The sequence below is a fragment of the Devosia subaequoris genome, from assembly GCF_014197055.1.
GTDB lineage: Bacteria > Pseudomonadota > Alphaproteobacteria > Rhizobiales > Devosiaceae > Devosia > Devosia subaequoris.
Genome location: NZ_JACIEW010000001.1, coordinates 171345 through 229015, shown reverse-complemented (window position 1 = coordinate 229015; position 57671 = coordinate 171345). Strand labels below are relative to the sequence as shown.

General features: G+C 60.7%; 54 protein-coding genes (2 of these 54 cut by a window edge). 30 read left to right on the top strand and 24 right to left on the bottom strand.

Annotated features, from left to right (window positions below; all coding sequences use genetic code 11):
- From pyrH to GGR20_RS01070, 10 genes are all read left to right on the top strand, one after another.
- Positions 1-253: the final stretch of a UMP kinase gene (gene pyrH / locus GGR20_RS01115; RefSeq protein WP_183309400.1), read on the top strand. The gene continues 467 nt to the left of window position 1, outside the view; only the last 253 of its 720 coding nucleotides appear in the window; its start codon lies off the left edge, out of view; the stop codon is at positions 251-253.
- A 110-nt stretch (positions 254-363) separates the two neighbouring features.
- A complete protein-coding gene (gene frr / locus GGR20_RS01110; RefSeq protein ID WP_116590428.1) occupies positions 364-924 on the top strand; it encodes a ribosome recycling factor in 561 nt (186 codons plus the stop codon).
- Positions 925-957: 33 nt separating this feature from the next.
- Positions 958-1719, top strand: a complete 762-nt coding sequence (locus tag GGR20_RS01105) for an undecaprenyl pyrophosphate synthase (RefSeq protein WP_183309399.1) — start codon at positions 958-960, stop codon at positions 1717-1719.
- Entirely contained in the window at positions 1716-2576 is an 861-nt protein-coding gene (locus tag GGR20_RS01100; protein ID WP_183309398.1) for a phosphatidate cytidylyltransferase, read from the top strand. Before GGR20_RS01105 ends, GGR20_RS01100 begins: the two co-directional genes overlap by 4 nt.
- Before the next feature lie 38 nt (positions 2577-2614).
- Positions 2615-3751 (top strand): RIP metalloprotease RseP, encoded by a 1137-nt coding sequence (gene rseP, locus GGR20_RS01095; RefSeq protein ID WP_183309397.1) that lies wholly within the window; start codon positions 2615-2617, stop codon positions 3749-3751.
- A 183-nt stretch (positions 3752-3934) separates the two neighbouring features.
- Positions 3935-6058, top strand: a complete 2124-nt coding sequence (gene bamA / locus GGR20_RS01090) for an outer membrane protein assembly factor BamA (RefSeq protein ID WP_183309396.1) — start codon at positions 3935-3937, stop codon at positions 6056-6058.
- 72 nt (positions 6059-6130) lie between these two features.
- Positions 6131-7159: a UDP-3-O-(3-hydroxymyristoyl)glucosamine N-acyltransferase gene (lpxD, locus tag GGR20_RS01085; protein WP_183309395.1), complete on the top strand. Its 1029-nt coding sequence runs from the start codon at positions 6131-6133 to the stop codon at positions 7157-7159.
- Complete coding sequence (fabZ, locus tag GGR20_RS01080; RefSeq protein ID WP_183309394.1) at positions 7156-7629, top strand: 3-hydroxyacyl-ACP dehydratase FabZ; 474 nt, start codon at positions 7156-7158, stop codon at positions 7627-7629. The genes lpxD and fabZ overlap by 4 nt, the downstream gene beginning before the upstream one ends.
- Complete coding sequence (lpxA, locus tag GGR20_RS01075) at positions 7626-8435, top strand: acyl-ACP--UDP-N-acetylglucosamine O-acyltransferase (protein ID WP_183309393.1); 810 nt, start codon at positions 7626-7628, stop codon at positions 8433-8435. The genes fabZ and lpxA overlap by 4 nt, the downstream gene beginning before the upstream one ends.
- A gap of 21 nt (positions 8436-8456) precedes the next feature.
- Positions 8457-9605: a lipid-A-disaccharide synthase gene (locus GGR20_RS01070; RefSeq protein ID WP_183309392.1), complete on the top strand. Its 1149-nt coding sequence runs from the start codon at positions 8457-8459 to the stop codon at positions 9603-9605.
- On the opposite strand, the gene gltA is transcribed toward GGR20_RS01070, so the two are convergent.
- Both gltA and gltX read right to left on the bottom strand, forming a co-directional pair.
- Positions 9581-10870 carry a citrate synthase gene (gene gltA, locus GGR20_RS01065; RefSeq protein WP_183309391.1) on the bottom strand — a complete coding sequence of 430 codons (1290 nt, stop codon included), beginning with the start codon at positions 10868-10870 and terminating at the stop codon, positions 9581-9583. The genes GGR20_RS01070 and gltA overlap by 25 nt on opposite strands.
- 185 nt (positions 10871-11055) lie before the next feature.
- Positions 11056-12471: a glutamate--tRNA ligase gene (gltX, locus tag GGR20_RS01060; protein ID WP_183309390.1), complete on the bottom strand. Its 1416-nt coding sequence runs from the start codon at positions 12469-12471 to the stop codon at positions 11056-11058.
- Positions 12472-12544: 73 nt separating this feature from the next.
- Here gltX and GGR20_RS01055 point away from each other — a divergent pair, with 73 nt between their 5' ends.
- Complete coding sequence (locus tag GGR20_RS01055) at positions 12545-14689, top strand: ComEC/Rec2 family competence protein (RefSeq protein ID WP_210283027.1); 2145 nt, start codon at positions 12545-12547, stop codon at positions 14687-14689.
- A gap of 21 nt (positions 14690-14710) precedes the next feature.
- On the opposite strand, the gene GGR20_RS01050 is transcribed toward GGR20_RS01055, so the two are convergent.
- From GGR20_RS01050 to GGR20_RS01035, 3 genes are read right to left on the bottom strand one after another with little or no spacing between them, the layout of a single operon-like run.
- Positions 14711-15586, bottom strand: a complete 876-nt coding sequence (locus GGR20_RS01050) for an SMP-30/gluconolactonase/LRE family protein (RefSeq protein WP_246349353.1) — start codon at positions 15584-15586, stop codon at positions 14711-14713.
- On the bottom strand, positions 15583-16194 hold the full coding sequence (locus GGR20_RS01040) for a 2-dehydro-3-deoxy-6-phosphogalactonate aldolase (protein ID WP_183309386.1): 612 nt from the start codon (positions 16192-16194) through the stop codon (positions 15583-15585). The genes GGR20_RS01050 and GGR20_RS01040 overlap by 4 nt, the downstream gene beginning before the upstream one ends.
- A 10-nt stretch (positions 16195-16204) precedes the next feature.
- Positions 16205-17122, bottom strand: coding sequence for a 2-dehydro-3-deoxygalactonokinase (locus GGR20_RS01035; protein ID WP_183309385.1), 918 nt, complete (start codon positions 17120-17122; stop codon positions 16205-16207).
- 293 nt (positions 17123-17415) lie between these two features.
- Between GGR20_RS01035 and GGR20_RS01030 the strand changes: the two genes are divergently transcribed.
- Positions 17416-19224, top strand: a complete 1809-nt coding sequence (locus GGR20_RS01030) for an IlvD/Edd family dehydratase (protein WP_183309384.1) — start codon at positions 17416-17418, stop codon at positions 19222-19224.
- Here GGR20_RS01030 and uvsE read toward each other — a convergent pair.
- From uvsE to GGR20_RS00985, 9 genes are all read right to left on the bottom strand, one after another.
- On the bottom strand, positions 19221-20255 hold the full coding sequence (gene uvsE, locus GGR20_RS01025; protein ID WP_183309383.1) for a UV DNA damage repair endonuclease UvsE: 1035 nt from the start codon (positions 20253-20255) through the stop codon (positions 19221-19223). The genes GGR20_RS01030 and uvsE overlap by 4 nt on opposite strands.
- A gap of 48 nt (positions 20256-20303) precedes the next feature.
- A complete protein-coding gene (gene lexA / locus GGR20_RS01020; protein ID WP_183309382.1) occupies positions 20304-21023 on the bottom strand; it encodes a transcriptional repressor LexA in 720 nt (239 codons plus the stop codon).
- A 116-nt stretch (positions 21024-21139) separates the two neighbouring features.
- A complete protein-coding gene (locus GGR20_RS01015; RefSeq protein WP_183309381.1) occupies positions 21140-22342 on the bottom strand; it encodes a molybdopterin molybdotransferase MoeA in 1203 nt (400 codons plus the stop codon).
- A complete protein-coding gene (moaC, locus tag GGR20_RS01010; RefSeq protein WP_183309380.1) occupies positions 22339-22818 on the bottom strand; it encodes a cyclic pyranopterin monophosphate synthase MoaC in 480 nt (159 codons plus the stop codon). The genes GGR20_RS01015 and moaC overlap by 4 nt, the downstream gene beginning before the upstream one ends.
- Positions 22818-23630 carry an indole-3-glycerol phosphate synthase TrpC gene (trpC, locus tag GGR20_RS01005; protein ID WP_183309379.1) on the bottom strand — a complete coding sequence of 271 codons (813 nt, stop codon included), beginning with the start codon at positions 23628-23630 and terminating at the stop codon, positions 22818-22820. The genes moaC and trpC overlap by 1 nt, the downstream gene beginning before the upstream one ends.
- On the bottom strand, positions 23630-24649 hold the full coding sequence (gene trpD / locus GGR20_RS01000; RefSeq protein ID WP_183309378.1) for an anthranilate phosphoribosyltransferase: 1020 nt from the start codon (positions 24647-24649) through the stop codon (positions 23630-23632). The genes trpC and trpD overlap by 1 nt, the downstream gene beginning before the upstream one ends.
- Complete coding sequence (locus tag GGR20_RS00995; RefSeq protein ID WP_183309377.1) at positions 24646-25245, bottom strand: anthranilate synthase component II; 600 nt, start codon at positions 25243-25245, stop codon at positions 24646-24648. Before GGR20_RS00995 ends, trpD begins: the two co-directional genes overlap by 4 nt.
- Positions 25246-25329: 84 nt before the next feature.
- Complete coding sequence (gene trpE / locus GGR20_RS00990; RefSeq protein WP_183309376.1) at positions 25330-26838, bottom strand: anthranilate synthase component I; 1509 nt, start codon at positions 26836-26838, stop codon at positions 25330-25332.
- Positions 26839-26869: 31 nt separating this feature from the next.
- Entirely contained in the window at positions 26870-28744 is a 1875-nt protein-coding gene (locus tag GGR20_RS00985) for a peptidylprolyl isomerase (protein ID WP_183309375.1), read from the bottom strand.
- Between the two features lie 123 nt (positions 28745-28867).
- Between GGR20_RS00985 and tpiA the strand changes: the two genes are divergently transcribed.
- The 6 genes from tpiA to GGR20_RS00955 all read left to right on the top strand — a co-directional run bounded on the left by tpiA (position 28868) and on the right by GGR20_RS00955 (position 34232).
- Positions 28868-29623: a triose-phosphate isomerase gene (tpiA, locus tag GGR20_RS00980; RefSeq protein ID WP_183309374.1), complete on the top strand. Its 756-nt coding sequence runs from the start codon at positions 28868-28870 to the stop codon at positions 29621-29623.
- Positions 29624-29767: 144 nt separating this feature from the next.
- Entirely contained in the window at positions 29768-30226 is a 459-nt protein-coding gene (gene secG, locus GGR20_RS00975; protein ID WP_183309373.1) for a preprotein translocase subunit SecG, read from the top strand.
- Between the two features lie 113 nt (positions 30227-30339).
- Complete coding sequence (locus GGR20_RS00970) at positions 30340-31968, top strand: CTP synthase (protein ID WP_183309372.1); 1629 nt, start codon at positions 30340-30342, stop codon at positions 31966-31968.
- A 17-nt stretch (positions 31969-31985) separates the two neighbouring features.
- Positions 31986-32477, top strand: coding sequence for a GNAT family N-acetyltransferase (locus GGR20_RS00965; RefSeq protein WP_338084710.1), 492 nt, complete (start codon positions 31986-31988; stop codon positions 32475-32477).
- Between the two features lie 18 nt (positions 32478-32495).
- Positions 32496-32672: a DUF4169 family protein gene (locus GGR20_RS00960; protein WP_183309370.1), complete on the top strand. Its 177-nt coding sequence runs from the start codon at positions 32496-32498 to the stop codon at positions 32670-32672.
- Positions 32673-32768: 96 nt separating this feature from the next.
- Positions 32769-34232: a phospholipase D-like domain-containing protein gene (locus GGR20_RS00955; RefSeq protein WP_253560042.1), complete on the top strand. Its 1464-nt coding sequence runs from the start codon at positions 32769-32771 to the stop codon at positions 34230-34232.
- A 7-nt stretch (positions 34233-34239) separates the two neighbouring features.
- Here GGR20_RS00955 and GGR20_RS00950 read toward each other — a convergent pair whose 3' ends face one another.
- Entirely contained in the window at positions 34240-34671 is a 432-nt protein-coding gene (locus GGR20_RS00950) for a VOC family protein (RefSeq protein WP_210283024.1), read from the bottom strand.
- An 89-nt stretch (positions 34672-34760) separates the two neighbouring features.
- Between GGR20_RS00950 and GGR20_RS00945 the strand changes: the two genes are divergently transcribed.
- Positions 34761-35717: an NAD-dependent epimerase/dehydratase family protein gene (locus tag GGR20_RS00945; protein ID WP_183309369.1), complete on the top strand. Its 957-nt coding sequence runs from the start codon at positions 34761-34763 to the stop codon at positions 35715-35717.
- Between the two features lie 102 nt (positions 35718-35819).
- Positions 35820-37097 carry a phosphopyruvate hydratase gene (eno, locus tag GGR20_RS00940; protein WP_183309368.1) on the top strand — a complete coding sequence of 426 codons (1278 nt, stop codon included), beginning with the start codon at positions 35820-35822 and terminating at the stop codon, positions 37095-37097.
- Between the two features lie 92 nt (positions 37098-37189).
- Here eno and GGR20_RS00935 read toward each other — a convergent pair whose 3' ends face one another.
- The 3 genes from GGR20_RS00935 to GGR20_RS00925 form a co-directional block, all read right to left on the bottom strand.
- On the bottom strand, positions 37190-38665 hold the full coding sequence (locus GGR20_RS00935; protein WP_183309367.1) for an AMP nucleosidase: 1476 nt from the start codon (positions 38663-38665) through the stop codon (positions 37190-37192).
- A gap of 310 nt (positions 38666-38975) precedes the next feature.
- Positions 38976-39410, bottom strand: coding sequence for a DUF1801 domain-containing protein (locus tag GGR20_RS00930; RefSeq protein ID WP_183309366.1), 435 nt, complete (start codon positions 39408-39410; stop codon positions 38976-38978).
- Positions 39411-39412: 2 nt separating this feature from the next.
- Positions 39413-40030 carry a DUF1176 domain-containing protein gene (locus GGR20_RS00925; RefSeq protein WP_183309365.1) on the bottom strand — a complete coding sequence of 206 codons (618 nt, stop codon included), beginning with the start codon at positions 40028-40030 and terminating at the stop codon, positions 39413-39415.
- A gap of 74 nt (positions 40031-40104) precedes the next feature.
- Here GGR20_RS00925 and folD point away from each other — a divergent pair, with 74 nt between their 5' ends.
- Together folD and GGR20_RS00915 are read left to right on the top strand one after the other, a co-directional pair.
- Entirely contained in the window at positions 40105-41007 is a 903-nt protein-coding gene (folD, locus tag GGR20_RS00920; RefSeq protein WP_183309364.1) for a bifunctional methylenetetrahydrofolate dehydrogenase/methenyltetrahydrofolate cyclohydrolase FolD, read from the top strand.
- Complete coding sequence (locus tag GGR20_RS00915) at positions 41004-41552, top strand: DUF1643 domain-containing protein (RefSeq protein WP_183309363.1); 549 nt, start codon at positions 41004-41006, stop codon at positions 41550-41552. Before folD ends, GGR20_RS00915 begins: the two co-directional genes overlap by 4 nt.
- 83 nt (positions 41553-41635) lie before the next feature.
- On the opposite strand, the gene GGR20_RS00910 is transcribed toward GGR20_RS00915, so the two are convergent.
- Together GGR20_RS00910 and metH are read right to left on the bottom strand one after the other, a co-directional pair.
- Positions 41636-41980: a P-loop NTPase family protein gene (locus tag GGR20_RS00910; protein ID WP_183309362.1), complete on the bottom strand. Its 345-nt coding sequence runs from the start codon at positions 41978-41980 to the stop codon at positions 41636-41638.
- 12 nt (positions 41981-41992) lie between these two features.
- Entirely contained in the window at positions 41993-45760 is a 3768-nt protein-coding gene (metH, locus tag GGR20_RS00905) for a methionine synthase (RefSeq protein ID WP_183309361.1), read from the bottom strand.
- Between the two features lie 272 nt (positions 45761-46032).
- On the opposite strand from metH, the gene GGR20_RS00900 reads away from it, so the two are divergent.
- The 8 genes from GGR20_RS00900 to mazG all read left to right on the top strand — a co-directional run bounded on the left by GGR20_RS00900 (position 46033) and on the right by mazG (position 54409).
- Entirely contained in the window at positions 46033-47079 is a 1047-nt protein-coding gene (locus GGR20_RS00900) for a septal ring lytic transglycosylase RlpA family protein (RefSeq protein ID WP_253560044.1), read from the top strand.
- Positions 47080-47142: 63 nt separating this feature from the next.
- Positions 47143-48285 (top strand): serine hydrolase, encoded by a 1143-nt coding sequence (locus GGR20_RS00895; RefSeq protein ID WP_253560048.1) that lies wholly within the window; start codon positions 47143-47145, stop codon positions 48283-48285.
- Positions 48286-48440: 155 nt separating this feature from the next.
- Entirely contained in the window at positions 48441-49127 is a 687-nt protein-coding gene (gene tmk / locus GGR20_RS00890; protein ID WP_183309359.1) for a dTMP kinase, read from the top strand.
- Positions 49124-50149: a DNA polymerase III delta subunit-related protein gene (locus tag GGR20_RS00885; RefSeq protein ID WP_183309358.1), complete on the top strand. Its 1026-nt coding sequence runs from the start codon at positions 49124-49126 to the stop codon at positions 50147-50149. The genes tmk and GGR20_RS00885 overlap by 4 nt, the downstream gene beginning before the upstream one ends.
- The gene (metG, locus tag GGR20_RS00880) at positions 50146-51696 is read left to right on the top strand and encodes a methionine--tRNA ligase (RefSeq protein ID WP_183309357.1); all 1551 of its coding nucleotides are present in this window, start codon (positions 50146-50148) and stop codon (positions 51694-51696) included. The genes GGR20_RS00885 and metG overlap by 4 nt, the downstream gene beginning before the upstream one ends.
- Before the next feature lie 2 nt (positions 51697-51698).
- Positions 51699-52478 carry a TatD family hydrolase gene (locus GGR20_RS00875; protein ID WP_183310022.1) on the top strand — a complete coding sequence of 260 codons (780 nt, stop codon included), beginning with the start codon at positions 51699-51701 and terminating at the stop codon, positions 52476-52478.
- 4 nt (positions 52479-52482) lie between these two features.
- Entirely contained in the window at positions 52483-53319 is an 837-nt protein-coding gene (locus tag GGR20_RS00870; protein ID WP_183309356.1) for an MBL fold metallo-hydrolase, read from the top strand.
- Positions 53320-53572: 253 nt separating this feature from the next.
- Entirely contained in the window at positions 53573-54409 is an 837-nt protein-coding gene (gene mazG, locus GGR20_RS00865) for a nucleoside triphosphate pyrophosphohydrolase (protein WP_183309355.1), read from the top strand.
- Here mazG and hflX read toward each other — a convergent pair.
- The 4 genes from hflX to GGR20_RS00845 all read right to left on the bottom strand — a co-directional run.
- Positions 54378-55745: a GTPase HflX gene (hflX, locus tag GGR20_RS00860; RefSeq protein ID WP_183309354.1), complete on the bottom strand. Its 1368-nt coding sequence runs from the start codon at positions 55743-55745 to the stop codon at positions 54378-54380. The genes mazG and hflX overlap by 32 nt on opposite strands.
- 8 nt (positions 55746-55753) lie before the next feature.
- Entirely contained in the window at positions 55754-56005 is a 252-nt protein-coding gene (gene hfq, locus GGR20_RS00855; RefSeq protein ID WP_104894367.1) for an RNA chaperone Hfq, read from the bottom strand.
- 183 nt (positions 56006-56188) lie between these two features.
- Complete coding sequence (ntrX, locus tag GGR20_RS00850; RefSeq protein WP_183309353.1) at positions 56189-57571, bottom strand: nitrogen assimilation response regulator NtrX; 1383 nt, start codon at positions 57569-57571, stop codon at positions 56189-56191.
- Positions 57572-57671: the final stretch of an ATP-binding protein gene (locus tag GGR20_RS00845; RefSeq protein WP_183309352.1), read on the bottom strand. The gene runs 2276 nt beyond the window's last position; only the last 100 of its 2376 coding nucleotides appear in the window; the start codon falls outside the window, past its right edge — the gene reads right to left on this strand; the stop codon is at positions 57572-57574.

Sequence of the window (57671 nt, the reverse complement as noted above, 5' to 3'; positions counted from 1 at the left end):
TGTGCTCAAGGGAACCAAGGTCGACGGGGTCTATTCGGCCGATCCGATGAAGGACCCGACTGCTACCCGTTATACCCAGATCAGCTATGATGACGTCATCAAACAAAACCTCAAGGTGATGGACACCGCGGCATTCGCACTTGCTCGCGACAATGCCATGCCGATAATCGTATACGCATTGGACGACAAGGCGGGCCTTGCTGGTGTATTGGAGGGCAAGGGCCTGTCCACGCGTGTGGGCAACCCGCTCTAAACGCCCGCTCACATGTGCCCATCGGCCCTCGCTGCGGGTATGATGACCCCGATGAACGCCAGAGAACGGGCACAAGACCCGAGCCGGCAATGGACTGGAAGGAAACAGCAATGGCCTCAAGCTACGATCTCAACGACCTCAAGACGCGCATGCAGAAATCTGTCGCGTCGCTCAAGGACGAGTTGGGCGGCCTGAGGACCGGGCGCGCCAGCGCCAGCCTCCTCGATCCTGTAACGGTAGAAGTCTATGGTTCGCGCATGCCGCTCAATCAGGTGGCGACCGTGACTGTCCCCGAGCCCCGGATGCTCTCGGTGCAGGTCTGGGACCGGTCGAATGCCAACGCCGTCGAAAAAGCTATTCGTGACAGCGGATTGGGACTCAACCCGATGGGGGAAGGGCAGATCATTCGCGTGCCGCTGCCCGAACTGAACGAACAGCGTCGCAAGGAACTCGCCAAGGTGGCCCATACCTACGCAGAGCAGGCTCGCGTCGCTGTGCGCCATATTCGCCGCGACGGCATGGATGCCTTGAAAAAGGCGGAGAAAGACGGCGACATGAGCCAGGACGATGCCAAGAAACAGTCCGATCTTGTTCAAAAGGCTACCGATGATTCTGTCGCCGAGATCGACACCATCGTGGCGACCAAGGAACAGGAGATCATGCAGGTCTAGAGGATCACATGATCTCGCGCCGGGAGGGCGTTGATGGCAGGGGAACCGGCCGCCAGTGTGAAAGTTGAGCTAGGTGCGGGATTAAAAATCCCGCGCCACATTGGCGTGATCATGGATGGTAATGGCCGTTGGGCCAGGCAACGCGGCAAACGGCGGACCGAAGGTCATGTCGAGGGGGTCAAATCCCTGCGTGGGCTGGTCGAGAACTGCATTACCTATGGCGTACCCTGCCTGACCGTGTTCAGTTTCTCATCCGAGAACTGGTCGAGACCTTCAGACGAAGTTTCGTTCATCTTCAACTTGTTACGGCGTTTTGTTGCATCAGATCTGCAGCGACTAATTCGCAATAATGTGCGTGTGCGTATCATCGGCTCGCGCGCCGGACTGGAATCCGGCCTGGTCAAGCTGATCGACGATGTCGAGGCCAAGACGCGGTCCAATACGGGCCTGACCCTGGTGGTCGCTTTTAACTATGGCAGCAAGGCGGAGATTGCCGCTGCCGCGCGCCACCTGGCATGCGAAGTCGCTGCAGGTCGGTTGGCCCCCGAAGATATCGACGAGCAACGGCTGGGCGACGCGCTTTATACCGCCGGCCTGCCTGATCCGGACGTCATTATCCGCACCAGCGGTGAGCAGCGCCTGTCCAATTTCCTGCTCTGGCAGGCAGCCTATGCAGAGTTTGTGTTTGTCGACGAACACTGGCCTGACTTCCATGAAGCCAGCTTTGTGCGCGTACTTGAAACCTTCACCCAGCGCGATAGGCGCTTTGGCGGCTTAGGGGCGGACGCGCGTTGAGCGGGCAGGGGGACCCCAATGCTGATCAGCCGGCCCCGCCCCGGCGGTCCTGGGCCGATGTCGGGCCGCGTCTTGCTTCCGCCGCTGTACTGATTGCCTTGACTGCGACGGCGCTTGTCGTCGGCAGCTATCTTTTTGCGGCGGTCGTGGGCGCAGTCTATGCCCTTGCCTATCGCGAATGGGAAACCATGGTCACGCGCGCGCCGCTGACCAAAAAGGGCATGGTGCTCATTGGCTTCGTGGCTCTATCTGGGCTCCTTTACCCCCTCATCGGCCTCTGGGGGCCGCTGGGGGCGATTATCCTGGCGTGTGGTCTGGTGCTTACCATGGAGCGGGAGCACATGGTCTGGCGGATCGTCGGGCTGGTGTTGTTCGGGGCGCTGATAACCTCTCTCATGGCCATGCGCGGCACCGGGACGGCAGGTATTTGGGCCGGACTTTATCTTGGCACCGTGGTCTGGATGACGGATTCCGCGGCCTTTTTTGCGGGGCGCCAGATTGGCGGCGAAAAGCTGGCCCCAGATATTTCACCCTCCAAGACCTGGTCTGGCGCCCTGGGCGGGCTTGCTCTTGGTACCGGCGCAGGGCTTCTGGTCTGGCTCTGGGTGACTGAATCGCCAGTCTGGATCGGCATCCTTCTCTCTGCGACGATCAGCGTACTCGCTCAGGTTAGCGATCTGGCCGAAAGTGCCCTCAAGCGCTTCTTCCGCATCAAGGACAGCGGCGACATCATCCCCGGACATGGGGGTCTCATGGATCGCCTGGACAGTCTCACATTCGGCGTGTTTCTGGTCGCAATTGTGGGTGCAACACATGCTGGGTTCGGGGCGATAGCGACGGGATTGCTCCACTGGTAGCGCCCGCCCGTACCGAACTGTGAGAGTATTGGATCCCAATGTTTGATTTCGCCTACTGGCTGCTTTCCTATCTCGTCCCATTTCTTGTCGTTCTGACGGTTATCGTCTTCGTCCATGAAATGGGCCATTATCTGGTGGCCCGCTGGAACGGGGTGGCCATCCACACTTTCTCGGTCGGTTTCGGGCGCGAGCTGGTGGGTTGGAACGACAGGCACGGCACCCGCTGGCGCATCTCCGCTATACCGTTGGGCGGCTATGTCCGCTTTGTCGGAGACATGAACCCGGCCAGCGTTCCGGACCCGGAAGCCGCCGCAAATGTGGACCCGGCTCTGGCGCCGCGCCTCTTCGTCAACAAGAATGTCTGGCAACGCATTGCGGTGGTCGCCGCTGGCCCGCTTGCCAATGTCCTGCTGACTTTCCTGATTCTCTATGCCTTGCTGCTCGGCTATGGTCGCTACACGATCCCCCCGGTGATCAGCGAGGTTGTGTCCGGCTCGGTCGCCGAATCGGCGGGCTTCCGGCCGGGCGACGAAATCCTGGCGGTCGATGGCTATGCCGTTCGCGGCTTTGAAGATTTCCAGCGCTATGTCGCCACCAGCCCCGAGCGTCCGGTGGTGGTGAAACTCGAGCGCGCCGGCGCGGAACGAACGCTCACTTTGGTCCCCGAAGCCGTTGAAATCGAGGATCGATTCGGGAATGACCAGCGTATCGGCCGTATCGGCGTCACGCGTGATGTTGATGAGACCGATGTGACACTTTATCGCCCCGGCCCCGTCGAGGCGGTCGGCATGACCTTTGAGGAGATCCGGTTCATCGTGCAGCGCACGGCCGCCTTCCTCGGCGATTTCTTCGTGGGCAGGGGCGATGTCGAACAACTTGGCGGACCGGTCAAGGTCGCCAAAGTCTCCGGAGAAGTTGCGACCCTGGGCTTTGTGGCCCTGATCAATTTGATGGCGTTGCTCTCGCTCAATATCGGGATCTTCAACCTTCTGCCGGTGCCCATGCTCGATGGCGGCCACTTGCTGTACTATTTCATCGAAGCAGTTCGCGGGCGCCCGCTCAGCATGCGGATACAGGAAATCGGCTTCCGCTTCGGATTTGCCCTTGTGCTTGCGCTCATGGTGTTTACCCTGTTCAACGACACAGTGTTCGACCACTTTGGTATTTTGCGCTAACGCTTTGTTAACCTTGGTTCGCAAGGTGTTGCACGAATACAAGGTCGCCAATGAATTGCTAACCGCGTGAGCAGTCTCGCCTTGTTCCTGGTTAAAAAAACAGTAAAACACTTCAATGGAGTTAGCTTGGGGGAGCGCTGTGCATGGCGATTCTTCAAGCGGGTCGCAGAAGGCAATAACAATATGATTCACCCCACCAAGTTGATGCGTGGCGCGGTTTCGGCGATAGCCATTCTGGGGGCTGCCCCCATGGTTGCTGGCGTGCCTGTCCTTGGCGTCGTGACGGCACAGGCGCAGGAGCAGTTGGTTGCTTCAGTGCTGTTCGAAGGCAATCGCCGCTTCCCCGACAGTCAACTCCTGACCATGGTCGATATCTCGACCTCGGGAATTTACAGCCAGCAGCGTCTTAACGCGGATATCGAAAGCATTCGCCTGGCCTATGATCGGGACGGGTTTAATTCCGTTTCTGTGACGGCGCGCACCGAGCAAACCACAGACGGTCGCGTGCGGGTTATCTTCGAGATCAATGAAGGCGAGCGCGCCGGTATCGCCGCGATCAACTTCACCGGCAATAACTCCATTGGTGCGGGCAACCTCAAGGGGGCCATGCTCACCAAGGAGTCGGGTATTCTGAGCTGGTTGCTCCGCGACGATACCTATGACGAGCAGAAGATGGCCGTCGATCGCGAGCGCATCCGGGCTTACTACGCCAATCGTGGTTTCCCCGACGCGCAGGTCAATTCGGTTGCCGAATATGACGCCGCGCGCAATGCGTACTTCGTCAACGTGACCGTCAATGAAGGTCAGAAGTATGAGTTCGGCAATGTCGGTATCGAAACCAGCATTGATGGACTGAATACCGATGCTCTGCGCGGCACGGTGCGCACCGGACAGGGCGCAACCTATTCCGCGCTCGAGCTGCAGAAGTCCATCGAAGACATGGCCTATGAGGCCACCGTTCAGGGCTACTCCTTCGCCGACGTACGGGCTCGCCTGGATCGCGATGCAGCGACCAATTCCTTCAACGTCACCTATCTGGTCGACGAAGGTGCGCGCATCTATGTCGAGCGCATCAACATCACCGGCAACATCAAGACGCGCGACTTCGTCATTCGTCGTGAGCTTGATTTTGCTGAAGGCGACCCGTTCAACCGCTCCATGGTGATCCGGGGCCGCAACAATATCGACGCTCTTGGCTATTTCTCCAGGATCGATATTTCCACGGCCCCCGGTTCGTCACCGGACAAGATCGTCCTCAATATCAATGTCGAGGAACAGTCCACCGGTGAATATGGCGCGACCGCCGGTTACTCCACCACCGATGGCATCCTGGGCGAGCTTTCGCTGACCGAGCGCAATTTCCTCGGCCGCGGCCAGTATTTGCGGGCGGCCATCGGTGCCTCGCAATCGGGCCGCACCTTCGACTTCTCGTTCACCGAGCCGCGCTTCATGGGCCTCAAGGTTTCCGCCGGTGTGGACGCCTATCATCGCATCAACGACGAGACCTCGGCCAGCTTCTACGGCACGCAGACCACTGGTGGTCAGCTGCGCGTGGGCGTTCCGTTGACCAGTGCTCTCAATGCACAGTTCTTCGGCGGTTATGAGCGTATGGTCATTGCCGATACCGAAGGGAACCCAACTTATAAGTCCTCGCTGGTCTCGAACGGTCAGGAATTCAACAAGGCGTTTATTGGCTACACGCTGACCTGGAACGGTGTGGACGACGTCCAGAACCCGACTGAAGGTCTGTATGCGACCTTTACCCAGCGCTATATCGGATGGGACCACAACCTGCTTCGCTCCGAGGCGCGTGCACGCTATTTTGTCCCGTTGATCCCGGATAGCGGCGTGGTTGGCAGCATTCGTGGTCAGGCTGGCGTCATCAACAGCATGAATGGCGGAAGCGTTCATTCGGTCGAGGCGTTTACGCCCGGCTCACAGCTTATCCGTGGCTTTGAAGGCCGTGGCTTTGGTCCGCGCCTTGGCACTGGCGAATATGTCGGCACGACAATGTTCGCCGGCATTTCCGGTGAGATCGAATTCCCGATCCCAGGCCTGCCGGAAAGTTACGGCCTGAGCGGTGCGGTCTGGGCGGACGCAGCCTGGATTGGCGATAGTAGCGACATCATTGGTGGTGGTGGTGCGGTTGCCACGAGCAACGACCAGCCCTGGCGCACTTCGGTTGGTGCGTCGCTTATCTGGGATTCGCCTTTTGGTCCGCTGCGCGGCGACTTTGCTCATGTTCTGAATAAGTCGACCGACGACCGCACGCAGATGTTCCAGTTCACCATCTCGACCCTGCTCTAGTCCGGCCGGTGTGAATAATTTTTCGGAGCCGCGGGGCGGTAGCGCCGCGGCTCTTTCTGTTTAAGTGACATCATGGTCGACACCCGTTTCCATCGCTTCGCCGGTCCACAGACCCTGGGCGCATTGCTTGCTCTGGTTGGTCAGTCAGACTTGGCGGCGGGCCTGGGGAATCCTGAACTCACGATCACCGGGGTCGCCGAACTCAACTTGGCCGGGCCGGGCGAACTCGCCCTGGCGGCGCAGCAAAGCTACATCGAGGAACTGCGCGTCACTTCAGCGAGTGCCGTTCTGGTGTCCCCGGCCCTCAAGGACGCGGTTCCGGAGGGCTGCGCCGCGGTCGTGATCGAAAAGCCGCACAACATCTTTGCCGACATTCTTGATGCGCTCTATCCCTCCAGTACCCGGTCGATCATTGCCGCAGGGCGTGAGGATCTGGGCGCACCGGTGTTTGAGCGCGATGTGACCCTCGGCACCAATGTCGTGGTGGGCGCCGGGGTGGAAATTGGCCGCGGAACCGTGATCGGCGCCAATACCGTTATCGGTGCTGGCGTCACCATCGGTCGCAACTGCGTCATTGCCGCCAATTGCACCGTTGACTGTGCCCATTTGGGCAATGAAGTCGTGCTGCACTCGGGCGTTCGCGTCGGCACGGAGGGTTTCGGCTGGCTCGATTTTGGCCAGTCCAATCGCAAGATTCCGCAACTGGGTCGGGTGGTCATTCAGGACCGCGTCGAAATTGGCGCCAACAGCACAATCGACCGAGGCGCGCTGGGCGACACGGTTTTGGGCGAAGGCTCAAAAATCGATAATCTGGTCCAGATCGGTCACAATTGCCGTATTGGCCGCAACTGTCTTATTGCAGCCATGAGCGGTCTGTCCGGTTCCACAATCCTGGGCGATGGCGTGTTGATGGGCGGCGGGGTTGGCACCTCTGGTCATCTCAGCATTGGCGCGGGTTCGGTAGTTCATGGCCGGGCGGCCGTGACCAAGGACTGGCCCGCCGGGTCCAAGCTTGCTGGTGCTCCGGCGCAGGATATAAGAGATTTCTGGCGAGAACTCGCCGTTGTGCGGAAACTGTCGAAGGGGGAGAAGCGGGGATGAACGAAACCACCGCCGTCACCGAACTCAATGCTATGAGCATCGCCGAAATTCTTGAGGCGCTGCCGCACCGCTATCCCTTCTTGATGATCGACAAGATCATTGACATCAATGGCGATGAATCCGCCATTGGCGTGAAGAACGTCACATTCAACGAGCCCATCTTTCTCGGGCATTTTCCAAACAATCCGATCTTTCCTGGGGTGCTGATCATCGAAGGCATGGCCCAGACGGCCGGAGCGATCGTCATCAAGCACGACTCCAACGGTGGCCGGAAGAACATCGTGCTGATGCTCGGGGTCGACAATGCCCGTTTCCGCAAGCCCGCAGGGCCCGGCGACACCATCGAGTTCCACATCACCAAGATGCATCGCCGCCGCAATGTGGGCCGTTACGAAGCCAAGGCCAAGGTCAACGGTACTGTCATTGCTGAAGCTGAAATCACCGCGATGATCGTGGGGGCCGAAGCGTGACAGCCCCTGTGATTCATCCCACGGCGATTGTCGCCGATGGGGCGAGGCTTGGTGCAAACGTCCGTATTGGTCCATACAGCATTGTCGGTAGCAATGTGACGCTTGGCGACAATGTCGAGCTGGTGTCGCACGCTGTTGTCGAAGGCAACACGACCATCGGGCCGGGCACGCGCATCTTTCCCTTCGCCTCGGTTGGACATGAACCGCAGGATCTCAAGTTCCATGGTGAGAATTCGCGCCTCGAGATCGGCGCGAACTGCACCATCCGGGAATCGGTGACCATCAATCCGGGTACTGAAAACGGTGGTATGGTCACGCGCATCGGCGACGACTGCCTGATCATGGCGTCCGCCCACATCGCTCATGACGTCATCGTCGGCAATAATGTAGTGGTCACCAATTATGTTGGCATTGCTGGGCATTGTCACATCGGAGACTTTGTCCGGTTTGGCGGCACCTGCGTCATCCATCAGTTCACCCGCATTGGCGCGCATGCCTTCATTGGCGCGCAGTCCATGGTGGATGGCGACGTCATTCCCTACGGCATGGCGGTCGGGAATCGTGCCACCCTGACAGGCCTTAACCTCATTGGCCTCAAGCGCCGGGGCTTTGAGCGCGAAGCCATTCACCGTCTGCGCGCCGCCTACCGGCAGATTTTTGCTAGTGAGGGGACGCTGCGGGAACGCGTGGAAGACGCGGCTGAAATCTTCAGCCAGGACACATTGGTTCAGGACGTGGTGCGTTTCATTGCCGATGCCCAGGATCGGCCCATCCTGCTGCCCCGTAACGGCGGCGAAACCGAATAGCCATCCAATCCTGAGGCAGCCATGAGCGACACGCTGCGCCTCTTTATCCTGGCCGGTGAGCCGTCCGGAGATCGGATTGCCGCCGATCTGGTAGCGCGTCTTCGTGACAAGGTGAGCCTGGAACTGTCCGGTGTCGGCGGCGATGAATTGGCAGGGCAGGGGCTGACCTCGCTTTTTCCCATGTCCGATCTGGCGGTCATGGGCATCACCGATGTGCTGCTCAACCTGCCACGCCTGCTTTGGCGTCTCGAGCAGACGGCCCAGGCCATTCTGGCCGCCAACCCCGATATGGTCGTGCTCGTCGATGCGCAGGACTTCTCGCGCCTTTTGGCGGCGCGCCTGCGCAAGCGCGGTTACACAGGTCGCCTGGTCCTCTATGTGGCGCCATCGGTTTGGGCCCGCAATCCAGAGCGCGCCAAACACCTTGCGCCGCTCTTCGATGCCGTGTTGGCGGTACTCCCGTTCGAACCGGAGGCAATGAGTCGGCTCGGCGGCCCACCCACCAGCTATGTCGGTCATCCCGCCATTGCCGAGGCCATCGGTTCGCACACGCCACCGGATCGTGGACCGCTTGTGCTGCTACCCGGCAGCCGGAACGGCGAGTTGCGCCGCCATTTGCCCCTATTGGGCGAGATGGCGGCCGATCTCGCCCATCACGCAGCTGTCACTGAACTGGTCATTCCGACCTTGCCCCGACTGCGTGACCGGCTGGTCGCTGAAACTGCCAGCTGGTCAGCGCCAGTCCGCGTCGTTGACACGCGCGCCACGCGCCGCGCTATATATCAGCAGGCCATTGGCGCCATGTGTGTGTCAGGCACAGTGACCCTTGAATTGGCTCTGGCGCGCGTCCCCATGGTGGTCATCTACGCGCTTGATAGTCACCAGTCGCGTGCCTACGCAAAGCTTGGCCGGCCGCAAGTGTCTCTGCCCAACATCATTCTCGGGCGCCCGGTTGTGCCCGAATTCGTCGCGGCACCGCTTCTGGCCAGCCCGGCAAAGGCAGCTATGACCGGACTCCTGGGCAACAAAAAAGCCCGTCAGGACCAGGTGCAGGCCTTTGACGAGCTTTATCGGATCATGGAAACGGGGTTGCGCCCGCATCTCCGTGAGGATCCGGCGGACCGGATCCTCGAAATCTGGCGCAATCAGCGCTCGCTGATCGGGTCGTAATCCCGCTCGGTGGCACCATTGTAGAGCTGACGCGGACGGCCGATCTTCTTCTGCGGGTCGCCGATCATTTCCTTCCACTGGCTGATCCAGCCAACGGTGCGGGCGACGGCGAACAGCACGGTAAACATCGAGGTGGGGAAACCGATCGCATCCAGGATCACGCCCGAATAGAAGTCGACATTCGGATAGAGCTTGCGATCGATGAAGTACTGATCTTCCAGCGCGATGCGCTCCAGTTCCTGGGCTACCTGCAGCGTGGGATTATTGCCCACCCCTAGGATCTCCAGCACTTCCTTGGCCGTGGCCTGCATCACCTTGGCGCGCGGGTCGAAGTTCTTGTAGACGCGGTGACCAAAGCCCATCAGGCGGAACGGGTCGTTCTTGTCCTTGGCGCGGGCAATGAACTCGGGGATCCGGTCCACCGTCCCGATTTCGCGCAGCATGTTGAGGCAGGCCTCATTGGCGCCGCCATGGGCGGGGCCCCAGAGGCAAGCCACGCCAGCAGCGATACAGGCGAACGGATTGGCGTCCGACGAGCCCGACAGGCGCACCGTCGAAGTCGATGCGTTCTGTTCGTGATCGGCGTGCAGCGTGAAAATCAGGTCCATTGCGCGGGCGATTTTGGGATCGACCTTGTATTCCTCGGCAGGGACCGAGAAGCACATATGCAGGAAGTTCGCTGCGTAATCGAGGTCATTGCGCGGATAGACGAACGGCTGACCGACCGAATACTTGTAGGCCATGGCCGCAATCGTCGGCATCTTGGCGATCATGCGGATCGAAGCAATCTCGCGCTGCTGCGGATCGTTGATGTCGGTGCTGTCATGGTAGAAAGCCGCCATGGCACCAACAACGCCGGTCATGATGGCCATCGGATGCGCGTCGCGGCGGAAGCCACGGTAGAAATAGTGCATCTGCTCATGCACCATGGTGTGGCGCGTCACCAGCGCCTCGAATTCCTTGAACTGGGTCGGCGTCGGCAGCTCGCCATAGAGCAGCAGGTAGCAAACTTCGAGATAGCTGGACTTATCGGCCAGCTGCTCGATGGGATATCCACGATAAAGCAGTTCGCCCTTGTCGCCATCGATGTAGGTAATCGCGCTATCGCACGCCGCTGTGGAAGTGAACCCCGGGTCGTAGGTGAACAGCCCCGTCTTGGCGTAGAGTGCACGGATATCCATCACATCCGGACCCACCGTACCACTCAGTATGGGGAATTCGTGGGTCTGGTCTCCGATGACGAGTTTGGCGACTTTTTCGGTCATTGAGCTCTCCTCGCTTCACCCCGTTCGTCCGCAGGAAAGGATAGGAAATGCGGACCCGGGGGCGGCGCCCTTGAAGCGCCGATTTTCCGGTGCAGAGGTATCAGGTCTTGCCCATCGCAAGCAACCGATAGGTGAGTATGACTTATCTATCCGACAGACTGGCGACAGGGCGCGGTTTTTGCGCCTCAGGCAGAAGTCTGGTCGCCGAGTCGGGCAAGGCTCTCTTCCCGTCCAATCAGCACCATGACCTCGAAAATCCCCGGAGACACGGTGCGTCCGGTGAGGGCCGCACGCAAAGGCTGTGCCAGTTTGCCTAGCTTGAGACCCTTTTCTTCCGCCAGGGCACGCATGGCAGCATCAATGCTCGGCACTGACCAATCGGCAAGACCCCCTAACGTATCGGCAACGCTTGCAAGCACAGCTCGGGCGTCATCGGTTAGCAAAGCTGCCGCCTTCTCATCGGGCTGAATCGGGCGCGGGGCATAGATGAACTGGGCCAGATCGATCAGCTCAAGCACTGTCTTGGCGCGGGGCTGCAATTCGGGCAGCGCGGCCAGAACCGTATTGTGGTTGGCCATCAGGCCCTTGGCGTCCTCGTCGCGCCCGACCTCCTTGGCCGTATCGACCATGACGTCATAGAGATAGCTGGGATCGGCTTCGCGGATATAGTGCCCGTTAATGTTCTCAAGCTTGACGAAGTCGAAGCGCGCGGCGCCCTTGTTGAGTGCCTCGAGGCTGAACCACTCCACCATCTGGTCGGTGGTGAAGAACTCGTCATCGCCATGGCTCCAGCCCAGGCGTGCCAGATAATTGCGCAGGGCCGCGGGCAGATAGCCCATCTGCCGATAGGCCTCGACCCCGAGCGCACCGTGCCGCTTGGACAGCTTGGCACCATCGGGCCCATGTATCAGGGGGATATGCGCCATTTCCGGCACATTCCAGCCCATAGCGTTGTAGATGATGATCTGGCGGGCCGCATTGGTCAGGTGGTCGTCGCCGCGTATGATGTGGGTCACGCCCATATCGTGATCGTCGACCACCACGGCATGCATATAGGTCGGCGTACCATCGGAACGCAGGATGATGAAGTCATCCAGGTTCTCGGTTTTGAACACAACTTCACCCTGCACATGGTCGCGCACGACAATCTCGCCTTCCAGCGGCGCCTTGATGCGGATCACTGGCTTGATGTCGGCAGGTGCCTCGGAGGCGTCACGGTCCCGCCAATAGCCATTGTAGCGCGGGGGCTTGCCGGCGGCGCGGGCCTCCTCACGCATCTGCTCCAGCTCCTGGGGAGAACAATAGCAATAATAGGCATGCCCCATCTTCACCAGCTCGTGGGCCACTTCAGCATGACGCGACGCGCGGGAGAACTGGCTGATCGGCTCGCCTTCCCAGTCCAGCCCCAGCCATTTCAATCCATCGATCAGCGCGGTGACGGCGGCTTCGGTTGACCGTTCCCGATCCGTGTCCTCGATGCGCAGGAGCATTTTGCCGCCCTTGTTCTGCGCAAAGGCCCAGCTGAACAGCGCTGTTCGCGCACCGCCGATGTGCAGATAGCCGGTGGGAGAAGGAGCAAAACGCGTGACGACCTGAGACATGGAGAACCGGAAGGATTGGAGAAATTTGGGGCTGTGTGTAGCATAGGCGGGCTTGAGCGCAAGGGCAGGGCGCATGGGGGCAGGGCAAAGGGTTCTCGAGAGTACGTCCGGGCTGGCCGGATGGTTTCGCGCGCGCGGCGAGCGAGCTGGTTGGTCCGCGTCTGGAGAACCCGCAGCAGCGGCGCGCCTGCGCAGCGCAATAGACAGTGCTGTCGAGAAGCGCCGGCTTTTTGTCCTGCTGCCGTTTTCCATGATCGCCGGGCTGATCTGCTACGCCGCAATGCCGATTGAGCCATCGGCCTACTTGCTCGCTGGCGTGGCGATAGCACTGGCCGGCCTGGTGGTTTTGTCGCGCGCCCGCCACGCTCTGAATGGGCTCCGGGGCGTTGTTCAGTTTGCGGCCTTCTGGCTCGGCTTCTGCCTCTTGCCCCTGCACGGGCTCGCTTTTGGCACCCCGATGCTGGCCTACCCCGCCTATGGCACCTACGAGGCCCAAGTCGACGAGGTTCTCTCTGCCGATGCCAACCGGATCCGGATAATTGCCTCCCAATTCGTGCCGGCCGAGAATGCCAGACCGGTGCCGATCCGCCGCGCCCGCATAGTCCTGCCGGGTGCTGCAAAGCTTGCGCCGGGCGATAGATTTCGGGCCGCCCTACGCCTGGCGCCCATTCCCGGACCGGTCTTGCCCGGTGCCCATGACGGACAATTTCATTCCTATTTCGTCGGCGTGGGGTCCTATGGCTCCACCACTGGTACGGTCGAGGTCCTGGCCGACGGCGACGTCTGGAACCCGACCCGGAACGTGCAAGGCTGGCGCAGCGCGATCGGTAACCGCATCGATACCGTTCTGGACGGGGCGACTGCCGCGATCGGCAAGGCCATGGTCGTCGGGGATCAAAGCGACATCACCGACGAGACGCGCGATGTCATGGCTGCCTCGGGCCTGGCGCACATCTATTCGATCTCTGGCCTGCACCTGTCCATTGTGGCTGGCGGCATCTACTGGCTTTTACGCTTGGCGCTAGCTTCGTTTCCGGCCCTCGTGGCCTGGCCCATCAAGCAGATCTCCGCAGCGGTAGGCATCGTCGCGGCCTTTCTGTACCTGATGTTGGCCGGTGGTGTGGACAATGTGCCCGCCTTTCGCTCGACCCTGATGCTCGCCCTGATCTTCGGCGCCGTCCTGGCCGGCCGCCAGGCCTTGACCATGCGCAATGTCGCCATCGCCGCCATAATCATTATTCTCATCGATCCCGCGAGCATCTTCAGGGCCAGCTTCCAGCTCTCCTTTGCCGCAGTGGTCGGTCTCATCGGCATCTATGAACTGCCGCGCCTGCGCGGAACACCATCCACAGGGCGCATATCCCGCATTGGCGGCGTGGTTGCCGCTACGGCCTGGACCAGCCTTGTCGCGGGCCTGGCGACATTGTTGTTTTCTGCCTACCACTTTCAGCAGACTGCCCCGTTAGGTGTCATCGGCAATGTGCTGGCCTTGCCCTTTGTCAGCCTGATTATCATGCCCTTCGGAGTCTTGTCCGTTCTCGCCATGCCGCTAGGTATCGACGGGCTCTGCCTGGCCATCATGGGCTGGGGCATTGACCGCATGGTCGATGTCGCCGAGCTGGTGGCTGCCTGGAGCCAGGGCTGGACCGGCAATCCTCTGCTCGCCGGCTGGACCCTGGTCGTAGGGTTGATCGCTCTGGCCTGGTTCGCCTTTCTGGAAACCCGCTGGCGCTTGCTGGGGCCAGCGCTGGCGCTACCCGTCATCTTGGCGTTCGGGTTCGAGCCGCGCCCGGATATTCTGATCGCCGACACCACCCAGGCCGTCGCCATCCGCGACGGTGACGAAATGTCCCTGGTGACCGGTCGAACTGGCAGTTTCGCCGTCAATGTCTGGAGCGACCACTACCAGACGGAAATCACCGCCCCACACCCGGCGGCCCGGTGTGACAGCCTCGGCTGTATTCTGGCCGATCCCGCCTATAGCGTGGCAGCCGTCCGCAATGCGGCAGCTTTCGCCGAGGACTGCGGTCGCCACGACCTGTTGATCGCGCGCATCTATCCTCCACAATTCTGCTACGCAGCGGGGCAGGTCATCGGACCGCGCGAATTGAAGGAGGGCGGCGTACATTGGTTGGTCTGGAATGCAGCGGCAGGGCAGTTCGACATCCGTCCTGCCATTGAGAACCTCAATCGGCCTTGGCGTATCGCGCCACGCTGACACCCGTAGGCATCGCAGGTCTCAAAGCTTGATTTTGGCTTCGGGCTGTCCGGCAACATCGACATCGATGTAGAACACTCCGCCGGCAACTTTTTCTGCGGCCAACTGCTCGGCCGACAGGGTCTTGTTGGCGGTGGTGAGGAACAGCCGCTTGAGATCCGTGCCGCCAAACGCCGGGCAGGTGACCTGGCTGACAGGCACCTCGATGATGCGATCGATGGTCCCGTCGGGCGCATAGCGGATCACACACGATCCGCCCCAGCGGGCATTCCACAGATAGCCCGCGCTATCGACCACGGCCCCGTCCGGATAGCCACGGTGCTCCGAAACATCGGCAAACAGTTCCCATTCGCCTACCGGCATTCCCGTTTCTGGATCGACGGCGCATTTGAGAATTTTCTGATCCGGCGTGTCGGTCCAATAAGCCGTCCGGCCATCGGGCGAGAAGCATGTGGCATTTGGAATGGCCGCATTGGAGATGATCTTGGTCAGAACGCCCGCGCGGTAGTGATAGACCGCACCATCCTTGGGACCTTCATCCTTGACCATGGTACCGATCCAGAACGCACCCGAGGCATGCACCCGGCTGTCATTGGTACGGTTGGTCGGCACGTCCCGCTCGATATCGATCAGATGAACCGCTTCACCGGTAACCAGATCAAAACGCTTCAGCCCGGTTTCACTGGCTAGCACCAGCGTTGCATCATCGATAATTGCTGCTGCCGCGACGATCTCGTCTAAGTGCCACCGGTTCTGCACCTCGCCATCGACATTGGCGGCGAACAGCGTCTGGTTATTGATGTCGAACCAGAACAATTGCTGACGGCCAGCATGCCAGAATGGTCCTTCGCCCAGCTCGCATTGGCTGTCGATCAGTAGTTTGGCGGTCCCGGTCATTTCGCGGCTCCCTGATCATAGGCCGCAACGGCCAGTTTCGCGCGTTCGCTCACATCGGCCACGTCCATGCCAGGCTTGAAGAGATAGGTGCCCAGGCCAAATCCGGTGCAGCCTACCGCGAAGTACTCGTGGAAATTATCCGGATTGGCACCGCCCACCGCATAGAGCGGCAGGGCGGGAGGGAGAACGGCCTTCATTGCTTTGATCCCCCTGGCGCCCAGCACTTCAGCGGGGAAAAATTTGAGCCCGGTCGCGCCGGCGCGAATGGCGGCAAAGGCATCGGTCGGAGAAAACACACCCGGGTAGGATTTCAGCTCCAGCCGAACGGTTTCGGAGATCACCTCCACATTGGTGTCCGGCGAGACAATGAAGGTGCCACCGGCCCCGGCCACGGCCCGCACGTCCTCTGGCGTCAGCACCGTGCCCGCCCCAATTTCTGCCCGATTGGACAAGGCCTTGGCAGCACGGCCAATACTGTCCACTGCATTGGGCGAATTGAGTGGCACTTCGATCAATGTAATGCCGGCCTCCACCAGTGCTGTGCAGACGGGCACGGCCTCATCGGGCGTAACGCCGCGCAGAATGGCGATGATATGGCGATGGGTCACGGGCAAATCCTCAGGCAATGGACGCGCGCGCGGCCTTGAGACCGGCCAGCACGACTTCTGTTGAATCGACCAGGCGACCAGAGGCCCCGGCCATGTGGAGCACGCGCATATAGAGCGCGCAGAGCTTGTCGGAGCCGATCAGCGGCACCGGATCGGTGCCGATCTCGTTACGGTTTGCAGCAATCTCGGTGCCAATCAGCAGACCCGAGAGATATCCGGCGCACCAGTCTGGCGCCTTGTCCGATAACAACGAGGCTGCGCGAACGGTGAACAACTGACCCAACAGCGCGGCGGGATCGTCCAGCCCGTCGCGGGCACCAGCAACAAATCCCTCGTCTTGTTCCGGACCATCCAGTGGCCCGTTCAGCGAGTGCCGCAGCACCGACTGGGTCTTGAGCAGCGCGAACATTTCCCCGGTCATAGCCGTCGAAAAGTGCTCAATCCGCGTCCCTTCGAGCCTCGCCCATTTCGAATGCGTGCCAGGCATGCAGACCAGACCCGTATATTCGGTGTGAAGGCTGGCCAGTCCGAGCAATTGGGTTTCCTCGCCGCGCATGACATTTTCGCCGCCCTGCCTTTGGCAGACGCCGGGCAGAATCGAGACGCGAAATCGTTCGTCTGGCATGTCCGGACGTACCGCGCCCTGGCCAAGGGCACCAAGTTCGGTCGGCGCCTCGAGATAGGGCGCTTCGAGCCAACCCTGCCGTGCTCCGGCCATGCCGCAAATCACCACATCAAGCGGCCCTTGGGGCAACGGCATTTGCGCCAACGCTGCGCCGAGCGCTTCGGGAAACTGGTCACGCGACAGTTTGCTCATTCCCTGGTCAGACTCGGCGCTCGCCACTACCGCGCCGGATTCTCCGATACCCCAGGCCCGCAGGTTGGACGTGCCCCAGTCAACTCCAACCCATGCAATTTCCTCAGCCAATCTAGTCCGTCTCCCACGATCCCAACATGATGCGGCGCGACCCTAATGGCCTCTGCGCCTGCTGGCCAGTTCGTTTCCAGTTTTGGCTATTTCTATGCAACCACGGCGAGCGCGGCTTTTCGTACTGTAAGCTCGAACGGTCGTATGGCCAGATATCTACATCCATTGCATAGCCTTGGCCGATTTGTATGATTTTTTACTCTGGACCCATTCACACTACAGTTTCGCGTGGTAGAACACTACCACCAAGGCCCTCTGATCCGCGTCCGGCGGACAAGCAAGGAACAGGCAAGATGACTGCAGACAATGGCGGCACCGGCGGCCGCAAACTTCGCTCGCGCGCATGGTTCGACAACCCCGACAATCCCGATATGACTGCTCTCTATCTTGAGCGCTATATGAATTTCGGCGTGTCGCGAGAGGAATTGCAGTCAGGTAAACCGATCATCGGCATCGCCCAGACCGGCTCGGATCTCAGCCCCTGCAATCGCCATCATATGGTTCTGGCCGAGCGCGTGCGTGAGGGCATCCGCGAGGCCGGCGGCATCGCTATCGAATTCCCTGTGCATCCGATCCAGGAAACCGGCAAGCGCCCGACTGCGGGCCTTGACCGAAACCTGGCCTATCTGGGCCTGGTTGAAGTGCTCTATGGCTATCCGCTTGATGGCGTGGTCCTCACCATTGGCTGCGACAAGACCACGCCGGCCATGCTGATGGGCGCGGCCACGGTCAACATCCCGGCCATCGCGCTCTCCGTCGGCCCCATGCTCAACGGCTGGCACAAGGGCGAGCGCACCGGTTCGGGCACCATCGTCTGGAAGGCCCGCCAGATGCTGGCCGCCGGCGAAATCGACTATCCCAAATTCATCGAGCTGGTGGCTTCGTCCGCGCCGTCCACCGGCTATTGTAACACCATGGGCACGGCCTCCACCATGAACTCGCTGGCCGAGGCATTGGGCATGCAGCTTCCCGGTTCGGCCGCTATTCCCGCTCCCTATCGCGACCGCCAGGAAATGGCCTACCGCACCGGCAAGCGCGCGGTGGAAATGGTGCACGAGGATATCAAGCCCTCCGACATCCTCACCAAGGAAAACTTCCTCAACGCCATCGTCGTCAATTCCGCCATTGGCGGTTCGACCAATGCGCCGATCCATATCAATGCCATCGCCAAGCATATCGGTGTTGAGCTCGAGATCGATGAATGGCAACAGCACGGCCACAAGGTGCCGTTGCTGGTCAATCTGCAGCCAGCCGGCGAATATCTCGGCGAGGACTACTACCACGCCGGTGGCGTACCAGCGGTGGTCAACGAGCTGATGGGGCAGGGGCTAATCCACGAAGATGCGCCTACCGTCAACGGAAAGACCATTGGCGAAAATTGCCGGACCACTGTCATCGAGGATGACAAGGTCATCCGCCATTTCGACAATCCGCTCAAGGCCGAGGCGGGTTTCCTCGTGCTGCGTGGCAATCTGTTCGACAACGCCATCATGAAGACCAGCGTCATCAGCCCCGAGTTCAAGGACCGCTACCTCTCAGATCCCGCGCATCCTGGCATGTTCGAGGGCAAGGCTGTGGTCTTCGATGGCCCGGAGGACTACCACCATCGGATCGACGATCCTTCACTTGAGATTGACGAACACACTCTGCTCTTCATGCGCGGTGCTGGTCCGATCGGCTATCCGGGCGCCGCCGAAGTGGTCAACATGCGGCCGCCCGACTACCTCATCAAGAAGGGTGTTCACTCGCTGGCCTGCATCGGTGATGGCCGCCAGTCCGGAACCTCCGGTTCCCCCTCTATCCTCAACGCCTCTCCCGAGGCTGCAGCAGGCGGCAATCTTGCCATCCTCAAAACCGGCGATCGGGTGCGCATCGACCTCAACAAGGGCGAAGCCGACATCCTCATTTCCGACGAGGAAATCGCAAATCGCCGTGCCGCACTTGAGGCCGATGGTGGCTACAAATTCCCCAAGCACCAGACACCCTGGCAGGAAATCCAGCGTGGCATCGTGGGGCAGTTGGGTGAGGGAGCCATTCTCAAGCCCGCTGAAAAGTATCAGCGTATCGCTCAGAGTGAAGGCGTACCGCGCGACAACCACTAAGCGCTAAGTTGCACCCTTGCTTCAAGTGACGAAGTTTCGGCCTCTCCTCCCAACGCGGCGGAGAGGCCGAAACGAGCAGCGATATCGGGCGCGTAGTGCTGTAAGTCTGATCGCAGACGGATCAGCGCCAGATCCTTGGCCTTGGCCTCGAGCATGACATCGAAGTCCAATCCTTCGGCTTGGCGCAGAAAGCCAATGAATTCGAAAGGTTGCACGAAGTCGGCGTGGCCGGTCCAGATCGGCGCGACGGACACCACCTCTGCTTTACCCGTGCGGCTGTTCTTGCGCGTTTGCTGCCTGAATTCGGTTCGCGGCGAGGAGAAGTGGATTTTGGGCCGCTGATCTGCCGGCCAGGTCTCGAGCATCCGTATCAGGGTGTCGCGAAGCGGCAACCCTTCAGGGTTGAGGCACCAGAAATGTTGATGGTCAAAAATCAGCCGAACGCCCGTGTGCTCGCTTATGTGAAGCACGTCAGCGCAGGAAAAGCGCAGATCGTCATTTTCCAGCACGAGTCGCCGGCGAACCGGCTCGGGTAAGGTTTTCCAGGTTTCTATCCAACGCTGGCGGGCCCCGTCCTTCTCGCCATAGACCCCACCCACATGCACCACCAGAACAGCTTCGGGCCCGAGTTCCATATGATCCAGCATCTCTGCCTGGCTGGTCAGGTCCCATACGCTCTTGCGCACAAGATCGGGATCAGGACTGTTCAGCACAATGAACTGGCTGGGGTGGAAAGACAGGCGTAGACCAAGTTCACGCGCCCGTTTGCCCAGAGCACCGAGATCGGTGGCGCTATCCCTCACCATCGAGTGGAATTGCGGCATGTCGGGATGCGTCGCGTAAGGTGCGAGGTCCGACGACATCCGATACATGCGAATGTCGTGCCGGACCAAATAATCGAATATGTCGGCAAGATAGCCTAGCGACACCCGCAGATGTGGATTTGACTGGGAGCGCCGAGCGTCATTGCTTTTGAGACTGGGGTCTCCCAGCACTTTCACCGGGAAACCAAGCTTGAGCGGATCAGACATGGGCACCACCTCCTTAGAGGCAATGCCCGGCCTCTTCTCTTGTTCCGCTCAGTATTTCCGCATCAACCCCACGAGCCGGCCCTGCACCTTGACCCGGTTGGGCGGAAAGATGCGGGTTTCATAGGCCGGGTTGGCAGCTTCCAGGGCCACCGTGTCGCCCTTGCGGCGCAGGCGCTTGAGCGTGGCTTCCTCATCATCGACCAGAGCCACGATGATTTCGCCGGTCGAGGCGTGTTCCTGCTTCTTGATCAGCACGGTGTCGCCATCGAAAATGCCGGCCTCGATCATCGAGTCACCACGCACCTCGAGTGCGTAATGCTCCCCCGCGCCAAGCATTTCAGGCGGCACGGCTATGGTGTGAGAATGGGACTGGATGGCCTCGATGGGGGTGCCGGCCGCAATGCGCCCCATCACCGGGATCGAAACCGGACGGGCATAATCGTCTCCGCCGCCGGCATTGCCGCGAGCAGGTGGGTTGGCCACCTTGCCAAGATTCCCCTCGATCACCGAGGGCTCGAACCGCGCCTTGCGGCCGCCCAGCGACGGGTTCATCGAGTCGGGCAGCTTCACCACTTCCAGCGCCCTGGCCCGATTGGGCAGGCGCCGAATGAAGCCGCGCTCTTCCAGGGCGGTGATCAGCCGATGAATACCGGATTTGGACGCCAGATCCAGCGCATCCTTCATTTCATCGAAACTCGGGGGAATACCGCTCTCCTTCATCCGTTCATGGATGAACATCAGCAGTTCGTGTTGTTTGCGTGTCAGCATTGGCCCCACTACCCCAGAATCGGAACATAGACGGAACGACCATACATGTTCCAGTTATGTTCTGCAACGGCCTTGAGCGAGCGGCACTGCCAAAGCCTCCCGCGACCCGGCGCAAGCTAGAAGGCGTCGATTGGCAGGGCTTCGACCACGGTCCCGATGGGTTGGCCGGGATCGTTCTCCGGCTGCACGACAAGCAGGTCCGCCGCTGCCAGGGAAGAGGTATGGCCGCTGTCTGTCTGGGATATCGGCAGCGCCTGTATGCCGTCGGCCCCCTGGACAAGTCGCGCGCGCATGAAATGCCGGCGCGCAGTGTTGGATGGGGTGGGGCCGGCGAGCGGCAGACGCCAAGGTGCTGGCTCGCCGTGACCAACCCAGGCGCGCAAGGCCGGCTTGATGAAGACCATCGCCGTCACCATCGCTGAAACGGGGTTTCCAGGCAGGCCAAACACCAGCGTCCGCCCATGGCTGCCGAACATCAGCGGTTTTCCTGGACGCATATTGATGCGCCAGAAATCGAGCGACACGCCGAGCCCCTTGAGAATGTCCTGCACCAGGTCGTGCTCACCTACCGAAGCGCCGCCCGTGGTGATGAGGACATCCGGTCCCGCCGTGAGAATACGCTCCAGCCGCTCCCGCAGCCGATCAGCGTCGTCGCTGACTATACCGTGGTCGTCGACCTGCCGGGCATAGGGCGCCAGCATGGCGGAGAGCCCGAAACTGTTCGAAGCGACAATCTGATCCGGCCCAAGTGGCGTGCCGGGCAGCACCAGCTCGTCACCAGTGGCCAGAAGCGCAATTCTGGGACGCTGCGCAACGGTGAGGCGGGCCTGGTTTGCCGCTGCTGCCACTGCGATCTGCATCGGCGTCAAGCGGGTTCCCGCTGCAATCAGGCTCTGACCGGTCGAAAAATCATTGCCCTTGGCGCGCACACTGTGGCCGAGCCGGGCAGGGGCCGTGAAATGGACGAAATCGCCATCGCGAACGGCCTCTTCCTGCATGATGACCGTGTCAGCACCCGGCGGTACCGGCGCCCCCGTGAAAATTCGCACGACCTCCCCGCGATGCACCCCTCCACCATAGCCCGCGCCAGCCTGCGAAGTCCCGATCACGCGCAGCCGCGCCCCTTCGACGACGTCTTTCGCCCGAACGGCATAACCATCCATGGCGCTGGCATCGAACGGCGGCTGGTTGTGTCCCGCAACGACCGGGGCGGCCAGGACACGGCCAATGGCCTCGCCAAGCGGCACTTGTTCAGGCGTGACGGCAGGGACCCGACCCAAAATGGCCTTCAGAGCATCGTCGACCGGAAGCAGGCTCATGGCGTCCGCGCAAAGTCGCCGGACTTGCCGCCGGATTTTTCCACCAGGCACATCTCGGACACCACCATGGCCCGGTCGATCGCCTTGGCCATGTCGTAAAGCGTCAAGGCCGCTGTCGAGGCCGCTATCAACGCTTCCATTTCCACGCCGGTCTGTCCGGTGGTTTCAGCGGTCGCAACAATGCGAATGCTGGTGTCGCTCGCCTCGGCGATTTCGACACTGACCTTGGTCAAAGGGATTGGGTGGCAAAGCGGGATGAGTTCCGCCGTCTTTTTGGCGGCCATGATTCCGGCAATCCGCGCCACGGCAAGAGCGTCGCCCTTTTTCAGCCCGCCGCCCATAATGGTGGCAATCGTTTTTGCCTGGCCGCTCAGCACCGCCTGTGCGACGGCGCGGCGTCGCGTAACCGCCTTGTGTCCGATATCGACGATATGGGCCTCGCCCTTTTCATTGAGATGGGTGAGGCCGCCTGTCATCAGCGCACCGTCTCCGCGGCACCCATCAGCAAGGCGCGCGTGGCTGCGACCACGTCGTCCTGCCGCATCAGGCTTTCGCCCACCAGAAACGTGCCGACATTGCAACGCTCGTCGAGCATCCTGACATGCTCGTGGGTAACAATGCCACTTTCGCTGACCAGCAGAACATCGTCTGGCACGCCGGCGGCAAGATTGACCGTGGTCTCCAGCGTGGTCTCGAAGGTACGCAGATTGCGGTTATTGACACCGATGAACTGGGCGCCGAGCGCCAGCGCCCGATCGAGCTCGAGCTGGTCATGCACTTCCACCAGCGCATCCATGCCCCATTCCTCAGCAGCGTCGAGCAGATAGCGGGCGATATCGTCGCCCACCGCTGCAAGGATGATCAGAATGCAGTCGGCACCCCAGGAGCGTGCCTCGGCCACCTGATAGGTTTCGAACAGGAAGTCCTTGCGCAACACCGGCAATTTGGTCGCCGCCCGTGCCTCGATCAGATAACTCGGCGAACCCTGAAAGCTCGGCCGGTCGGTCAGCACCGAGAGGCAGGCCGCGCCGGCCTGTTCATAAGATCGGGCGATCTCGGCCGGATTGAAGTCGGCGCGGATCAGCCCCTTGGAAGGGCTGGCCTTCTTCACTTCCGCAATCAGGGCGTAGTCGCCTTTGGCGCGCTTTGCCTTGATCGCCTTGAGAAAGCCGCGCGGCGCCGGCTGGTCATGCGCCTCGGCGACGACTTCTGCCCACGGGCGCGAACTTTTCGCCGCCGCGATTTCTTCGCGCTTGTAAGCTTCGATCTGCTTGAGAATATCGCTCATCAATCTCGTCCGTTCGATACCGCCACCAGGCGCGCGAGAGTTTGTTTGGCCTTGCCGCTATCGATGGTGTCCCGGGCAAGCGCAATGCCGTCCTCGATGGTGTCCACCTTGTCGGCGACCAGCAAGGCCGCGCCCGCATTGAGCAGCACCGTGTCCCGATAGGCCCCAGCCTCTCCGTCCAGCAGCGCCACGATGGCCGCCGCATTCTCGCTCGGTTCACCACCGAGGAGATCTTTGGGGTCGGTCACCTTGAGCCCGACATCCTCTGGACGCAGCTCAAAGCTGCGTAGATCGCCATTGGCAATCTGGGCCACGAAATTGGGCCCCGAGGTCGAAAGCTCATCCAGCCCTTCGCTCGAATGCACCACCCAGGCCTTGGTCGCGCGGTTGGCGAGCAGCGCCGCGGCGACCGGCTCCACCCATTCCTGTGCATAAACGCCCAGCAGATAGCGGCGCACGCCAGCTGGGTTCGATTGCGGCCCGAGCAGGTTAAACAGCGTCCGCACACCCATTTCCGCCCGCGCCGGCCCCACATGGCGCATGGCAGGGTGATGGCTGGGCGCAAACATGAAGCCGATCCCGGCGCCGGCGATGGTCTTGCCGATCTGCTCCGGCGTCAGATCCAGCTTGACGCCGAGTGCTTCGAGCGCCTGAGACGACCCCGACCGGGACGACAGCGCCTTGTTGCCATGCTTGGCTACGGGCACACCGGCCGCTGCCACGACCAGCGCCGTCGCCGTTGAGATGTTGAGGCTGCCAACGCCGTCGCCACCGGTACCGACAATATCGATAGCGTCGTCCGGCGCTACGACAGGCACCATCTGCTCGCGCAGGATCGAAACCGCCGCGGCAATCTCGCCCACTGTTTCGCCCTTGATGCGCATGCCCATCAGGAAAGCACCGATCTGCGCTGGCGTGGCCTCGCCGGCCATGATGATGCGCATGACACCGCGCATTTCCTCGCCGGTCAGGTCCCTGCCGTCCGCAATCTTGTTGAGGGCTTGCTTGATATCCATCACGCAGCGTTCCGTCCGTTGAAGTCGCGGGCAATGTTGAGGAAGTTCTGCAAGAGGGCGTGCCCATTTTCCGAGGCAATACTTTCCGGGTGGAACTGCACGCCATGGATCGGCAGGCTCTTGTGCTGCATACCCATGATCAGACCGTCATCGGTCGTGGCCGTCACTTCCAGGTCAGCGGGCAGGGTCTCCCGCTTGACGATCAGCGAGTGATAGCGCGTCGCTTCGAACCCGGCATTGAGCCCAAAAAACAGCCCCTTGCCGCTGTGATTGATCTTGCTGGTCTTACCGTGAAACAGGCTCGGCGCCCGTATGACCTCCCCACCCAGCGCCTGGCCCATGGCCTGGTGTCCCAGGCAGACGCCCAGCATTGGAATGGTGGTCTTGAAGCGATCGATGACGGCCAGGCAGATGCCCGCCTCATTGGGCGTGCATGGCCCAGGGGAGAGCACAATGGCGTCTGGCGCAATCGCGGCGATCTCTTCAAGAGTAACCTTGTCGTTGCGCCGAACAATGATGTCGGCACCCAGCTCGCCCAGATAGTGGACGAGATTGTAGGTAAAGCTGTCGTAATTATCGATAACGAGGGTTCTGGTCATTTATGGACTGCCTCTGCGGGTTGGTTCCGTGATTTGGGGTTCAGAACCAGCCCCGCCATCGAAAATCCTTGTCCCTCAGCACCGTCATTGCCCCACTCCAGCCTCGCCGGCATAGCGTAGCGCCTCCTCGGCAGCGCTGAAAAGAGCACGAGCCTTGTTTTCGCATTCGAGCTGTTCGAGCTCAGGCTTGCTGTCGGCGACGATCCCGGCCCCGGATTGCACATAAAGCTTGCCGTCCTTGACGATGCCCGTGCGTAACACGATGCAGGTGTCCATCGTGCCGTCGGCACCGAAATAGCCAACGCAGCCGCCATAGATGCCGCGGCGCGACTTCTCCAGTTCGTCGATGATTTCCATCGCCCGTACCTTCGGTGCACCCGAAACCGTGCCGGCCGGGAAACCGGCCGAGAGCGCATCCACAAAATCATATTGCGGATCGAGCTCACCCACCACGTTCGAAACGATGTGCATGACGTGTGAGTAATATTCGAGGAAGAACTTGTCGGTGACCTTCACCGTCCCCGACTTGGTGACGCGCCCCACATCATTGCGCCCCAGATCGAGCAGCATCAGGTGCTCGCTCAATTCCTTGGGGTCCGAGAGTAGCTCGGCGGCCAATTCCTTGTCGCGGCTTGGCGTGGCGCCACGTTTGCGCGTGCCGGCGATGGGCCGGATGGTTACTTCGCCGTCCTGCACCCGCACCAGGATTTCCGGGCTCGATCCGGCAACCGCAAAGCCGCCGAAATCGAAGAAATACATGTAGGGACTGGGATTGGTGCGGCGCAGCGCACGATAGAGCGCCGTGGGCGGCAGGGTGAAATCGGCCGAAAACCGTTGGCTCAGGACCACCTGGAAAATGTCCCCGGCCGTAATGTAGTCTTTGGCCCGCGCCACCATCTCGAAATATTCGTCCCGCGAGGTGTTGCTGGTCACCGCGATCGATTCCAGATCGGACAGGGCAGGGGCCGCCGGTGTCGCCCGCGTCAGCCGGGCAATGGCGTCGTTGATCCGGTCTTCGGCTGCCGCATGTGCCTGTGCCGCCGTCACCCCCTCGCGCACATAGATTGGCGCGGTCAGGTAGAGCTCGTCCTTGACCGTATCGAAGATTGCCAGCAGCGAAGGACGCATCAGCAGCGCCTCGGGCGTCTGCAGATCGTCAGGATTTTCGTTGGGCAGCACTTCCATGTAGCGGACCATCTCATAGCCGAGATAGCCATAGATGCCGGCCGACTGGGGCGGCAGGCCCGGCGGCATGTCGATCTGGCTTTCGGCGACAAGCTTGCGCAAGGCGTCGAGCGGCAGATCATCGAGCGGCTCAAACTCGTCAGGCGACGTTTGCGCCGATCGATTGATCGAGGCTTTGCCGTCCTCGACCTTCAGGATCAGGTCCGGCAAGAGGCCGATCATCGAATAGCGGCCGCGTGTGGTGCCGTCCTGCACGCTTTCGAGCAGGAACGAATGGCTGCGGCCAGCCGCCAGCTTGAGATACGTGCCAATCGGGGTTTCCAGATCCGCCACGACGCGACGCCAGAGCAGTCCAGACTTTCCGGCATCATATTGCGCGGCAAAGGTCTTGGAAGTGTCGTCGCCCATTTTGGTCTGGTTCCGTTGGTGAAGGTGCCGGTTACTGGCCGTAATTCTGCACGAGAAGCTGGTTGAGAGCCTGCTGGTTGATCCGCAGGCCCGCATCCTCACGCACAGCCGCTACAAATTCCGAGGTCAGGCCGGCGCGCGCCTCGGCATTGATGCTTTCGAGCGCGACATCATCAAGCGGCGTGGTCGGCTCGGTAGTATCGACAACCTGAAAGACCACCTGCTCCCCGCTCTCATTCAATACCGCACCGACATGGTCTGGACCACCGGCGAACGCCGCTGAGGCCATGGTGCTGTCCACCAGTCCGTTCTGGGACCCAAAACGGGTAAAGGGCGCACTCAACTGCGGGAAGGCGCTCAGCTCAAAGCCGATATCGGCCAGCGCTTCGCCCGCTTCAAGCCGCGCCACGATGTCCTCGGCCTTGGCTGCCAGCGCTGCATCAATCCGCTCCGCGACAATCGCCGCTTCGACTTCGGCCCGAACCTCGTCAAGCGTTTGGTCACGAGCGGGCTCGACCTGTTCAAGGTCGAACCAGAGATGCGCGCTGCCCGACAAGGGAACAGACGGGATCAGGCGATCTTGCTCGGCCGCAAAAATGGCCTGCGAGACGCGCTGATAATCTTCCGCCGCCAGGTTCGGCAACACAGCCAGTTCAGCGCCGCCCGCAGTCACTTCCGCCTCATATACCGGAAGGCCGAAACGATCTGCGATCTGGTCGATGGGCTGGAAGGCCGCGCGCAACTCTTCGATCTGGTCGAGCACATCGTTGATTTCGTTGCGGGCCTCGGCTTGTGCCAGCCGCGCCACGATATCGTCCCGAGCCTCCTCGAGCGTAGGCTCCCGTTCCTCTTCGATCTCGGACACATGCACGGCGCGCTTGCCGCCGATGCCTTCGATAATGGCAAATCCGCCTTCTGCCAGACCGAATGCCGCCGAAGCGAGACGCGTATCAGTAATCTCTGCCTGCGTGAGTGTACCAAGGCTCGACGGCGCCAACCCGGCTTCCGCAACCAGCGTGTCGAAGTCAGTGCCCGCTGCCAGGCCTGCCTCGAACTGCGCCTGCAACTCGGGCGTTGCCAGCGAGACCTGTTCGATAGTGCGCCGCTCGGGCGTTGTCAGCGTGCCTTTGGTCGCCTCATATTCTGCCTCCACCGCCTCCGGCGAAATTTCCTTGGTCGCAGCCAGCGAAGCCAGCGACAGGTCCAGCAATTTGACCGTCCGTGTTTCGACGGTGCGGAAATCGGACTGGTTTTCTTCCAGGTATTCGGCCAGTTCGGCTTCCGTCGGCGCCTCCGGGCTCTCGATGCTGGTCCCGCTCAGAACGATGTAATCGATGGTGCGCGTGGCTGTGGCGTAGTCATTGATCAGACCGGCCGCCACTTCAGGCATGTCTGTATCTGCAAACAGCGCCGTGGTGAGCTGGTCGCGACGAGCTTCTGCGCTCCGCGCCTCGAAATACTCTGCCTCGGTCCAGCCGGCACTCTGCAGCACCTGCGTGAACAAGGCCGGTTCGAACGTTCCCAGCGTCCCATGGAACGAAGGGTCCTCGCGCAGCAATTGCGCCAGCTTGTCTTCTGAGACCCCCATGCTGAACTGGGCCGAGAGCGTGTCGAGCGCAGCCCCCTCGGACAAGCCGAGGATAACAGCCGTAGGAATGCCCATGGCTTCGGCCTGGCTGGCAGTGGGCACGGAACCGATCTGCTGGGCGATCCGGTTGGCCTGGTTCTGATAGGCCCGCAGGAACTCACGTGAATTGATTTCTTCGTCGCCAACCCGCGCCACGGTATTGCTGCCTAGGTCGACGATCACATTGTTGATGCCGAAACCTGCTACACCCACCAGCAGAAACGCGCCCAGGATTTTTCCCGGCCAGGATTTTGCAAAATCACGCAAACCATCAAGCATATGAAGCGTTCCACTTTCGGTTCCAATCCTTTACCTTAAGGCGAAGGTCGGACTAGTAAGACAAATACGACAGCCGGGGTTAGGGCAAAGCCTTGTCCGGCGCAAGAGGCAGGAGTACCAAGATTGTCGACCGTATCACCTCTGATCGCCGGAAACTGGAAGATGAACGGGCTTACCCACTCGCTTGATGAGCTGAGTGAACTTGCCCGTTTGCTCACCACCGGCGAGTCGCCCCGTGCTCTTGTCGTGGTCTGCCCGCCGGCCACCCTGCTGGCCGCCGTAGCGGCGCAGGGCGCCTCCAGTGGCATCATTGCCGGGGGGCAGGATTGTCATCGGGAACCGCACGGCGCCCATACCGGAGACATTTCTGCCAGCATGCTTGCAGACGCCGGCGCGCAATACGTCATTGTCGGGCACTCTGAGCGCCGCACAAACCACGGCGAGACCGACCAAATCGTGTGTGCCAAGGCGGAAGCCGCTATCGGCGCGGGGCTGAAGCCAATCATCTGTGTTGGCGAAACGGAAGCGCAGCGCGATGCCGCTGAGGCAGAATCGGTGGTATCTGCTCAATTGGCCGCATCCATTCCCGACGCCGCCGAGCATCACGAGGTTGTCGTTGCCTATGAACCGGTCTGGGCCATCGGCACTGGACGCACCCCCACGCTCGATGAAATCGACGAAATGCACAATGCAATCCGTGCCCGGCTGGTCGACCGCTTCGGCCTGTCCAAGGGCGAAAGCATCCGCATTCTCTATGGAGGCTCGCTCAAGCCCCAGAACGCCCGTGAGATTCTGGGCATTGGTAACGTCAATGGCGGCCTTGTCGGAGGCGCCAGCCTCTTGGCAAAGGACTTCTATACGATTATCTCAGCCGTATAGAGCATCCGGACAGGCATCCGCCTGTGGCGAAAAAGCGCCGCAAGCGGCTGGCATTTGCCGTTCGGGGGGTGTATGACCCCGCATCCTTTCCAAACCGGGCGGGCCGCATTGGCACGTCCGGACTGACGCGAAGACAAGAGATTCATGGCCAACGTACTGCTCGTCGCCTATTTGCTGATTGTGCTGGCGCTGATTGTCGTCATCCTGCTTCAGCGCTCCGAGGGCGGCGCCCTTGGAATCGGTGGTGGTGGCGGCGGCGGCGGTTTGATGACCGCCCGCGGCTCGGCAAACCTGCTGACCCGGACAACGGCCATTCTGGCCGTCCTGTTCTTCGCTTCGGCCATCGGTCTGACCATTCTCAACGAAATAGATCGCGGCACCTCCAGTATTCTGGACAACGCGACCTCGCTTGAAGATGGCACTCAGCCTTCGACCGTGCTCGACGCACTCAACGCTCTTCAGGGCGATGAGACCTCCGATCTGCTGCTGCCTTCCGAGGCACAGACGCCGGCTGAAGAGCCCGCGACATCGGACAGCCAACTGCCCGTACCCGAAGTATCGACCGATACCGAAGAAACGCCCGCAGTGCCTGCGGGCAACTGATCCGCCGCAAGGCGTCCGCGAGAAAAGGGGATGGCAACATCCCCTTCTTCTTTTTGTGTAGAGCGCAAAAGCTGCTCTGCGAATCATGTCTGATGTGCTTATGGTGATCGCCCATGGCTCGGTACGTATTTATCACCGGAGGCGTGGTCTCCTCCCTTGGCAAAGGTTTGGCTTCGGCGGCGCTTGGCGCTGTGCTGCAGGCGCGTGGCTATAAGGTCCGCCTGCGCAAGCTCGACCCTTATCTCAACATCGATCCCGGCACGATGTCGCCGACGCAGCACGGCGAGGTCTTCGTTACCGATGACGGGGCGGAAACCGATCTTGACCTGGGGCATTATGAGCGCTTCACCGGGCGTGCCGCCAACAAGCGCGACAACGTCACCTCGGGCCGCATCTATTCGGATCTGCTGGCCAAGGAACGCCGGGGCGAATTCCTTGGCGCCACCGTTCAGGTCATTCCCCACGTCACGGACTCGATCAAGCAATTCGTCCTCGACGGCAATGAGGAATACGACTTCGTGCTGGTCGAAATCGGCGGCACGGTCGGCGATATCGAGGGTCTGCCGTTCTTCGAGGCCATCCGTCAGCTTGGCAATGAATTGCCGCGCAATCACGCGGCCTATCTCCACCTGACCCTGATGCCCTATATCCCCTCGGCAGGGGAATTGAAGACCAAGCCGACCCAGCACTCGGTCAAGGAACTGCGCTCAATCGGAATTGCACCGGACGTGCTGCTGGTCCGCTGTGACCGTCCGATCCCGGAAGGCGAGAAGAAGAAGCTTTCGCTGTTCTGTAACGTCCGCGAAAGCGCCGTGATCCAGGGCCTCGATGTCGGCTCGATCTACGACGTGCCCGTTGCCTACCACAACGAGGGTCTCGACCGGGAAGTCCTCGCAGCGCTCGCCATCACCGATGCGCCCGAGCCCGACATGTCCGCATGGGAAGAAGTGTCGCGTCGCTATCACAACCCCGAAGGCGAGGTGAACATCGCCATCGTGGGCAAATATACCGGCCTCAAGGACGCCTATAAATCGCTTTCTGAAGCGCTCACCCATGGCGGCATCGCCAATAAGGTGAAGGTCAACCTGCAGTGGATCGATTCGGAAGTCTTCGAGCGCGACGATCCGGCGCCCTATCTCGAACACGTGCATGGCATCATGGTCCCCGGCGGCTTCGGTGAACGCGGTGCTGCCGGCAAGATCGAAGCCGCTCGCTTCGCCCGCATCAAGGACGTGCCATATTTCGGCATCTGTTTTGGCATGCAGATGGCCTGCATTGAGGCCGCGCGGAACACAGCCGGCATCAAGAATGCCTCCTCCACTGAATTCGGCCCCACCAAGGAGCCGATCGTGGGCATGATGACCGAATGGGTGAAGGGCAACGAAAAGGAAGTCCGCGCCGCCGAAGGCGATCTGGGCGGTACACTTCGCCTTGGAGCCTATCCGGCCCAACTCACCCGCGGCTCCCGCGTTGCCGACATCTATGGCTCGACCCGCATTTCCGAGCGCCATCGCCACCGCTATGAGGTGAATATGGACTATCGCAAGCGCCTCGAAGCCAATGGCCTGCTGTTCTCCGGCGTATCGCCAGATGGCAAGCTGCCAGAAATCGTCGAACGCACCGACCATCCCTGGTTCATCGGTGTGCAGTTCCATCCCGAACTGAAATCCAAGCCATTTGAGCCGCATCCGCTATTCACCAGTTTCATCGCCGCCGCGATGGAACAGAGCCGGCTGGTCTAGCAGGGGAGCGGTGGCTCGTGCAGCACTTGTGCCTTGCCACCGCCTCCCCACAGCTCTGGCTTCGCAGATTGCTGTCGGCAGATGCGCAAGAACTGCAGCAGCTGATGATGAGAAACAGGGCTCATCTGACGGCACATGGCGACTATCTCGACCAAACTCAGTCCAGCGTCAGCGATCTCAAAGCGGAGCTGACATGGTGTGCTGAGCGTAATTGGCGTTTCGGTATCTACTATCAGCACGAGCTCATTGGCAGGGTGGATCTCCTGGGCATCGAGCCGCCCAGATATGGTGTCGGCTACTGGCTGTCTGAAGCGCACACCGGCAACGGCTTTGCCAAACAGGCTGTAGGAGCGGTCGTCGATTTTGCTGCTGCGACTTGCGGTGCAAGCGATCTTTTTGCCGGGGTAAGCCATGGCAACACGCCCAGTGTTGGGCTTCTGTCCCGCTTGGGGTTCCAGCCCGTCGCAAGGTTCGATACCTATACCCGTTATCACCTAGCCATTCGCTGAGGCACAGGGACTACGTTCATGGCCGACATTCTTTCCCTCTCCAAGGCTCGCAAGGCCAAGGCGCGTTCTGACAAGCAGGCTGTCGCCGAAGCCAACCGCATCAATTTCGGCCGCACAAAGGCTGAAAAGCTGCGGGACAAAAGCGAAAAGACCCGAGCTCAGAAGCAGACCGAGGCGCACAAGATCGACCGTTGACACGGGGCCGCCGCGCAATCGGGCGGCCAATGGCATGGAAACTTTTGCGCCGCGATCCGTTATGTTTTTCGATATTGTCACGATCTGGAGCGTCGCGTGACTGGCCTTGAACTGGTCCCTGGGCACAATTGCATGGGCGTCGACACGGCGACCCGATTATCCGTGATCGTGGACGCGGAGAACTATTTTCGACACGCCAGATCCGCGATGCTCAAGGCTCGGCAGCGCATCTCGCTGATAGGCTGGGATTTTGACACGCGCATCGGTCTGCACGAGACAGAAAGCGATGCGGCACCGACCGAATTGGGTCGGTTCATTCTGTGGCTGGTAGAGCAATCTCCTGATCTCGAGATATTCATCCTTCAGTGGGATTTTGGCATATTCAAAACCATCAAGCGGGGAACGACGCTATTGCGCGTCGTCCAATGGGCGCTTCATCCCCGGATCCACGTCAAGTTCGACAATGTTCACCCTGTCGGCGCATCACACCATCAGAAGATAATGCTGGTAGACGATGGCCTTGCTTTCGTTGGCGGCATCGACATGACCGGAGACCGCTGGGATACCCGCGAGCATCGCCATGACGATGAGCGCCGTCGGCGCCCCTTTACGCGCCGCCGCTACAAGCCCTGGCACGACGTTACCACAGCCTCCACCGGCCCGATCGTCGACTGCATCGCTCGATTGGTACGCGAGCGATGGAGCCTCGCCGACGGCAAACCTGAAATGGGGCAGTTGGAGTGCAAGCAGACCCATTGGCCGGATGAGTTGCCAGTGCAATTTGAAGAGGTTGAGGTCGGCATCGCCCGTTCTGCTCCAGAGCTGGATAAGCGGCCCGCCGTTCTTGAGGCGGAGCGACTTTGGCTCGATCAAATCGCGGTGGCTCGCAAATTTCTCTACATCGAGAGCCAGTATTTCGCCTCGCGCGCTATCGTCAGCGCCTTAGCCAAGCGTCTGGTCGAAGCCGATGGCCCCGAGATTGTGATTATCAACCCGGAAAGTGCGCAGGGTTGGCTTGAGCCGGTCGCCATGGATACAGCGCGCGCCCGGCTCTACGCCTGGCTCAAGCGCGCCGACCGCCATGATCGATTCAGACTCTTTCACCCGTATGATTCTGCCGGCGATCCCATCTATGCCCATGCCAAAACCCTGGTGGCTGACGACACCATCCTCAAGGTCGGCTCGTCCAACATCAACAACCGGTCCCTCCGGCTCGATACCGAATGCGACCTCGTGCTTGTGGCGCCCGAGGACGACCTGGCCATTCGCGAACATATCGCCTGGATCCGCAATGACCTGATTGCCGAACACCTGGTGACCACGCCCGACGCGGTTGGAGCCAGCCTTGCCAAGACTGGCTCCTTGATCAAAACGATTGAGGACCTGACGCCCAAGACGGGGCGCAATCTACGTCCGTACCAGCCACCCGAACTCAACGATCTCGAACAATGGCTGGCTGAGAACGAAGTGCTCGATCCTGAAGGCGCAGACGAAATGTTCGAGAACATCGCGCAACGGGGTCTGGCCCGCGGCTTTCTCCGCCGCTTCGTCCGGGATTGAGCTTCTGCTACCAGTCCACCTGACAAACCGCGCCGTCCGACCCGAACTGCATGCTGTCGGCCGTGTACTGAAAAATCTCTATCTTCACCCCGCTCGGGTCCGCCAGCCAACATTGCCAGGTGTGGTCGACGCCCAGCTTCTTGTCGGTCACTGCAATACCCTTGGCCTTCGCGTTGGCCATGAACCCATCTATGTCGTCGGTTTCAAAGCAGATGTGGTTGATCTGGTTGCTCTCCTCGAACCGACTCTCGCCCTTCTTGAACACCTCGACAAAGGTGCGGTTGCCGAAGTCGAGATAAAAGCCGATGCGCTCTTCGCCCCGCTTGAAATCAAACTTGGGCGCGATGCCCATCGCGTCACGGTAGAACGTCTCGACGGCGTCGAGGTCACGGGCAAAAATACAGGTATGCGCGACCTGCTTCACGAGGGGGGTGGTCAATGTCTTCTCCTATGGGAACCGCAAACTGGACAGTTCGCACTGACATGTTAGGACAGGAGCGACATCCAGACCAGCGGGGAGGATCAAAAATGGCGCGTGTTGTTGTTATTGGTGCCACAGGCCATATCGGCACCTATCTTGTGCCGCGCCTTGTGCGCGCGGGCCACGATGTGGTGGCGGTTTCGCGCGGTGCGGCGCAACCCTATCTTCCGGACAACGCTTGGCACCGCGTGGAACGGATCACCCTCGACCGCGCCGCGGCCGAGGCGAACGGAGATTTTGGCCGGTCCATAGCCGATCTCAAGGGCGATATCGTCATTGACAATATCTGCTTCACGCCGGACAGCGCCCAGCAACTCGCTGAGGCTCTCATCGGCAAGGTACGCCACTTCCTCCATATCGGTACGATCTGGACCCACGGCTACTCTGGAGTGGTGCCGACCCCCGAAGACGCTACGAAGCGACCCTTCGGTGACTATGGTGTTCAGAAGGCAGCAATCGAGGACTATCTGCTCGGCCTTGCGCGGCGCGACGGCTTCCCCGTGACCATTCTCCATCCCGGCCACATCGTGGGGCAGGGGTGGTCGCCGCTCAATCCCGCCGGGCACTTCGACAATGCAGCCTTCCAAACCATTGCTCGTGGCGAAACCCTCGCCTTGCCCAATTTTGGCATGGAAACGGTGCATCACATTCACGCCGACGACATAGCGATCCTTCTCATGCAAGCTATGGACAATTGGAGCGTGTCGGTCGGCGAAGCCTTTCATGCTGTTTCGCCTGGCGCCGTCACGCTTCGAGGATACGCCGAAGCCATGTACCGCTGGTTTGGCAAGGAACCAGCACTAAGCTTCCATTCCTGGGAAGACTGGAAAGCCATGCAGACGCCGGAAAATGCTGCCGCCACTTGGGAACACATAGCGCGCAGTCCCAATGCCAGCATCGAAAAGGGCCGCCGCCTGCTGGGCTACGCGCCTCGGTACACGTCTCTGGCTGCTGTGCAGGAATCCGTGTCCTGGCTTCTGGGGAACGGGAAACTTGCTGTCTAGCCGGCGCGGACGGCGCCTTTTTTGCGCGTTCCCTCTTTTCACTGTCACAAGGCCCGTCTAGACAGTCACTCAAACCCAAGAAGCATTCCGGGAAGGGCACGCATGTCTTCAATCATCCACGTCAATGGCCGCCAGATTTTCGATAGCCGCGGCAATCCGACCGTCGAAGTCGATGTGGTGCTGGACGATGGCAGCTTCGGTCGCGCCGCCGTCCCTTCGGGCGCTTCGACCGGCGCCCATGAAGCCGTGGAACTGCGCGACGGCGGCTCGCTCTACATGGGCAAGGGCGTGACCCAGGCCGTCGAAAACGTCAATACCACCATCGCCGATGAAATCCAGGGCATGGACGCACTGGACCAGCTCGCCGTTGACCAGGCCATGATCGATCTGGACGGCACTGCCAACAAGGGCAAGTTGGGCGCCAACGCTATTCTTGGTGTTTCACTCGCAGTGGCCAAGGCCGCCGCTGAGTCGAGCGAACTGCCCTTCTACCGCTATATCGGCGGCCCGAACGCCCATGTGCTGCCGGTGCCGATGATGAACATCATCAATGGCGGCGAGCATGCCGACAATCCCATCGACATGCAGGAATTCATGATCCTGCCCGCTGGCGCCAAGTCGATTGCCGACGCCGTCCGCATCGGTGCCGAGATCTTCCATACGCTGAAAAAGGGCCTGTCGGCCGAGGGCCACAACACGGCCGTGGGTGACGAAGGCGGCTTTGCCCCGAACCTCAAGAGCGCCGATGACGCCCTGGGCTTCATCATGCGCTCGATCGAGAAAGCCGGTTACAAGCCGGGCGAGGACGTCTTCCTCGGTCTCGATTGCGCCGCCACCGAATACTACAAGAACGGCAAATACGAGATGGTGGGCGAGGGCAAGTCGCTCTCCTCGGACGAAAACGTCCGCTTCCTGGAGGACCTGGCCAATCGCTATCCCATCATCACCATCGAAGACGGCATGGGCGAGGATGACTGGGATGGTTGGAAAGCGCTGACCGAGGCAATCGGCGACAAGGTGCAGCTCGTTGGCGACGACCTCTTCGTCACCAACACCCAGCGCCTCGTCTCCGGCATCAAGATGGGCGTCGCCAATTCCATCCTGGTCAAGGTCAACCAGATCGGCTCGCTCTCCGAAACCCTCAACGCCGTCGATACCGCACACCGCGCGGGCTATACCTCGGTGATGTCGCACCGCTCGGGCGAAACCGAGGATTCGACCATTGCCGACCTGGCCGTGGCGCTGAACTGCGGTCAGATCAAGACCGGTTCGCTCTCCCGCTCGGACCGGCTGGCCAAATACAACCAGCTCATCCGCATCGAGGAACAGCTCGGCTCCTCGGCCAAATATGCCGGTTACTCGGTGGTCAAGGGCCGCTGATCGGTCCGCTAAACGTTACGAAAAAGCCCGGGAACGATCCCGGGCTTTCTTTTTTCCTTGAGCGAGAAAGTCGCTACTCGCGAAATGACCCACTACTGAAACGCCGTCTCGGCAAAACTGCGCAACTTCCGCGAATGCAGCCGTTCCGCCGGCTGGTCCCGCAAGATTTCCATGGCCCTGAGCCCGATCTGCAGATGCCGATTGACCTGTGTCCGGTAGAAGTCCGAGGCCATGCCGGGCAGTTTCAATTCGCCGTGTAGCGGCTTGTCTGACACACACAGCAGCGTCCCATAGGGCACGCGGAAGCGGAAGCCATTGGCGGCAATGGTCGCGCTTTCCATGTCCAGCGCTACAGCGCGAGACTGGCTGAGACGACGCGTGATCTCCACCTGATCCCGCAACTCCCAATTGCGGTTATCAAAGGTCGCTACAGTGCCCGTACGCATGATCTTTTTGGTTTCAAGGCCCTCGGTCTGGGTCACTTCCTCAACGGCCTGCTCCAGTGCCACCTGCACTTCGGCCAAAGCCGGGATTGGCACGGAGAGCGGCAAATCGGCATCGAGTACATGGTCCTCGCGCACATAGGCGTGCGCCAGCACATAGTCGCCCAGTTCCTGGCTGTTCCGGAGGCCTGCACAATGCCCCAGCATGATCCAGGCATGCGGCCTGAGCACTGCGATATGGTCGGTGATCGTCTTGGCGTTGGACGGGCCAACCCCGATGTTGATCATGGTAATGCCACGGCCGCGATCCCCCACCAGATGGTAAGCCGGCATTTGCGGCGTGCGCGGCGGCGGATTACCAGTGACACCGCCGCCGGTCAGCATATTGTCGGTGGCAACGTTGCCCGGTTCAATAAAGCGCTGATAGTGCGGATGCTTTTCGGCCATCCAGCCTTTGGCCATGCGGCAGAATTCGTCGATATAGAACTGGTAGTTCGTAAAGATCACGAAGTTCTGGAAATGCTCTGCATTGGTGCCGGTATAATGGGCCAGCCGGAACAGCGAATAGTCGACGCGCGGGGCGGTAAAGGCCGAAAGCGGATAGGGCCCACCGCGCGGCGGCACATAGGTGCCATTGGCGATTTCATCGTCCGTATTGCCCAGGTCCGGCGCATCGAACAAGTCGCGCAGCGGCACCTCCAAGGCATTTATCGCCTTGCCATCGAGATGGTCATGCGGCCCCAGCGCGAAATGCAGCGGAATGGGCGTATCCGATTCCCCAACCTCGATAACCCCGCCATGGTTCTTGAGGATGACCTCGAACTGCTCCTGCAAATAGCCCTGGAACAGGTCCGGCGCCGTCACCGTGGTCCGATAGATGCCCGGGCTGTGCAGATACCCATAGGGCAGGGTGCTCTCATGCTTGGAATAGCTGGTGGACCGCACTTCGACCTGCGGATAGCACGCGCGCACCCGCCCGGATGGAATGGTGCCCGTGGTCAGGCCATTGAGATGGTTGCGGATGAAATCGCAATTGCGGTGATAGATATGGGCGATATGCGCCCAGGCCGCTGCCGGATCGGTGAAAGCCTGGGATTCCAGGCGTGGCGGGCTGAGTGTGGTCATACGGTGTCCCTCGGTGCCGTCCCGCGGATCGGGTGGCGGATGTTGGAATCGTCTTTACAACGCCCGCCAATATAAGGGGCACATGACGGCTTCTCAACGCGGGGGCCGTCAGGGTCACGGCATTCACACTTCAGTGACCCGCTCTTTTCTCGCCGCATTTCTCCACCATCTTCAGATCAGTTCATCGGCCTAGCAAACGACCCATGCAACCGATGAGCGGGAAGTGGTCTGCCGCATGTCCCCCAAGCCCTCAACAGCGCGGTGGGCCGCATCCCCAAGAGGCCGCCCGGCAGCAATGCTGTGGCGGCCTTCATTTGGCTGGATAGGCGTCTCGTAGCTTCCGCACAGAGATTTCGACCAGTTCACGCAGGACATTGAGATCGATGTCATTGAGCTTGTTGACATAAAGGCACGCCTTGCCCATGCGATGCTTGCCCAGCTTCGCGAGCAGCGCCTCGCGCCGCGCATTCTCCTCGGGGAAGTAGGTGCCCATCAAATAGATGCTGAACGCCGCCTTGCGCGGGGCAAATCCCACCAGAAAGGCGTCGCCCTCATGTCCGGTGGGATATCGGTAGTGATAATGGCCAAACCCGACCATGGTGCCCCACAAAACCGGAGGTTCACCGCTGATTTCGCTCATCAACTCGACAAGAACATGAGAATCGGCCCGCTTCTGGTCGCTCTCGACCTGGGCGAGAAATTCGTCGACATCCCCGGTGTGAGGCTTGGTCTTCTGTTCGGGCATGGCTACGGACCCGCCTGGTCGAGGTAGTCCACAAGGACCTCTGGGTTTATCTCCCCATCGTAACTGGCATCGACGGCATAACGCACCAGCACAAAGGCGCCGTCGCGGAACATCCATTGTCCCGATGAGCTGGCATCTCCCAATCCACGCCATTTCGAGAACGAATCGATGCTCAAGGTTTCCGGGTCGAACAGCGAATTGACCAGCAAGCCGGTCGCGCTCATGCCCACGGTAGTGATTGCCTCCACCGCGCCGTCGAAATTGTCGTTCTCATATTTCACATCAAAGGCAGGCTCTGCGAAGCCAACAACTGTCATGCCCTCATACTCGCGCAGCAAATAGTAGGCGTGAGTTTCATTATAGGCACCGGACGAGCAGAAGATTCGCACCAGGGTCACGTCAGCCTTGTCCTCCTCGCTACCCTCGCTCCAGCTTGGCATGTAATCGAACGTCCAACTCTCGATTGGGTCATCGGGCCTGTACCCGCCTTCGGAGTGACATTGCTCGCCAAAAGACAGGGCATGCAGCTTTTGCGCCCGCTTTTCCGGCGACGCTTCCTGCGACAGGACGGGAGACACGCAAGCCGCTATCAGCGACAGCCAAAGCAATGGACGGATCATCCTTCATCCCTTATGTCGATGCACAAAAGCGGGTCCTCCGCCCGCCAATGGCAGTTAAACAGATCGAGGCCGACATGACCGCAAAAATCATCGACGGAAAACGCTTTGCCGAAGATCTGCGCGGCCGCATTGCCGACCATGTTTCGCGCCTTAAGTCCGAACACGGCATCATCCCCGGCCTTGCCGTGGTGATTGTGGGCGAAGATCCCGCCAGCCAGGTCTATGTCTCGTCCAAGGCGAAACATACCGCTGCAGTCGGCATGAATTCGTTCAAGCATGAATTGCCCGCCGATACGCCAGAGGCCGATTTGCTGGCGCTCGTGCACCAGCTCAATGCCGATCCCACCGTGCACGGTATCCTTGTGCAGATGCCGGTGCCCAAGCACATCGACCCCAACAATGTCATCGAGGCCATCGATCCGGCCAAGGATGTCGACTGCTTCACCCCCGCGAATGTGGGCAAGGTACAGATCGGCCTGCCGGGGCCAGTTTCCTGCACGCCGCTCGGGTGCCTCATGCTGCTGCGCGATGAACTCGGCTCGCTCGAAGGCAAGCATGCTGTCATTATTGGCCGGTCCAATCTTGTCGGCAAGCCGATGATGCAGCTCCTGCTGCGCGACAACTGCACGGTCACCGTGGCCCATTCGCGCACCAAAAACCTCGATGAGGTCGTCCGTCAGGCCGATATTGTGGTTGCTGCCGTTGGCCGCCCCAATATGGTCAAGGGAGACTGGATCAAGCCGGGCGCCACGATCATCGATGTCGGTATCAATCGCATGCCTGCGCCGGAAAAAGGCGAAGGCAAGACGCGGCTTATCGGGGACGTCGACTTTGCCGCCGCCTCCGAAGTTGCGGCCGCCATTACACCGGTGCCCGGTGGCGTTGGCCCTATGACCATAGCCTGCCTGCTGGCCAATACCATCACCACCGCCTCGCTGATGAACGGCCTTACCCCGCCGGTTGACCTGACGGCATGAATGATCTGGCACACGATCCGGGCGGCAAGGTTCGCCTGCGCCTCGGAGAAGGGGTGCGTGGCGACGCAATGATGAGTGCGGATGGCCGCTATCGCCAGCGCATGCGGCGCTGGCTGGGCGATTCCTTTCCAGATCGCTACATCGTCTTTATCGGTATGAACCCCTCAACCGCCGACGCGAGCGTGGATGACCCGACCTGCGCCCGCGAGTGGAATTTTGCTCGCCGCGAGGGCTTCACCGGCATGGTCAAATGCAATGTCGGCGACTACCGCGCCACCCATCCCAAAATGTTGGTTCAGCCTGGCGTGGAGGCGGTATCGCCGGCCAACCTGCCAACGATCCGCGAAGCTGCTAGAGGGGCAGGGCGTGTCGTCCTCTGCCACGGCAAGCTCAACAAGGCGTTGGCCCCCGCGGGCCGGGAAATCGTTGCGGCGCTGCACGCCGAGGGCATCGACCTCTGGTGCTTCGGCACCAATGCCGATGGCTCGCCCAAGCACCCGCTCTATCTCAGGGCCGACACGCCACTGGTGCCATTTCCGGGATAGACGACTATTCCCTTCCCCTCGGGAAGAGGTGGCTCCGCGCAGCCGAGGCGATGAGGGGGGCGCCACAGGCTCGGCGGCTGCCTTCAACCCGCTAAATAGAACATCCGCGCGACTGTATGATCCCGTAGCGCCTGCGCCGGCAGCTTGCCTGTCAGCGCTTCCACGACCTGGGACGGGTCAGCCAAGGCGCTGGCATCGACAACCACGCGCGAAAATGCGGGGCGCATATCCCGCCGGTGCTCCTCAAGCAGGTTGTAGAGCAGCGCCCGCACATCAGTCTGCGCCGCGCAGGCCACGCAGGTATCGCCGTCCGCGTGTCCATGCCCGGAATTGGCCGACAACCGGATCAGTGCCGTGTCGCCGTCGAGCGGAACCAGGCTGCCGGGGTCAGAAATCAACGTCACAGGGATGGGATCAATTTGTGACATGGTTGTTACCGATCATTCTGCCGCGGCCCGACCGGGAATGTAGTTCAGGATCGGCGCCAGCCAGCGCTCGACCTCTTCCACCTCCATGCCCTTGCGCTGGGCATAATCGAGCACCTGGTCGCGCTCCACCTTTGCCACGCCGAAATAGTAGGAATCGGGATGGCTCATATAGATGCCCGAGACCGATGAACCCGGCCACATCGCATAGCTCTCGGTCAGGCTCACGCCCACACTTTTCTCCGCGTCGAGCAGGCTGAAAAGGGTGGTCTTTTCAGTGTGGTCCGGTTGGGCCGGATAGCCGGGCGCCGGGCGGATGCCCTGATAGGGCTCGCCAACCAGTTCGTCAGGCGACAGGGTCTCATCGGGGGCATATCCCCAATAGTCCTTTCGCACCCGCTCGTGCATGTATTCGGCCATGGCCTCGGCAAATCGGTCGGCCAGCGCCTTCACGAGAATTGACGAATAATCGTCATTGGCGCGCTCGAAGCGCTCGGCTATCGCCACTTCCTCGATCCCCGCCGTCACCACAAAACCGCCAATATAGTCGGGCTTTCCGCTGTCTGCCGGCGCCACGAAATCGGCGAGCGCCATGTTTGGCTTGCCATCACGCTTGCTCAATTGCTGGCGCAACGTGAAGAACGTAGCCAACTCGCTCTGGCGATCCTCATCGGTGAACAGGCGCACATCGTCACCCACGGCGTTGGCCGGCCAGAAGCCGAGCACGGCCTTCGGCGCAAACCATTTTTCGTCGATGATCTGCTTGAGCATCTTCTGCGCGTCAGCCCACAGGGCCCGCGCCGCTTCGCCCTGCTTCTCATCGTTCAAGATTGCCGGATATCGACCCTTCAACTCCCAGGTCTGGAAGAACGGCGTCCAGTCAATGTAGCGCGCCAGCTCCGCTAGATCGAAATCGGTAAAGCTGCGAGTGCCCAGGAAGCTGGGGGCAGGGGGCGTATACTCCGACCAGTCGGGCTTGAACGCATTGCTGCGGGCCGTTTCCAGCGGCAGCCGGCGTTTTTCAGACTCGGCCCGCTCGTGCGCGGCGGTCGCCTTGGCATATTCGGCCCGGACCTGCTCGATGAACGTCGCCTTGGTCTCATCTGAAAGCAGGTTCGAGACCACGCCTACGGCGCGGCTGGCGTCATTGACATGCACTGCCTGTCCACGCGCATAGCGCGGATGGATCTTTACAGCGGTATGCACGCGGCTGGTCGTCGCTCCGCCGATCAGAAGGGGTATGTCGAACCCTTCGCGCTCCATTTCCGAAGCAACATGCACCATCTCGTCCAGCGAGGGCGTGATAAGACCGGAGAGGCCTATGATATCGACATTCTCCGCCTTGGCCGTCTCCAAAATCTTCTGGGACGGCACCATGACGCCCAGGTCGATGATCTCGTAATTGTTGCAACTCAGCACAACGCCAACAATGTTCTTGCCGATATCGTGCACGTCACCCTTTACGGTCGCCATCAGCACCTTGCCGGCGCTCTTGCGTCCGGCGGCATCGCCATTGGCGTCCTTCTCGGCCTCCATGAAGGGCATCAGATAGGCCACGGCCTGCTTCATCACGCGGGCCGACTTCACCACCTGCGGCAGGAACATCTTGCCCGAGCCGAACAGGTCGCCCACCACGTTCATCCCGGCCATCAGCGGACCTTCGATCACATGCAGCGGTCGAGCGAATGTCTGGCGTGCTTCTTCGGTGTCGGCCTCGATGAACTCGGTCACGCCGTTGACCAACGCATGGGTAATGCGCTCGCCCACCGGCAATTCGCGCCAGCTCATGTCCTTGGCCTTGCCGGCACCGCCGCCCTGGCCCTTGTAGCGTTCGGCCAGGTCCAGCATGCGGTCGGTCGAATCCGCGCGCCGGTTGAGGATCACATCCTCGCAGGCGTCGCGCAGTTCCTTGTCGATGGTCTCATAGACCGCCAGCTGGCCGGCATTGACGATGCCCATGTCCATGCCATTCTGGATGGCATAGTACAAAAACACCGCGTGCATCGCCTCCCGCACCGGTTCATTGCCGCGGAACGAGAAGCTGAGATTGGAGATGCCGCCTGAAATGTGCACATGGGGCAGGCTGTCGGTGATTTCCTTGGTGGCTTCGAGAAAATCGACGCCGTAATTGTTGTGCTCTTCAATGCCCGTTGCGACGGCGAACACATTGGGGTCGAAAATGATGTCTTCCGGCGGCAGGCCGACGACCTCGGTCAGGATCTTGTATGCCCGGGCGCAGATTTCGACCTTGCGATCCTTGGTGTCGGCCTGTCCGGTTTCGTCGAACGCCATCACCACCACGGCCGCGCCATAGGCCTTCACCAGCCGCGCATGATGAATGAAGGCTTCTTCGCCTTCCTTGAGCGAGATCGAGTTGACCAGCGCCTTGCCCTGCACGCATTTCAGGCCCGCCTCGATCACCTCCCATTTGGAGCTATCGATCATCAGGGGAACCTTGGCGATATCGGGCTCCGCGGCAAGCAGGTTGAGGAATTCGATCATCACCTGCTGGCTGTCGATCAGGCCCTCATCCATGTTGATGTCGATGACCTGGGCGCCATTGGACACCTGGTCCCGGGCGACCTCCAGCGCAGCGGTGTAGTCCCCCGCCGTGATCAGCTTGCGGAACCGGGCCGAGCCGGTGACATTGGTGCGTTCGCCGATATTGACGAAGGGAATGTCCTTGGTGAGCGTGAACGGCTCCAGCCCGGACAGGCGCAGCAGCCGCTCGGCATTGGGCACCTTGCGCGGCGCATAACGCGCGGCGGTCTCGGCAATTGCCCGGATATGGTCAGGGGTCGAACCGCAGCACCCGCCCACAATGTTCAGCAGTCCCTCGCTGGCAAATGTCTCCAATTGCCCGGCCATCTGCTCCGGTGTCTCGTCATAGGCGCCCATTTCATTGGGCAGCCCCGCATTGGGATAGGCGCAGATAAAAGTGTCGGCGACCGACGACAGCTCGGAGATGTGGTCCCGCATCAGATCGGCGCCCAGGGCACAATTGAGCCCGATGGTGATCGGATTGGCATGCCGGATCGAATACCAGAACGCTGTCGGCGTCTGCCCCGACAAGGTGCGGCCACTCAAATCGGTGATCGTCCCTGAAATCATGATCGGCACGTCGATACCGCGCTCTTCGAACAGGCGCTGCGCGGCAAAAATGCCGGCCTTGGTATTGAGCGTGTCGGTAATGGTCTCGAACAGCAGCAGGTCCGCGCCGGCATCGACCAGACCGCGAATAGCCTCGCCATAGGCCTCGACCAGCTCATCGAAGGAAATGGCCCGATGACCGGGACTGTTGACGTCCGTGGACATGGACGAGGTCTTGTTGGTCGGTCCAAGCGCCCCGGCGACGAAACGGCGGCGGCCGTCCTTCTCCTCGGCCCGGATGGCCGCGCGGCGCGCGCAAAGAACCCCGTGATAGTTGATGTCGTACACCGCCTCTTCGCAGGCATAGTCCGCCTGCGCGACCGATGTCGCCGAGAATGTGTTGGTTTCGACGATATCGGCCCCGGCAAGATAGTACTCGAGGTGAATGTCCTCGATCATTTTCGGCTCGGTGAGCACCAGCAGGTCGTTATTGCCCTTGAGCGGGTGGCTCCAATCCCTGAACCGCTCGCCCTGAAAGTTCTCTTCGGTCAGTCCGAGGCGCTGGATCATCGTGCCCATGGCGCCGTCCAGGACCAGAATACGCTCCTCCATGGCGCTGGCCAGCGCTGTGCGGACCTCGTTCCAGTCGGGAATGATGGGCGAGTCGGATTTCCGGTCGGGGGAGGGGCTCATCGCCTTCCTCACTTTCTTGCAATAGGCGGGCACTCTATCAGCGCTGCGTCATCACATAAAGATATCTTTATATCAGTCAACCCGCGCTGGCTGACATTCCTTTCTGCGTCGCAGGTTCAATGGAGAAAACGCCAACAATCTCCATCGGCAACGTAACGGTTCATTGGTCTTAACTTCCCCTAAACCGTAAAATTGTTCGTTTCTGTCAGGCGCCGCTCAAAGTGGCTATCCTTCGGTCGGAAAAGTTCTGTTCATGTAGAGTATTGCGTATCGTGACGACCACCTGGCGCAGCGCCGTCCGAGCCATTGCCCTGGCCGCCCTGATCGCCCCCTCGCTGGCCGCCTGTGCTACTGGCAATCTCGGCGCTACCGTCAAGCGCGCCGCATTTACCTCGAGCGAATATGGCGTCGCCGTTTCGCCACGCGTCACCTCCAATCCGAACCCGCCCAAGGGTGGAGGTCGATATCAGATCGGTAAGCCATACACGGTGCGTGGCAAGACCTATGTGCCCAAGCACGATCCCAGCTATTCTGCCTCCGGGTCGGCTTCCTGGTACGGTTCGGACTTCCATGGCCGGAAAACCGCCAATGGCGAGATTTTTTCCGCCAATGCCATCACCGCCGCCCATCCGACGTTGCCGCTTCCGTCCTATGTGCGTGTCACGAACACTGCCAATGGCCGCTCACTGATCGTCCGCGTCAATGATCGCGGGCCGTACGTCTCCGGCCGTATTATCGACCTGAGCCATCGGGCTGCCTCCATGCTGGGCTATGTCAACAAGGGCTCGACCAGTGTGCAGGTCGAATATGTTGGCCAGGCTCCGCTGGAAGGCGATGACACCCGCATGCTGGTGGCCAGCTATAACGGCCCCGCCGACGACAACAGCGGCCCGATCCGCGTCGCCAGCTCCGGCGGGCAGAGCAATCGCAGCCTTGTCGGCATGACCACCAACTTTATTTCCGGCCTGTTCTCCTACGTGGATGCCTCGCCTCAGGAACTCGACGCCGCCGTCGGCTCGGCCCATGCTGCCGCCAATGCCATGGCAAACGGCAATGCCGACCTGGCCGATTGGGCGGGCTCGGTGGATGCTGACACACGCAAGATACGTCTCGCGCTCGGCATCTTTGCCGATCCGGACAACGCGGCGGCGCTGGCACAAGACTTTGCCCGCCTCGGCGCGGTCACCGAGGAGCCGGTCTCGATCAATGGCCGCCCCGCCACCAGGCTGACATTAACCCACCTCAAGGCGGGAGCAACAAGTCAGGATGCGCTTGATCTTGCCCAAGACCTTGGCCTGACTGACGCAATTCTCTATTAATTGCGTCTATATTGCGCCGCGATGATCTCGGCGTCGATATCGCAATCGCAAGGGAAATGCGTCGTGAGACTGCTGATCGCCATATTTGCCGTCCTGTCACTCGCCGGAGCGGCGCTGGCCCAGGCCGAATTCGATACCAAGGCAAAGTTCGCCGTACTGATGGACTACGAGTCCGGCACGGTCATTTTTCAGAAGAACGCGGACGCCGCCCTCGAGCCTGCCTCAATGGCCAAGCTGATGACGCTGGCGGTCGTTTTCAATGAAATCAGGGCAGGGCGGGTGAGCCTGGACGACGAGTTTTTCGTTTCCGAACATGCCTGGCGCACGGGCGGCGCGGCCTCCGGTGGCTCCACCATGTTCGCCGAACTCAATTCTCAAATCCGGGTCGAAGACCTCGTGCGCTCAGTCATCATCCAGTCGGGGAACGACGCATCGATCGTACTGGCCGAGGGCATCGCTGGTTCCGAATCCACCTTCGCACTGATGATGAACGAGCTGGCTGGGGAAATTGGGCTCGAGCAGTCCTATTTCACCAATCCCGTGGGCCTGCCCGACCCAGACATGTATTCGAGCGCGCGCGACCTGGCTGAACTCGGCCGCTATCTGATCCGCGAATTTCCCGAGTATTATCACTACTTCTCCGAGCCGTCGATGGAGTGGAATGGCATCAATCAGGCCAATCGCAACTCGCTCGTTGAAATGGGAATAGGCGTGGATGGTCTCAAGACCGGTCATACGGAAGCGGCCGGTTACGGATCGGTGACCTCAACCGATCGGGGCGACCGCCGCCTCATAGCTGTCGTCCATGGCCTCACCTCGATGCGCGAGCGCACTGAAGAGGCCAGGAAGCTGCTCACCTGGGGCGCCCGCGCCTTTGAGCGCTTTACCCCATACGCTGAGGGTCAGATCGTCGCCTATGCCGACGTTTACGGTGGCGTCAGCCCCAATGTAGGCCTGGTTGGGCAGGGCGAAATCGCGCTCTACCTGCCGCGCGGCTCGCGCCAATGCCTTTCGGCCACGGTCAACTACGAAGCTCCGCTCTTGCCGCCGGTGCGCCAGGGCGACCGGATTGCCGAACTCAGGGTCTTCTGCAACGACCAGCTTGTGCAAGCCGCGCCCCTCTACGCCGTCGAAAGTGTCGGCCAGGGCGATCTGATCCGCCGCGCCACCGATGCGCTGAAACAGCTCGCTCTGGGCTGGCTCTGAGCCTTACCGCGCGGCGGCAAAACTGGTCCGACGGATCAATTCAAGACCCAGGGGCCACGAGACCCATGGTCGAACGGCGAGCAAACCCCGCTCATCCCTTTTCCCATGCGAGCAGGTGTCCTAAAAGAAAGCCGGACCAAGGAATCAGCCTGCCCATGCTCGAAGCGCCAAATCGACGCCCAGCCCGCTTCATCACCTTCGAAGGCGGCGAAGGGGTCGGCAAGTCGACCCAGGTTCGACGTCTTCTCAACAATCTTGCCATTCACGCCATCGAGGCGGTGCGCACCCGTGAACCCGGCGGCACGCCCAAGGCCGAAGCAATCCGTTCCTTCATCCTCCAGGGTCGCTCCGAATCCTGGGGTGCTGGTTCGGAAGCCGTGCTGTTTGCTGCCGCCCGGCTTGATCACGTCAATCAACTTATCGCACCCAATCTGGAAAAGGGCACCTGGGTCATTTCCGACCGCTTCTGCGATTCCACTCGCGCCTATCAGGGCCTGACGGGCGGAGTCGACGACAAGCTCATCGACGCACTGGAAAATCTTGCCCTGGACGGCCACACCCCCGACTTGACCATCGTCCTCGATATGGATCCGGCCATCGCCTTCCGGCGCGTCGCGCAGCGTGCCGTTGAAGATGGCCTGCAACTGACCGGCGATCGCTTCGAGAAGGAGGAACTGGATTGGCACCAGCGCCTGCGCGAAAACTTCCTCGACATCGCCCGACACAATACCGACCGGTGCGTCGTGATTTCTGCCGAGCAGGATGAAGAGGCACTCGAGACTGCCATTTGGGACGTTGTCAGTGCTCGCTTCTCTGAACTTCAGGACGGGCCGGTCGCGTGACTGATCCCGCCGCTCTCCCCGACCTGCCGCTGCCCGAACAGCGCCAGATAGCCATCGGTCATGATGCGGCGCGAACGACCGTTCTGACCCAATTGGCCGAACACCGGCTCCCCGGCGCCATCATGTTGCAGGGGCCACAGGGTATTGGTAAGGCCACATTGGCCTTTGAACTTGCCTCTGCCATTCTGACCGCCACTGGCGACGAAGACCCCAAACGCGTCCGCGAACAGGTAGCGGCCGTCTCCCACCCCAATCTGGCGCTGCTCCGCCGGCGATCCAAGGATGCCAAGGGCTATTATTCCGTCATCCGCGTTGAAGATATCCGCGAGCTGCGCGAAACCCTCCAGCACACCAGGGGCCGGGCCGGGCATCGGATCGCCATTCTCGACAGCATCGATGAGTGCAATCCTTCTGCAGCCAATGCACTGCTCAAGACGCTAGAAGAGCCGCCGACCGACACCACGTTCCTGCTCATCTCACATCGTCCGGGCCAGTTGCTGCCCACTATTCGCTCGCGCTGCCAGAACCTGGCTATGCGCGGCCTGTCGGACGATCTGGTGAGAGCCGTTGTCAGCAGCAGCCAACCTGATCTGGATGCCGAGACACTGGACCGGGCCGTGCAACTCGCCGGAGGTCGGCCACGTCGCGCTTTTGAAACTCTGGCTCTTGGCGAAAATTCGCCGGTGGGCGCATTGCTTGCTTGGCTGCAGGGGCCCGAACGCATGCCGGTTGCCGCACAGATCCAGCTTGCTGATGCACTGGGCGCCGATGCGCAAGGGCCGGACATGTCTTTTGCCCGCGAAATTCTCAACGACTGGCTGGCGCAGGAGATGCGGGAAGCCGCCATGCAACCCGCAGGGCGTTCGCGGCTTGCCTCGGCCACCGAGCTATGGGAGAAGGCAGGCGCACTTCTGGGCGAAGCCGACAGCGTCAATCTCGACATGAAACAGACGCTGGCGGTCATCTTCGACGCCATCCGGAAGCATTGCGCCCTGTTTGCAAATCCTGCCGAGCCAGCATGACCTCCAAGCCGTTCTACGTCACCACCGCGATCTCCTACCCCAATGGCGCGCCCCATATTGGTCACGCCTATGAGATGATCGCGACCGACGCCGTCGCGCGCTGGAAGCGTCTGGAAGGCCGAGAGGTCTATTTCCTCACCGGCACTGACGAGCACGGCATCAAGATGGTGCAGACCGCCGCCAAGGAAGGCATTCCAGTCCGTGAATTGGCCGACCGGAACGCTGGCGCCTTCAAGAAGCTTGCCGCCGCGCTGAACCTGTCCAATGACGATTTCATCCGCACCACCGAACATCGCCACCATGAAGCGTCTCAGGCCATCTGGAAGAAAATGGCCGACAGCAGCAATGGCGACATTTTCCAGTCCACCTACAAGGGCTGGTACTCGGTGCGCGATGAAGCCTATTTCGATGAGAGCGAGCTGACCGAAAAGGACGGCAAGCGCTTCGCGCCGTCCGGCGCCGAGGTCGAATGGGTCGAAGAACCGACCTATTTCTTCCGCCTCTCCGCCTATCAACAGAAACTGCTCGACCTTTACGAGGCCAATCCCGATTTCATCGCTCCCAAGGAGCGGCGAAATGAAATCATCTCATTCGTCAAAAGCGGGCTGCAGGACCTGTCCATCTCGCGCACCACCTTTGACTGGGGCATTCCCGTGCCTGGCGCCGAAGGCCATGTCATGTATGTCTGGGTCGACGCCCTGACCAACTACATCACAGGCCTTGGTTATCCTGACGAAGACAACGAGCTGTTCAAGAAATTCTGGCCGGCGGACCTGCATGTCATCGGCAAGGACATCATCCGCTTCCATACCGTATACTGGCCAGCCTTCCTGATGAGCGCCGGTCTCGACGTCCAGCATCGCGTGTTCGCGCATGGCTTCCTCACGGTCGACGGTCAGAAGATGAGCAAGTCGCTTGGCAATGTCATCGACCCCTTCGCTCTTGTCGAAACCTTCGGCCAGGACGCCGTGCGGTATTTCTTCCTTCGCGAAGTCTCCTTCGGCAGCGATGGGGACTATAGCCACGAAAAGCTGGTCAATCGCGTCAATGCGGACCTCGCCAACAATCTGGGCAATCTGGCGCAGCGCTCGCTGTCGATGATCAACAAGAACTGCGGGGGCAGGGTGCCTGAACTGGGCGAACTGACCGATGCAGACAAGGCCATCATCGCCGAGGTCACCGAAGCCATTGCCGTCGCCCAGAAGGCCATGGACCAGCAGCTTGTCCACGAGGCGACCGGCGCCATCATCGGCGCGCTGAGTTCGGCCAATAACTATTTCGCGGCCCAGGAACCTTGGGCACTCAAAAAGACTGATCCGGTCCGCATGGCCACAGTCCTCTATGTGACTGCAGACACTGTGCGCCGCATGGCAATACCCATGTTGGCCTTCGTGCCCGCCTCGGCCGCGCGGCTGCTCGACCAGCTTGATGTGCCAGTTGGCGAGCGCACGCTTGATGCTGCCGTCAAAGCTAACAGTCTGCTAACGAATTCTGAGCTGCCGGCACCCCAGGGCGTGTTCGCACGGCTCGAAAAACCGACTGAATGACCATGCTGATCGACAGCCATTGCCACCTCGACTTCGAAGCCTTGTCCAGCGATCTGGACGGCGTAATGGCGCGCGCGGCGACCGCTGGCGTGACCGGAATGGTGACGATTTCCACAAGAGTGGAAAACTTTTCCACTTATGCCGAGCTGGCGGAACGTTATGAGAACGTCTGGTGCTCGGTCGGCACGCATCCGCATAATGCGCATGAAGAATTGCATATAGAAGTGGATGAACTTGTCCGGCTAAGTGCCCATCCGCGCTGTGTTGCCATCGGCGAAGCCGGCCTCGACTTTTTCTACGATAACGCGCCACGCGAGGCGCAGGCCACCGGTTTGCGTCGCCATATTGCCGCGGCGCGCATCACCGGTCTTCCACTGGTTATCCACAGCCGCCAGGCCGATGACGACATGGCAGCTATCCTTGAGGAAGAAGCCGGGCAGGGGGCCTTCCCATTTGTCCTGCATTGCTTCACGGCCGGCATGGACCTAGCGCAGCGCGCCCTGGCCCTTGGCGGTTATGTATCTTTCTCGGGAATCATCACTTTCAAAAATGCCGAGGAAATCCGCGAGGTCGCCAGAATAGTCCCGTCCGACCGCTATCTGGTTGAAACTGATGCACCTTATCTGGCCCCGATCCCGCATCGCGGTCAGTCCAATGAACCCAGCTATGTGCGCCATACCGCAGAGAAACTGTCCGATATCCGCGGCATTTCGCTCGAACAGCTTGGAGCGGAATCCACCGCCAATTTCGGTCGCCTTTTTTCGAAGACTGGCGTGAGATAGAGCCATGGCCGCGCCCGACCGGATCATCGCGACCATATTGGGCTGCGGGTCATCCGGTGGCGTGCCACGCATCGGCAATGTCTGGGGCGCCTGCGATCCCCATGAGCCGCGCAATCGCCGGCGGCGCTGTTCGCTGCTCATTGAAGGGTGGCGCAATGGCGGCGAACACCCGACTCGCGCTTTGATCGACACAGGGGCCGACCTGCGCGAACAATTACTCGGCGCCCATGTCGATCGGTTGGACGCCGTTCTCTATACCCATGAGCATGCCGACCACACACATGGCATCGACGATCTTCGCGTTCTGGCGCTGCACAACCGGCGCCGCGTCGATGTCTATTTTTCAGCCGATTGCGGTGCGCGTCTGCGCGAAGCGTTTGGCTATTGTTTTTCGACGCCGCCCGGCAGCGCCTATCCGCCAATCCTCAACGCCCACGAAATTTCTACCGGCGATACCGTGTCAGTAGACGGTCCTGGCGGTACGCTGCATATCAAGGCCTTTGATCTCGCCCATGGCGACATCAACGCGTTTGGCTACCGCATCGGAGGCTTGGCTTATTGCTGTGATCTTTCGGCCGTACCCGCCAGCGCTCACACGGACCTGCAGGAACTCGATATCTGGATCGTTGACGCGCTGCGGCCAACGCCGCATCCAAGTCACTTGAGCTTGCCAGAGACGCTTGAACTCATCGAACGTTTTCAACCGCGTCAGGCCGTACTTACGAATATGCACATCGATCTGGACTACGCCGACACGGAGACCATGACACCTTCAAACGTCACGCCGGCCTTTGATGGGATGCAGTTCGACGTCGTTACCGGTCGCATCCTCAACCGTTAAGGTGTGGCATCCTAGTTGCGAGGGTGTCTTCAAAGGGCCGGAGTGCGGGTGGTGGGAACCATTTGGTGCTTCCAAAGCGCACAAAACCTAGGCGCTTCCGCTAAACACCAACACAAAAGTTCCATAATATATATTATGCGAAGAACCTATTCGCAGATGTCGGACCCTTCATGATGACCAAAGCACGCCGTGCCACCTCCCTCACGCTTTGCTATGGTGCGGCATCGAATCCCAATCACCTGGACCGTCCCTCATGCAGCCATCCCGAGACATTTCCCGCCTCATTGAGATCATGGCCGCGCTGCGCGATCCGAGTAGCGGCTGCCCCTGGGATCTGGTGCAGGACTTCCGCTCCATCCGTCACTACACCATCGAAGAAGCCTATGAAGTCGCCGACGCCATCGAACGCGAGGACTTTGCTGATCTGCGCGAGGAATTGGGCGATCTGCTGCTGCAGCCGATTTATCATGCCCAGATGGCCAAGGAAGCCGGTCATTTTGATATCGGCGACGTCGTCGAGGCTATTACCGAAAAGCTGATCCGCCGACATCCCCATGTTTTTGGTGATGTGGTTGCCGATGGCGCTGTCGATGCGCAGGATCGATGGGAAGCCATCAAAGTGCGCGAGCGGGCGGCTAAGGCCGAGCGCAAGGGTGATGTCGAGCCCTCTATTCTCGATGACGTGCCGCAGGTGCTGCCCGCCCTCGCCCGCGCCGAAAAGCTCACCAAGCGCGCGGCGAAGGTCGGCTTCGATTGGCCCGACCTGGTGGCCGTCCGCGCCAAGATTGAGGAAGAACTGGCCGAAGTTGCCGAAGCCGAAACTTCGGGCGATGAGGGTGCTTTGCGCGAGGAAATCGGCGATTTGCTCTTTGCCGTCGCCAATCTGGCCCGCAAGGCTGGCGTGGACCCCGAAGCCGCGCTGCGTGACGCCAATTCCAAGTTCACGCGGCGTTTCCACTACGTCGAAGCGCGTTGCCGCGAAGACGCGGTCGAGCCAGCCTCGGCCGGTCTAGACCGCCTGGATGGCTACTGGAACGAGATTCGTTCTAAAGATAAATCTAAAGATCCGACACGGCAATCCGGCCGTTAAACCTCTCGAGAAACGCTGCACGATGCCGCGGATCGACACGCACGACGAAGTCCGAGCCCTGCTCATTGGCGTCGTCCCGCGAAATTACCTCCGCATTGCTGTGCAGCCAGCCAATATCGCTCCCCGCGCTATGGGGCACATGCACGTGATAGGTGCGGCTCTGTTCGCTCAAAAGCTGCTCGATCTTGAGCCGTAGCGCATCGAGCCCCTGACCGCTATGCGCGGACACCGGCATGGTCGCCACCACCTTACCTGCCGGCGCCGCAGAAGCCAGAGCTAGTCCCGGCTCCTCAAGGAGGTCGATCTTGTTCCAGACCTCGACGATTGGCGTGGTCTCCGAGGAAACACCAAGCTCCTCGAGCACAGTAAGAACATCCTGTGCCTGCGCGGCATGATCGGGATTGGCGATGTCGCGTACGTGCAAAATGACGTCTGCATCCACCACTTCCTCCAGAGTTGCACGGAAAGCGGCCACCAAATCGTGCGGCAGATCCGCCACGAATCCCACAGTGTCGCTCAGCATCACTTCGCGACCATGCGGCAGGGCAATCTTGCGAACCGTCGTATCCAGCGTGGCGAAAAGCAGATTCTCCGCGAACACCCCTGCCCCAGTCAACACATTGAACAGGCTCGATTTTCCTGCGTTGGTATAGCCAACCAGTGCCACGACGGGAATCAGCGCCTTGGTGCGCTGCCGGCGCTGCTGTTCGCGCGTCTTCTTGACCTTCTCCAGCCGATCCTCAAGCAGCACGATCCGCTCGGTGATCTGGCGGCGGTCACTTTCGATCTGGGTTTCGCCCGGACCACCCATGAAGCCGGTGCCGCCGCTGCCCCTCTGTCGTTCCAAGTGGGTCCAGGAGCGCACCAGGCGCCCCTTCTGGTAATTAAGATGGGCCAGTTCCACCTGCAGCACGCCTTCGCGTGTCGCCGCCCGCTCGCCGAAGATTTCCAGGATCAGCGCCGTGCGGTCGAGCACCTTGGTGCCGGTTTCCCGCTCCAGATTGCGCTGCTGGATCGGAGTCAAAGCTGCGTCGACCAGCAGAAGCTCGATATCTTCAGCCCTCACCTTCTCGGCGAGAGTGGCCACATGGCCCGCCCCAATATAGGTCGCCGGACGAATTTCTCGCACGCGGACGACCTCGGAGAAGACGATGTCGAGCGCAATTGCACCCGCAAGGCCTTCAAACTCGGCCTGGCGCGCATCGATATCGTGATAGCTGGATTTGCCGCGCACATCGGGACACACAAGCCCGGTTCGTGTCGGCTGGGCTTGCCGATCGATATAGGGCTTGGGGCCGCCCGGTTGGGCGTCCCGCTCGTCGTCAAATTCGTGCATCTAAGCGGTCAGTCGTGATCAGTGCTCTGCTCGGGATCAAACAACTGGATCGGCGCGCCGGGCATGATGGTTGAGATGGCGTGCTTATAGACCAGTTGCGACTGCGCGTCACGCCGCAGCAGCAGACAGAAATTGTCGAACCAGGTAATTACGCCCTGCAGCTTGACCCCGTTCACCAGAAAGATGGTGACGGGCACTTTCTGCTTGCGCACATGGTTGAGGAAGGAATCCTGCAGATTTTGCTGCTTTTCGCTAGCCATTTTTGGCCTCTTTACCGCGGCTTTATTGTCGCTGTTCTTGTCGCAATTGCTTGCGTCCGTACCCTGATGGGACTGCCGCCCAGTCCCAGGATCCGAATTATCATATCTTAGTCACTATGGCACAGTTGCGCAGAACTGCCTACCCGCTCACCGTGCATGGCAGAGGGCTATTGTCATCGGATCTCAAAGCCCCAGCGATTTGATCTTGCGGTGCAATGCGCTCCGCTCCATGCCGACGAACTCCGCCGTCTTGGAAATATTGCCACCAAAGCGCTCGATCTGGGCCAGCAGATACTGCCGCTCAAATACTTCTCTTGCGTCGCGCAGCGGCAGGCTCATCAGATGCGCCGAAGCATCCGCATCGCCGACCGTGGGTAGCACCTCGCCAATGTCGGACGGCAGCATGGCGGCAGTAATCACGCCGCTATCGGGCTGCTGGTCCTTCATCAGGATCAGCAGTCGTTCGATGGAATTGCGCAATTGCCGCGCATTACCCGGCCAGTCCTGCGCCTGCAGCACGGCCATGGCGTCATCGCCTATGTTCAGCCGCTGCAGATTGTGCATCCGACAGACTTGCTCAATGAACACCGACACCAGAGGCGGCACATCCTCGCGACGCTCCTTGAGCGGCGTCAGAGGCAGCGGCACAATGGACAGGCGATGGAACAAATCCGAACGAAATTCGCCGCTGTCCACCTGCGCCGCCACATTCTGCGAACTCGACGAGATGATGCGCACATCGATGGGCACCGCCTGGGTGCCGCCCACTCTCTGGAATCGGTTTTCCACCAGGGTGCGCAACAGGGCGGCCTGCACCTGCTGCGGCAAGGTGGTGACTTCCGAGAGATAGAGCGTGCCGCCATGGGCCCGCTCCAGCGCCCCAACCTCAACCTTGAGCAGACCGGTCTTGTCGCGCGCCTCGCGGCCAAACAGCACCACCGGCACTTCCTCCGGGGCGTAGAGCGAGGCATTGATCTCCACAAACGGTGAATCGGCACGCGGACTGCGCAGATGAATCTGACGCGCCACCAGCCCCTTGCCGGCCCCGCTGGGTCCCGAAATGAAGATGCGCGAATTGGTCGGCGCCGACTTCTCGATCACTCCACGCACCTGCTGTAGGGCAGGCGAGGTCCCCACCATCTCCTGGCTCTTGCTCGCCGAACGCTCCTTCAACTCGGCCACTTCGCTGCGCAGGCGTGTCGCTTCCATGGCCCGCTGTGTGACATGCAAGAGCCGGTCGATCTTGAACGGCTTCTCGATATAGTCATAGGCGCCGCGTCGGATCGCCGACACCGCTGTCTCCACATTGCCGTGGCCCGAAATCATCACCACCGGCATATCGGGATGCTGACTTTGGAACACATCCAGCAATTGCAGCCCATCGAGCCGCGAGCCCTGCATCCAGATGTCGAGAAACACCAGGCTCGGACGGCGCCGCGCAATTTCGTTGAGCCCGCTATCGGCATCATGGGCCTGTCGCGCCTCATAGCCTTCGTCCTCGAGAATCCCCGCGATCAGGTCGCGGATATCGTCCTCGTCGTCGATGATCAGAATGTCCAAAGCCATTTATTTGTGAACAACCGCGGGTAATTGCGGCTCCTCCTTTTGGACAGGATTGTCGTCCGCCGCCGCGGCTCCTGTCTCTGTGGTGTTCATTGCTGGTGAA

Bases quoted from the DNA above. Each gene is read 5' to 3' on its own strand.
- frr (WP_116590428.1), top strand. From the start codon at position 364: ATGGCCTCAAGCTACGATCTCAACGACCTCAAGACGCGCATGCAGAAA.
- GGR20_RS01105 (WP_183309399.1), top strand. From the start codon at position 958: ATGGCAGGGGAACCGGCCGCCAGTGTGAAAGTTGAGCTAGGTGCGGGA.
- rseP (WP_183309397.1), top strand. From the start codon at position 2,615: ATGTTTGATTTCGCCTACTGGCTGCTTTCCTATCTCGTCCCATTTCTT.
- bamA (WP_183309396.1), top strand. From the start codon at position 3,935: ATGATTCACCCCACCAAGTTGATGCGTGGCGCGGTTTCGGCGATAGCC.
- lpxD (WP_183309395.1), top strand. From the start codon at position 6,131: ATGGTCGACACCCGTTTCCATCGCTTCGCCGGTCCACAGACCCTGGGC.
- fabZ (WP_183309394.1), top strand. From the start codon at position 7,156: ATGAACGAAACCACCGCCGTCACCGAACTCAATGCTATGAGCATCGCC.
- GGR20_RS01070 (WP_183309392.1), top strand. From the start codon at position 8,457: ATGAGCGACACGCTGCGCCTCTTTATCCTGGCCGGTGAGCCGTCCGGA.
- gltA (WP_183309391.1), bottom strand. From the start codon at position 10,870: ATGACCGAAAAAGTCGCCAAACTCGTCATCGGAGACCAGACCCACGAA.
- gltX (WP_183309390.1), bottom strand. From the start codon at position 12,471: ATGTCTCAGGTCGTCACGCGTTTTGCTCCTTCTCCCACCGGCTATCTG.
- GGR20_RS01055 (WP_210283027.1), top strand. From the start codon at position 12,545: ATGGGGGCAGGGCAAAGGGTTCTCGAGAGTACGTCCGGGCTGGCCGGA.
- GGR20_RS01050 (WP_246349353.1), bottom strand. From the start codon at position 15,586: ATGACCGGGACCGCCAAACTACTGATCGACAGCCAATGCGAGCTGGGC.
- GGR20_RS01030 (WP_183309384.1), top strand. From the start codon at position 17,416: ATGACTGCAGACAATGGCGGCACCGGCGGCCGCAAACTTCGCTCGCGC.
- uvsE (WP_183309383.1), bottom strand. From the start codon at position 20,255: ATGTCTGATCCGCTCAAGCTTGGTTTCCCGGTGAAAGTGCTGGGAGAC.
- lexA (WP_183309382.1), bottom strand. From the start codon at position 21,023: ATGCTGACACGCAAACAACACGAACTGCTGATGTTCATCCATGAACGG.
- GGR20_RS01015 (WP_183309381.1), bottom strand. From the start codon at position 22,342: ATGAGCCTGCTTCCGGTCGACGATGCTCTGAAGGCCATTTTGGGTCGG.
- moaC (WP_183309380.1), bottom strand. From the start codon at position 22,818: ATGACAGGCGGCCTCACCCATCTCAATGAAAAGGGCGAGGCCCATATC.
- trpC (WP_183309379.1), bottom strand. From the start codon at position 23,630: ATGAGCGATATTCTCAAGCAGATCGAAGCTTACAAGCGCGAAGAAATC.
- GGR20_RS00995 (WP_183309377.1), bottom strand. From the start codon at position 25,245: ATGACCAGAACCCTCGTTATCGATAATTACGACAGCTTTACCTACAAT.
- trpE (WP_183309376.1), bottom strand. From the start codon at position 26,838: ATGGGCGACGACACTTCCAAGACCTTTGCCGCGCAATATGATGCCGGA.
- GGR20_RS00985 (WP_183309375.1), bottom strand. From the start codon at position 28,744: ATGCTTGATGGTTTGCGTGATTTTGCAAAATCCTGGCCGGGAAAAATC.
- secG (WP_183309373.1), top strand. From the start codon at position 29,768: ATGGCCAACGTACTGCTCGTCGCCTATTTGCTGATTGTGCTGGCGCTG.
- GGR20_RS00970 (WP_183309372.1), top strand. From the start codon at position 30,340: ATGGCTCGGTACGTATTTATCACCGGAGGCGTGGTCTCCTCCCTTGGC.
- GGR20_RS00960 (WP_183309370.1), top strand. From the start codon at position 32,496: ATGGCCGACATTCTTTCCCTCTCCAAGGCTCGCAAGGCCAAGGCGCGT.
- GGR20_RS00945 (WP_183309369.1), top strand. From the start codon at position 34,761: ATGGCGCGTGTTGTTGTTATTGGTGCCACAGGCCATATCGGCACCTAT.
- eno (WP_183309368.1), top strand. From the start codon at position 35,820: ATGTCTTCAATCATCCACGTCAATGGCCGCCAGATTTTCGATAGCCGC.
- GGR20_RS00935 (WP_183309367.1), bottom strand. From the start codon at position 38,665: ATGACCACACTCAGCCCGCCACGCCTGGAATCCCAGGCTTTCACCGAT.
- GGR20_RS00930 (WP_183309366.1), bottom strand. From the start codon at position 39,410: ATGCCCGAACAGAAGACCAAGCCTCACACCGGGGATGTCGACGAATTT.
- GGR20_RS00925 (WP_183309365.1), bottom strand. From the start codon at position 40,030: ATGATCCGTCCATTGCTTTGGCTGTCGCTGATAGCGGCTTGCGTGTCT.
- folD (WP_183309364.1), top strand. From the start codon at position 40,105: ATGACCGCAAAAATCATCGACGGAAAACGCTTTGCCGAAGATCTGCGC.
- GGR20_RS00915 (WP_183309363.1), top strand. From the start codon at position 41,004: ATGAATGATCTGGCACACGATCCGGGCGGCAAGGTTCGCCTGCGCCTC.
- GGR20_RS00910 (WP_183309362.1), bottom strand. From the start codon at position 41,980: ATGTCACAAATTGATCCCATCCCTGTGACGTTGATTTCTGACCCCGGC.
- metH (WP_183309361.1), bottom strand. From the start codon at position 45,760: ATGAGCCCCTCCCCCGACCGGAAATCCGACTCGCCCATCATTCCCGAC.
- tmk (WP_183309359.1), top strand. From the start codon at position 48,441: ATGCTCGAAGCGCCAAATCGACGCCCAGCCCGCTTCATCACCTTCGAA.
- metG (WP_183309357.1), top strand. From the start codon at position 50,146: ATGACCTCCAAGCCGTTCTACGTCACCACCGCGATCTCCTACCCCAAT.
- GGR20_RS00875 (WP_183310022.1), top strand. From the start codon at position 51,699: ATGCTGATCGACAGCCATTGCCACCTCGACTTCGAAGCCTTGTCCAGC.
- GGR20_RS00870 (WP_183309356.1), top strand. From the start codon at position 52,483: ATGGCCGCGCCCGACCGGATCATCGCGACCATATTGGGCTGCGGGTCA.
- mazG (WP_183309355.1), top strand. From the start codon at position 53,573: ATGCAGCCATCCCGAGACATTTCCCGCCTCATTGAGATCATGGCCGCG.
- hflX (WP_183309354.1), bottom strand. From the start codon at position 55,745: ATGCACGAATTTGACGACGAGCGGGACGCCCAACCGGGCGGCCCCAAG.
- hfq (WP_104894367.1), bottom strand. From the start codon at position 56,005: ATGGCTAGCGAAAAGCAGCAAAATCTGCAGGATTCCTTCCTCAACCAT.
- ntrX (WP_183309353.1), bottom strand. From the start codon at position 57,571: ATGGCTTTGGACATTCTGATCATCGACGACGAGGACGATATCCGCGAC.